Annotated in this window: 52 protein-coding genes and 3 pseudogenes (2 of these 55 only partly in view); 25 read left to right on the top strand and 30 right to left on the bottom strand. The window is 73.8% G+C overall.

All coding sequences use genetic code 11. The annotated features are described in order from the left end of the window. From ACIOGZ_RS30740 to ACIOGZ_RS30755, 4 genes are all read right to left on the bottom strand, one after another. Positions 1-659 carry the 5' portion of a (2Fe-2S)-binding protein gene (locus ACIOGZ_RS30740; protein WP_400844267.1) on the bottom strand. The gene continues 277 nt to the left of window position 1, outside the view, so only the first 659 of its 936 coding nucleotides appear in the window; its start codon is at positions 657-659; its stop codon lies beyond the left edge, outside the window. A gap of 168 nt (positions 660-827) precedes the next feature. Continuing rightward, positions 828-1,730, bottom strand: a complete 903-nt coding sequence (locus tag ACIOGZ_RS30745) for a hypothetical protein (RefSeq protein ID WP_400810775.1) — start codon at positions 1,728-1,730, stop codon at positions 828-830. 243 nt (positions 1,731-1,973) lie between these two features. Next, a complete protein-coding gene (locus ACIOGZ_RS30750; protein ID WP_400810774.1) occupies positions 1,974-2,825 on the bottom strand; it encodes a hypothetical protein in 852 nt (283 codons plus the stop codon). A gap of 164 nt (positions 2,826-2,989) precedes the next feature. Beyond that, positions 2,990-3,601: an NTP transferase domain-containing protein gene (locus ACIOGZ_RS30755; protein WP_400844264.1), complete on the bottom strand. Its 612-nt coding sequence runs from the start codon at positions 3,599-3,601 to the stop codon at positions 2,990-2,992. Between the two features lie 146 nt (positions 3,602-3,747). Here ACIOGZ_RS30755 and moaA point away from each other — a divergent pair, with 146 nt between their 5' ends. From moaA to ACIOGZ_RS30770, 3 genes are all read left to right on the top strand, one after another. After that, the gene (moaA, locus tag ACIOGZ_RS30760) at positions 3,748-4,743 is read left to right on the top strand and encodes a GTP 3',8-cyclase MoaA (RefSeq protein ID WP_363630234.1); all 996 of its coding nucleotides are present in this window, start codon (positions 3,748-3,750) and stop codon (positions 4,741-4,743) included. Positions 4,744-4,863: 120 nt separating this feature from the next. After that, complete coding sequence (locus tag ACIOGZ_RS30765; protein WP_363584072.1) at positions 4,864-5,622, top strand: HNH endonuclease family protein; 759 nt, start codon at positions 4,864-4,866, stop codon at positions 5,620-5,622. Between the two features lie 60 nt (positions 5,623-5,682). After that, a complete protein-coding gene (locus ACIOGZ_RS30770; protein WP_363630232.1) occupies positions 5,683-7,254 on the top strand; it encodes an alpha/beta hydrolase in 1,572 nt (523 codons plus the stop codon). Between the two features lie 116 nt (positions 7,255-7,370). On the opposite strand, the gene ACIOGZ_RS30775 is transcribed toward ACIOGZ_RS30770, so the two are convergent. Next, positions 7,371-9,887: an ArnT family glycosyltransferase gene (locus tag ACIOGZ_RS30775; protein ID WP_400988497.1), complete on the bottom strand. Its 2,517-nt coding sequence runs from the start codon at positions 9,885-9,887 to the stop codon at positions 7,371-7,373. A gap of 134 nt (positions 9,888-10,021) precedes the next feature. After that, positions 10,022-11,140, bottom strand: coding sequence for an alpha/beta hydrolase-fold protein (locus tag ACIOGZ_RS30780; RefSeq protein ID WP_363584066.1), 1,119 nt, complete (start codon positions 11,138-11,140; stop codon positions 10,022-10,024). 156 nt (positions 11,141-11,296) lie between these two features. Between ACIOGZ_RS30780 and ACIOGZ_RS30785 the strand changes: the two genes are divergently transcribed. The 3 genes and pseudogenes from ACIOGZ_RS30785 to ACIOGZ_RS30795 form a co-directional block, all read left to right on the top strand. Beyond that, positions 11,297-12,247, top strand: a complete 951-nt coding sequence (locus tag ACIOGZ_RS30785) for a hypothetical protein (protein WP_400988499.1) — start codon at positions 11,297-11,299, stop codon at positions 12,245-12,247. A gap of 277 nt (positions 12,248-12,524) precedes the next feature. Next, a pseudogene (locus ACIOGZ_RS30790) lies at positions 12,525-13,121 on the top strand (serine protease); the annotation flags it as partial. 213 nt (positions 13,122-13,334) lie between these two features. Next, positions 13,335-14,054 (top strand): annotated as a pseudogene (locus ACIOGZ_RS30795) (putative Ig domain-containing protein); the annotation flags it as partial. Positions 14,055-14,132: 78 nt separating this feature from the next. On the opposite strand, the gene ACIOGZ_RS30800 reads toward ACIOGZ_RS30795, so the two are convergent. Continuing rightward, positions 14,133-15,389 carry an alpha/beta hydrolase gene (locus tag ACIOGZ_RS30800; RefSeq protein WP_363584060.1) on the bottom strand — a complete coding sequence of 419 codons (1,257 nt, stop codon included), beginning with the start codon at positions 15,387-15,389 and terminating at the stop codon, positions 14,133-14,135. Between the two features lie 130 nt (positions 15,390-15,519). Between ACIOGZ_RS30800 and ACIOGZ_RS30805 the strand changes: the two genes are divergently transcribed. Then, on the top strand, positions 15,520-15,978 hold the full coding sequence (locus tag ACIOGZ_RS30805) for a MarR family winged helix-turn-helix transcriptional regulator (protein WP_400844254.1): 459 nt from the start codon (positions 15,520-15,522) through the stop codon (positions 15,976-15,978). Positions 15,979-16,045: 67 nt separating this feature from the next. After that, entirely contained in the window at positions 16,046-16,444 is a 399-nt protein-coding gene (locus tag ACIOGZ_RS30810; protein ID WP_363619026.1) for a type II toxin-antitoxin system VapC family toxin, read from the top strand. Between the two features lie 49 nt (positions 16,445-16,493). On the opposite strand, the gene ACIOGZ_RS30815 is transcribed toward ACIOGZ_RS30810, so the two are convergent. Together ACIOGZ_RS30815 and ACIOGZ_RS30820 are read right to left on the bottom strand one after the other, a co-directional pair. Then, entirely contained in the window at positions 16,494-17,186 is a 693-nt protein-coding gene (locus ACIOGZ_RS30815) for an aspartate/glutamate racemase family protein (protein ID WP_363584054.1), read from the bottom strand. Between the two features lie 48 nt (positions 17,187-17,234). Further along, positions 17,235-19,103 carry a CocE/NonD family hydrolase gene (locus ACIOGZ_RS30820; RefSeq protein WP_400810765.1) on the bottom strand — a complete coding sequence of 623 codons (1,869 nt, stop codon included), beginning with the start codon at positions 19,101-19,103 and terminating at the stop codon, positions 17,235-17,237. Positions 19,104-19,428: 325 nt separating this feature from the next. Between ACIOGZ_RS30820 and ACIOGZ_RS30825 the strand changes: the two genes are divergently transcribed. Beyond that, the gene (locus ACIOGZ_RS30825) at positions 19,429-20,550 is read left to right on the top strand and encodes a HoxN/HupN/NixA family nickel/cobalt transporter (RefSeq protein WP_363584050.1); all 1,122 of its coding nucleotides are present in this window, start codon (positions 19,429-19,431) and stop codon (positions 20,548-20,550) included. A 60-nt stretch (positions 20,551-20,610) separates the two neighbouring features. On the opposite strand, the gene ACIOGZ_RS30830 is transcribed toward ACIOGZ_RS30825, so the two are convergent. Beyond that, positions 20,611-21,549 (bottom strand): SGNH/GDSL hydrolase family protein, encoded by a 939-nt coding sequence (locus tag ACIOGZ_RS30830; protein ID WP_363584048.1) that lies wholly within the window; start codon positions 21,547-21,549, stop codon positions 20,611-20,613. A gap of 311 nt (positions 21,550-21,860) precedes the next feature. Between ACIOGZ_RS30830 and ACIOGZ_RS30835 the strand changes: the two genes are divergently transcribed. After that, positions 21,861-23,516 carry an FAD-binding dehydrogenase gene (locus ACIOGZ_RS30835; RefSeq protein WP_400988501.1) on the top strand — a complete coding sequence of 552 codons (1,656 nt, stop codon included), beginning with the start codon at positions 21,861-21,863 and terminating at the stop codon, positions 23,514-23,516. A gap of 58 nt (positions 23,517-23,574) precedes the next feature. On the opposite strand, the gene ACIOGZ_RS30840 is transcribed toward ACIOGZ_RS30835, so the two are convergent. Further along, a complete protein-coding gene (locus tag ACIOGZ_RS30840; protein WP_063347062.1) occupies positions 23,575-23,925 on the bottom strand; it encodes a metalloregulator ArsR/SmtB family transcription factor in 351 nt (116 codons plus the stop codon). Between the two features lie 111 nt (positions 23,926-24,036). Here ACIOGZ_RS30840 and ACIOGZ_RS30845 point away from each other — a divergent pair, with 111 nt between their 5' ends. The 3 genes from ACIOGZ_RS30845 to ACIOGZ_RS30855 all read left to right on the top strand — a co-directional run bounded on the left by ACIOGZ_RS30845 (position 24,037) and on the right by ACIOGZ_RS30855 (position 26,710). Further along, complete coding sequence (locus tag ACIOGZ_RS30845; protein ID WP_350886398.1) at positions 24,037-24,441, top strand: (2Fe-2S) ferredoxin domain-containing protein; 405 nt, start codon at positions 24,037-24,039, stop codon at positions 24,439-24,441. 150 nt (positions 24,442-24,591) lie between these two features. Continuing rightward, entirely contained in the window at positions 24,592-24,846 is a 255-nt protein-coding gene (locus ACIOGZ_RS30850; RefSeq protein ID WP_063347060.1) for a hypothetical protein, read from the top strand. A 196-nt stretch (positions 24,847-25,042) separates the two neighbouring features. Next, positions 25,043-26,710, top strand: a complete 1,668-nt coding sequence (locus ACIOGZ_RS30855) for a metallophosphoesterase family protein (RefSeq protein ID WP_350886400.1) — start codon at positions 25,043-25,045, stop codon at positions 26,708-26,710. 99 nt (positions 26,711-26,809) lie between these two features. On the opposite strand, the gene ACIOGZ_RS30860 is transcribed toward ACIOGZ_RS30855, so the two are convergent. Next, positions 26,810-27,142: a YnfA family protein gene (locus ACIOGZ_RS30860; protein ID WP_063347058.1), complete on the bottom strand. Its 333-nt coding sequence runs from the start codon at positions 27,140-27,142 to the stop codon at positions 26,810-26,812. An 18-nt stretch (positions 27,143-27,160) separates the two neighbouring features. Next, positions 27,161-28,375, bottom strand: coding sequence for a pyridoxal phosphate-dependent aminotransferase (locus tag ACIOGZ_RS30865; RefSeq protein WP_380429136.1), 1,215 nt, complete (start codon positions 28,373-28,375; stop codon positions 27,161-27,163). Positions 28,376-28,472: 97 nt separating this feature from the next. Here ACIOGZ_RS30865 and ACIOGZ_RS30870 point away from each other — a divergent pair. Both ACIOGZ_RS30870 and ACIOGZ_RS30875 read left to right on the top strand, forming a co-directional pair. Beyond that, positions 28,473-28,826: pseudogene (locus tag ACIOGZ_RS30870) on the top strand (winged helix-turn-helix transcriptional regulator); the annotation flags it as partial. 146 nt (positions 28,827-28,972) lie between these two features. Continuing rightward, a complete protein-coding gene (locus ACIOGZ_RS30875; RefSeq protein ID WP_363584042.1) occupies positions 28,973-29,815 on the top strand; it encodes an SGNH/GDSL hydrolase family protein in 843 nt (280 codons plus the stop codon). On the opposite strand, the gene ACIOGZ_RS30880 is transcribed toward ACIOGZ_RS30875, so the two are convergent. Beyond that, the gene (locus tag ACIOGZ_RS30880) at positions 29,752-30,441 is read right to left on the bottom strand and encodes a GNAT family N-acetyltransferase (protein WP_363584040.1); all 690 of its coding nucleotides are present in this window, start codon (positions 30,439-30,441) and stop codon (positions 29,752-29,754) included. The genes ACIOGZ_RS30875 and ACIOGZ_RS30880 overlap by 64 nt on opposite strands. Before the next feature lie 160 nt (positions 30,442-30,601). Here ACIOGZ_RS30880 and ACIOGZ_RS30885 point away from each other — a divergent pair, with 160 nt between their 5' ends. Next, positions 30,602-31,531 carry a pentapeptide repeat-containing protein gene (locus ACIOGZ_RS30885; RefSeq protein ID WP_400988504.1) on the top strand — a complete coding sequence of 310 codons (930 nt, stop codon included), beginning with the start codon at positions 30,602-30,604 and terminating at the stop codon, positions 31,529-31,531. A gap of 87 nt (positions 31,532-31,618) precedes the next feature. Here the strand turns inward: ACIOGZ_RS30885 and ACIOGZ_RS30890 are convergent, their stop codons facing one another. The 7 genes from ACIOGZ_RS30890 to ACIOGZ_RS30920 all read right to left on the bottom strand — a co-directional run bounded on the left by ACIOGZ_RS30890 (position 31,619) and on the right by ACIOGZ_RS30920 (position 35,955). After that, the gene (locus ACIOGZ_RS30890; protein WP_363584037.1) at positions 31,619-31,879 is read right to left on the bottom strand and encodes a hypothetical protein; all 261 of its coding nucleotides are present in this window, start codon (positions 31,877-31,879) and stop codon (positions 31,619-31,621) included. 148 nt (positions 31,880-32,027) lie between these two features. Next, positions 32,028-32,762, bottom strand: coding sequence for a tyrosine-protein phosphatase (locus ACIOGZ_RS30895; protein ID WP_400988506.1), 735 nt, complete (start codon positions 32,760-32,762; stop codon positions 32,028-32,030). Positions 32,763-32,823: 61 nt separating this feature from the next. Continuing rightward, positions 32,824-33,480: a TetR family transcriptional regulator gene (locus ACIOGZ_RS30900; RefSeq protein ID WP_400988508.1), complete on the bottom strand. Its 657-nt coding sequence runs from the start codon at positions 33,478-33,480 to the stop codon at positions 32,824-32,826. Between the two features lie 122 nt (positions 33,481-33,602). After that, positions 33,603-33,926, bottom strand: a complete 324-nt coding sequence (locus tag ACIOGZ_RS30905) for a hypothetical protein (RefSeq protein ID WP_363619038.1) — start codon at positions 33,924-33,926, stop codon at positions 33,603-33,605. Continuing rightward, positions 33,923-34,423, bottom strand: coding sequence for a DUF6232 family protein (locus ACIOGZ_RS30910; RefSeq protein ID WP_400988510.1), 501 nt, complete (start codon positions 34,421-34,423; stop codon positions 33,923-33,925). Before ACIOGZ_RS30910 ends, ACIOGZ_RS30905 begins: the two co-directional genes overlap by 4 nt. 148 nt (positions 34,424-34,571) lie before the next feature. Beyond that, on the bottom strand, positions 34,572-35,471 hold the full coding sequence (locus ACIOGZ_RS30915) for an aminoglycoside phosphotransferase family protein (RefSeq protein ID WP_363630216.1): 900 nt from the start codon (positions 35,469-35,471) through the stop codon (positions 34,572-34,574). Between the two features lie 64 nt (positions 35,472-35,535). Continuing rightward, complete coding sequence (locus ACIOGZ_RS30920) at positions 35,536-35,955, bottom strand: PPOX class F420-dependent oxidoreductase (RefSeq protein ID WP_363584025.1); 420 nt, start codon at positions 35,953-35,955, stop codon at positions 35,536-35,538. Between the two features lie 167 nt (positions 35,956-36,122). On the opposite strand from ACIOGZ_RS30920, the gene ACIOGZ_RS30925 reads away from it, so the two are divergent. Then, the gene (locus ACIOGZ_RS30925) at positions 36,123-38,612 is read left to right on the top strand and encodes a Tex family protein (protein WP_363630215.1); all 2,490 of its coding nucleotides are present in this window, start codon (positions 36,123-36,125) and stop codon (positions 38,610-38,612) included. A gap of 143 nt (positions 38,613-38,755) precedes the next feature. On the opposite strand, the gene ACIOGZ_RS30930 is transcribed toward ACIOGZ_RS30925, so the two are convergent. The 6 genes from ACIOGZ_RS30930 to ACIOGZ_RS30955 form a co-directional block, all read right to left on the bottom strand. Then, positions 38,756-39,178, bottom strand: coding sequence for an SHOCT domain-containing protein (locus ACIOGZ_RS30930; protein WP_079135502.1), 423 nt, complete (start codon positions 39,176-39,178; stop codon positions 38,756-38,758). A 111-nt stretch (positions 39,179-39,289) separates the two neighbouring features. Beyond that, entirely contained in the window at positions 39,290-39,874 is a 585-nt protein-coding gene (locus ACIOGZ_RS30935; RefSeq protein ID WP_363584021.1) for an NUDIX hydrolase, read from the bottom strand. Next, entirely contained in the window at positions 39,871-41,028 is a 1,158-nt protein-coding gene (locus ACIOGZ_RS30940; RefSeq protein ID WP_363584019.1) for a type III polyketide synthase, read from the bottom strand. The genes ACIOGZ_RS30935 and ACIOGZ_RS30940 overlap by 4 nt, the downstream gene beginning before the upstream one ends. Before the next feature lie 126 nt (positions 41,029-41,154). Then, positions 41,155-42,360: a cytochrome P450 gene (locus ACIOGZ_RS30945; RefSeq protein ID WP_400988512.1), complete on the bottom strand. Its 1,206-nt coding sequence runs from the start codon at positions 42,358-42,360 to the stop codon at positions 41,155-41,157. Between the two features lie 168 nt (positions 42,361-42,528). Next, the gene (locus tag ACIOGZ_RS30950) at positions 42,529-43,263 is read right to left on the bottom strand and encodes a response regulator transcription factor (protein WP_363584015.1); all 735 of its coding nucleotides are present in this window, start codon (positions 43,261-43,263) and stop codon (positions 42,529-42,531) included. Next, complete coding sequence (locus tag ACIOGZ_RS30955; protein ID WP_363619046.1) at positions 43,260-44,135, bottom strand: histidine kinase; 876 nt, start codon at positions 44,133-44,135, stop codon at positions 43,260-43,262. The genes ACIOGZ_RS30950 and ACIOGZ_RS30955 overlap by 4 nt, the downstream gene beginning before the upstream one ends. 138 nt (positions 44,136-44,273) lie before the next feature. Between ACIOGZ_RS30955 and ACIOGZ_RS30960 the strand changes: the two genes are divergently transcribed. The 3 genes from ACIOGZ_RS30960 to hemC all read left to right on the top strand — a co-directional run bounded on the left by ACIOGZ_RS30960 (position 44,274) and on the right by hemC (position 48,388). Beyond that, positions 44,274-44,999 (top strand): ABC transporter ATP-binding protein, encoded by a 726-nt coding sequence (locus ACIOGZ_RS30960; protein WP_400988514.1) that lies wholly within the window; start codon positions 44,274-44,276, stop codon positions 44,997-44,999. Then, on the top strand, positions 44,996-47,305 hold the full coding sequence (locus ACIOGZ_RS30965) for an ABC transporter permease (protein ID WP_400988516.1): 2,310 nt from the start codon (positions 44,996-44,998) through the stop codon (positions 47,303-47,305). The genes ACIOGZ_RS30960 and ACIOGZ_RS30965 overlap by 4 nt, the downstream gene beginning before the upstream one ends. 147 nt (positions 47,306-47,452) lie before the next feature. Beyond that, positions 47,453-48,388 (top strand): hydroxymethylbilane synthase, encoded by a 936-nt coding sequence (gene hemC / locus ACIOGZ_RS30970; RefSeq protein WP_363584007.1) that lies wholly within the window; start codon positions 47,453-47,455, stop codon positions 48,386-48,388. A gap of 18 nt (positions 48,389-48,406) precedes the next feature. On the opposite strand, the gene ACIOGZ_RS30975 is transcribed toward hemC, so the two are convergent. Further along, positions 48,407-49,342, bottom strand: a complete 936-nt coding sequence (locus ACIOGZ_RS30975; RefSeq protein ID WP_363630211.1) for an LLM class flavin-dependent oxidoreductase — start codon at positions 49,340-49,342, stop codon at positions 48,407-48,409. Between the two features lie 282 nt (positions 49,343-49,624). Here ACIOGZ_RS30975 and ACIOGZ_RS30980 point away from each other — a divergent pair, with 282 nt between their 5' ends. After that, on the top strand, positions 49,625-50,431 hold the full coding sequence (locus ACIOGZ_RS30980) for a nucleotidyltransferase (protein ID WP_400988518.1): 807 nt from the start codon (positions 49,625-49,627) through the stop codon (positions 50,429-50,431). Positions 50,432-50,449: 18 nt separating this feature from the next. Here ACIOGZ_RS30980 and ACIOGZ_RS30985 read toward each other — a convergent pair whose 3' ends face one another. Next, entirely contained in the window at positions 50,450-51,241 is a 792-nt protein-coding gene (locus tag ACIOGZ_RS30985) for an aminoglycoside N(3)-acetyltransferase (RefSeq protein ID WP_400988520.1), read from the bottom strand. A gap of 156 nt (positions 51,242-51,397) precedes the next feature. Between ACIOGZ_RS30985 and ACIOGZ_RS30990 the strand changes: the two genes are divergently transcribed. Beyond that, positions 51,398-51,736, top strand: a complete 339-nt coding sequence (locus ACIOGZ_RS30990) for a hypothetical protein (RefSeq protein ID WP_400988522.1) — start codon at positions 51,398-51,400, stop codon at positions 51,734-51,736. A 174-nt stretch (positions 51,737-51,910) separates the two neighbouring features. Here ACIOGZ_RS30990 and ACIOGZ_RS30995 read toward each other — a convergent pair whose 3' ends face one another. Continuing rightward, positions 51,911-52,480, bottom strand: coding sequence for a helix-turn-helix domain-containing protein (locus ACIOGZ_RS30995; protein ID WP_363583998.1), 570 nt, complete (start codon positions 52,478-52,480; stop codon positions 51,911-51,913). Positions 52,481-52,563: 83 nt separating this feature from the next. On the opposite strand from ACIOGZ_RS30995, the gene def reads away from it, so the two are divergent. The 3 genes from def to ACIOGZ_RS31010 form a co-directional block, all read left to right on the top strand. Next, positions 52,564-53,160, top strand: coding sequence for a peptide deformylase (def, locus tag ACIOGZ_RS31000; RefSeq protein WP_400810738.1), 597 nt, complete (start codon positions 52,564-52,566; stop codon positions 53,158-53,160). Positions 53,161-53,304: 144 nt separating this feature from the next. After that, on the top strand, positions 53,305-53,553 hold the full coding sequence (locus ACIOGZ_RS31005) for a hypothetical protein (RefSeq protein ID WP_363583994.1): 249 nt from the start codon (positions 53,305-53,307) through the stop codon (positions 53,551-53,553). Between the two features lie 28 nt (positions 53,554-53,581). Continuing rightward, positions 53,582-55,408: the 5' portion of an SAM-dependent methyltransferase gene (locus tag ACIOGZ_RS31010; RefSeq protein WP_400988524.1), read on the top strand. 648 nt of this gene lie beyond the right edge of the window; 1,827 of the gene's 2,475 nt are visible here — the first part of the coding sequence; the start codon lies at positions 53,582-53,584; the stop codon falls past the right edge of the window.

Here is a 55,408-nt window from a genome sequence, read left to right on the forward strand (position 1 = left end):
AGCCCGCCGGCGTACCAGAGCCCCTCCACCGCCGCGTCCGTGGCCATCGCCCACAGCACTCGTGGCCCGCGCCGCACCTCGGGCCGGAAGGCGGCCAGCACCGGTTCCAGGAACCCGCCCAGCGCGCACCGCAGTTCGGTGTCCAACGCGTTCGCGTCCGGCACCGTACGGGCCTGCGGCACGCCGCCCGCCGGGTCGTCGGGCAGACAGGCGAACGCCTCCGGGCGGACCGTCAGCTCCACCCGGTCGGCACCGCGGCGCACCGAGACGTCCTGCGGGCCGAGCAGCAGGACCCGGCGCTCCAGGAACCACGGCAGCGTGAACAGCAGCGAGAGCGGCCACACGACGCGGTGCAGGCCGAAGCCGGCCGCCACGTCCGGGCGCAGCGGCCGCCCGTAGCGGGCCAGGCCCTGCCGGGCGTCGTGGGCGATCAGCTCGCGGACCGCCTCGGGCCGGGTGGTCAGGTCGGCGGCGGGGATCCAGCCGTCGCCGCGGCGGGGCGGGGCGCAGCGCACCCGAAGGACGGGGGCGAGCGCGGTGAGCCGGTGGTACGAGGTCGCGCCGGGGGCGTCGGCGGGCGGCGTGGGAGTGAGGGCGTGCGCCTCGGTGGTGCGGGGGGCGCACGGCGTGGGGCCGGGCCGGGTGCTGCTCGCGGTCATGGGCGGGCCCCATCGGGTCGACCGGGGACCGCCCATGGACCGCCCGGCGGTGCCCGGTCGGGGTGGTGGCCCGCCCGGGCCCGGCCGGACCGGGGCATGGCGGTGCCCGGGGAACGGCAAGGCGAACCCGGCCGGGGTACTGCTCACCCCGGCCAGGTTAGGCTCACCTTAGCTGATCGTCCCCCAGGTCTCGCGGGTGATGCGCCCGTCCGGGGGAGGTCCCGGCGTGTGGGCCCCGTCCGGGGGGAGCCCCGGCGTGCGGGCCCCTTCCGGGGCAGGCCCCGGCGTGCGGGTGGTGCCCAACTGGCGCGCGAGCCAGACCGGCACGCCGCCCAGGGCGTGGACGAGCCGGGCCGCCTCGGCGCGCAGCCGGGCGGCCTCGGCCGGCTCGGACACCTCGGCGAGCGCCGCGAGCGCCGGCGCCACCCCCACCGTGAAGCCGAGTTGCTCGCGCAGCCGCAGCGAGGCGTCGAAGCCCTCGCGGGCGTGGTCGCGGTCCCCGCGGGCCAGGGCCAGTGCCGCCAGGTGGCGCCAGGTGTACGAGCGCAGCAGTTCGTCCCCGCGTTCGCCCGCGCCGTCGTGCGCCCGGCGGTAGGCGATCCAGGCGGCGCCGCGGTCGCGCAGCAGGTTCTCGGCGACCAGTCCGCGCCGGAAGTCCAGCAGCGGGCGGCCCGGCGCGTCCGGCGGCAGCAGTGCCGAGGTGCGTCCGAGCGCGGCCTGCGCCTCGTCCAGTCGGTCCCGGGGGCCGAGCACGCTGGCCACGTACGCCAGGAAGCCGCGGGCGCAGGCCGCGGCCGCGCGCTGTTCGGTGCTGGCCACCACGGCCTCCGCGAGGCGCAGCGCCTGTTCCGCCTGGGTCCACTGCGCGGCGGTGAACAGGCACTGCTCGATGAGGAGTTCGGCCCGTGCCAGGGCCGCCGTCGGGTCCTGTTCGGCGGCCGGGCGCAGCAGTTCGGCCGCCTCCTGCCAGCACCCCCGGGACCTCAGTCGCCACACGGTGTCGCCCGGCTCCTCCGCTGCCGCCCGCCCCCGCCCGTTCGGGCCGTTCGGGCCCCATCCGTGCTCTGACAACGCCACCTCCTTGTGTGCGCCATCCAGCGGGGCGCGGCCCTGCCCGGCGTCGCCGCCGTCGACTGTCGGCGGCACGGCGACGGCAGCGCAAGGGCCCGCGCTGTGGCGGCAATTCAACACGGGGGTGAGCTTGTGCACCAGATCACGAGCGGAGGTTCTTGCATTCGCGGGGGAAATGATCTAGGGCCTGGCCTGATCCACAAGGCACGCCCTGGCGGACGCGCCCCGGCGGCCTCCGGTCGGTCAGGACGTCCAGCCGGTTTCCATCAGGGCCTCGGCGGCGCCGTTGGCGGGCTGCGGCACCCCCGCCAGGTCCAGGCTGAACAGGGCGACCAGCAGCTGTTCGCCGCGCACGGTGGCCTGGTGCGAGTAGCCGGCCAGGGTGAACATGGCGGCGGCCATCTCCTCGGCGTGCAAGGTCTGCAGCCACAGGCACTCGACCGACTTCACGTCGGCCGGCTCGGTCCAGGTGTCCACCTGGGCGACCATCCGGCTGCCCAGCAGGGTCACCCCGTCGCGCTCCTGGGCCTCGGTCAGCTCCAGGTCGTCGAAACCGAGCCACTCCAGGTAGCGGGCGGCGGTGAAGACCGCGTCCTGCGAGGTGCGCACCGGGTGCGGGCGGAACGGCGCGCGGTGGCGGAAGGGCTTGGGCTGGCCGCCGGAGCCGCCGGGCGGGGCGGGCACCGGGGCGCCCATCGGGTGGGCCGGGTACGGGCGGGAGGACTGCGGGCCGGGGGTGGCGAGCGGGCCGGCCGTGCCGCCGCCGAGCCGGGTGGTGCGGTCCACCGGCAGCCGGACGGTGGCGCCGCAGTTGCAGGTGAACTCGGGCTGCGGCCACTGGTCGGAGCGGCCGCAGTGCGGACAGCGCATGCTCAGCCAGGAGTCCTCCCAGGAGCGGAACCGCACCTGCACCGGCACCCCGCCGCGCAGCAGCGGCACCTTCAGCGAGGCGCCGCACGGACAGGGCAGCGACGGCGGCTCGTAGAGGTGCTCGCGGCGGCAGGCGGGGCAGCGGATCGCCCGGGCGCCACCGCCCGCCCCGTGCCCTGGCCTCGCGGGGTCGTGTCCGGTGAAGTCGTCGGGCAGTCCGGCCATCGCGGGCTCCGTCCGTTCGAGTCGGGTGGTGGAACGGTTTCCATGCTCCCCGAAACGTTGGGTCCTTGGCACGGAATGGGGCAATCCTCAGGGTCGGATCAGGGGTGTGCGCCCGGCCGGTTCCCACCACGGGTGCTTCGGACACCCCGGTCGGCGGGGTGCGGTCAGCCGGCGGACCAGCGGGCCAGGTCGGCGGGGGTGTCCAGGTCGTCCGGGACGGCGACGTCGGCGCACTCGACCAGCGTGACCGCGCCCGGGTGCGCGGCCAGCAGGGTGCGGGCCCCGGCGTCGCCGGACGCGCCGGCGGCCGCCTCCGCGAAGTGCCGGGCGCCGATCAGCACCGGGTGCCCGCGCCGCCCTCCGTAGGCCGCCGCGGCCAGTTCCGCGCCGGCCCGGTGCGCGGCCAGCAGCCGGGCCACCGCGGCCGCGGTGACGCCCGGGGTGTCCACCAGCATCACCAGCACCGCCGACACCTCCGGCGCCAGCGCGGCCAGCCCGGCGCGCAGCGAGGAGCCCATGCCGCCCGCCCAGTCCGGGTTGGTCACCAGCCGGCAGCCCGGCAGGTGCGCCGTCGAGCGGACGCGTTCGCCGGCCGCGCCCAGCACCACCGTGACGTCCGCGCAGCCGCCCGCCCGCACCACCGCCACCGCGTGCTCGACCAGCGGGCGGCCCGCGTACCGGATCAGGGCCTTGGGCCGCCCGCCGAGGCGTCGCCCGCCCCCGGCGGCGAGCACCAGCGCGGCAACGGGCCCGGTCGGGTCTTCGGTGGTCTGCATGGGCCCAGCCTGCCCGCCGGTGCCGCCGCCGCGCAGCCGTACGAACCCACAGTTGTACGAATGCACAAGGGGAACCCGCAGGTGGTGGCCGCCCCCCGGCGGTTCGGCCGCTGGTCCTGCGGCCCGCCGGCCCCTGTACTGGGTCGATGAACACCGCACCGCGCCCGCTGCTGGACCGTTTCGGCCGGGTCCACACCGACCTGAGGGTCTCGCTGACCGACCGCTGCAACCTGCGCTGCACCTACTGCATGCCGGCCGAGGGCCTGGACTGGCTGCCGAGGGCGCAGACGCTGGGCGACGACGAGGTGGTGCGGCTGGTGCGGATCGCGGTCGGGCGGCTGGGGATCGCCTCGGTGCGGCTGACCGGCGGGGAGCCGCTGTTGCGGCGGGGCCTGCCGGAACTGGTGGGGCGGATCGCCGCGCTGGGGCCGGAGGTGTCGCTGACGACGAACGGGATCGGGCTGGCCCGCACGGCGGTGGCGCTGCGGGCGGCGGGGCTGGAGCGGGTGAACGTCAGCCTCGACACGCTGCGCCCGGAGCGGTTCGCGCGGATCACGCGGCGGGACCGGATCGCGGACGTGTTCGCGGGCCTGGCGGCGGCGCGGGCGGCGGGGCTGGGGCCGGTGAAGGTGAACGCGGTGCCGGTGCGCGGGGTGAACGAGGACGAGATCCCGGAGCTGGCGGCCTTCGCGGTGGAGCACGGGTACCGGATGCGGTTCATCGAGTCGATGCCGTTGGACGCGCAGGGCGCCTGGGACCGTTCGGCGATGGTCACCGCCGCGGAGGTCCTGGAGCGGCTCGGGGAGCGCTTCGACCTGCTGCCCGTGGGGCGGCGGGGCAACGCCCCGGCGGAGGAGTGGCGGGTCGCGGGCACGGACGCCGTCATCGGGGTGATCGCCTCCGTGACCCGCCCGTTCTGCGGGGGCTGCGACCGGGTCCGGCTCACCGCCGACGGTCAGTTGCGCAACTGCCTGTTCGCGACGGAGGAGTCCGATCTGCGCGCGCTGCTGCGCGGCGGTGCCGACGACGACCGGATCGAGGCGGCCTGGCGGGCCTCGGTGGCCGGGAAGGGGCCCGGACACGCCGTCAACTCCGCCGGCTTCGTCCGGCCCGACCGCCCGATGTCCGCCATCGGCGGCTGACGCCCGGGGTGTGAGCTTCGACATGGTCGGCGGGGTTCGCGTGGCGTCGCCTTGACCTGCTCTCGGGGTGGCTGATCTGCTGGTTCGCCGTCAACCCGCCCCAGATCCCGGGAGTTATCCGTGCCCGCCCGCCGCACCGCCCTGTCCGCCGCCACCGTGTTCCTGATATGCGCGCTCGCGCTGGCCGGCTGGCTGCTCGGCGGCCGTGACCACAAGAGCGGCGACTCCGCCGCGCCCGCCGGGGGCCTGGGCACCAGCCCGCTGCAGAACCCGGACGGCACCAAGCCCGGCCTGGCCCCGCTGACCACGCCGGAGGAGCAGAAGGCGGGCCGGGACGTGATAGCCAAGGTCGCCACCGCCGCCGCCGGCCCCAAGGACGGCTACGACCGCAACGAGTTCGGCCCCGCCTGGACGGACAACGTCGACGGCGTCCCGCTCGGCCACAACAACTGCGACACCCGCAACGACCTGCTCGCCCGCGACGGCACCGCCGTCGAGCGCAAGGACGGATCGAACTGCGTCGTCACCGCGATGACCATCTACGACCCGTACACCGGCAAGAACGTCCAGTGGACCAAGCAGCAGGCCACGAAGATCCAGATCGACCACGTGATGCCGCTGTCCTACGACTGGCAGCTGGGCGCCGCCAAGTGGGACAAGGCCAAGCGCGTCCAGATCGCCAACGACCCGCTCAACCTGATCCCCGCCGACGGCTCGCAGAACGGCTCCAAGGGCGACTCCGGCCCGGCCACCTGGCTCCCCGCCAACACCGCCGTCCGCTGCTCCTACGCCGTCCGCTTCGCCCAGGTCTCCCTGAAGTACCAGCTCCCCGTCACCGCGGCCGACAAGCAGGCCATGCTGCAGCAGTGCGGCGGCTGAGGAATCGTTACGGCAGGTGCTGGTGTGACGGCAGCGGGCGCCGGGTGGTATTCGTGGGCGGTGCACTCGTCGAACCCCCGGCGCCCGCTCCGCGCCCTGCTCACCGTCGCCCTCCTCGTGCTCGCCGCGGGCTGCACCGGGCCGTCGGACCCGGGCGCCCGCCGGCCCGGCACCGCGGCCGCGGCCGGGCCCCAGGACCTGGTGCCCGGCACGGCCGCCCCCGCGCTCGCGGCCCTGTACCTCCAGCCGCTGGACTGGAAGGACTGCCCGGACCGGCCCGAGCGCCCGGCCGGGGAGCCGGTTGCGCAGTGCACCGGACTCAAGGTCCCGCTGGACTACGCCGATCCGGGCGGCGAGACGATCGACGTCGCCGTCTCCCGGATCCGCGCCACCGAGGCCGACCGGCGGATCGGGGCACTGGTGCTCAACCCCGGCGGGCCGGGCAACTCCGGCGTGGACCGGGTCGTCTGGGGCTGGGAGGACTACCGCGGCACCCTCTCCGACCACTTCGACCTGGTCGGCTTCGACCCGCGCGGCGCCGGCCGCACCACCCCCGTGCACTGCCTCGACGACCGCACCCGGGACGAGTGGACCAGCACCGACGACCCCGGCTACGACCGCGGCCGGGTGCTCGCCGACGCCTGCCAGGCCCGGTACGCCACGCTGCTGCCCCACCTCTCCACCCGCGACACCGCCCGCGACCTGGACGTGCTGCGCGGCGCCCTGGGCGAACGGCGGCTCGACTTCCTCGGCAGCTCCTACGGCACCTACCTGGGCGCCCTCTACGCCGAGGAGTTCCCCGCCCGCACCGGCCGCCTCGCCCTGGACGGCGCCTTCGAGCGCAGCCTCGACCCGGTCCGGATGAACGTCGAGGCCGCCGCCGCCACCGAGACCGCGCTGCGGGACTTCGCCGCCGACTGCGCGGGCCGCGACGGCTGCCCGCTCGGCCGCGACCGCGCCGCCGCCCCGCAGCGGCTCGCCGACTTCCTGGACGGCCTGCGCGCGCACCCGCTGCCCGCCGCCGACGGCCGCCGCCTCACCGCCACCCTGGCCTGGAACGGCACCCTCGACACCCTCTACGACGGCCACCGCTCCTGGGAGCGGCTGCGCCAGGCCCTCGACCCGGCGATCACCCGCGGCGACGCCGCCGAACTGCTCGCCCTCGCCGACGGCGCCAACGGCCGCGCCGAGGACGGCGGCTACTCCACCGCGGCGGACGCCTTCGTCGCCATCAGCTGCGCGGACGCCCTGATGGCCCCCGGCGCCGGGGACCTGCGCACCGACCGCGCCGAACTCGCCGCCCGCGCCCCGCTGATGAGCCGGCACGACACCTCGGCGGCGCTGTTCGCCCCGGACTGCCGCTCCTGGCCGTACCGCACCGCCGAACGGCCCGCCCGGATCCGGGCCGAGGGCAGCGCCCCGATCCTGGTGGTCGGCTCCACCGCCGACCCGGTCACGCCGTACCCGTGGGCGCAGCGGATGGCCTCCGCCCTCGCCGACGCCGTCCTGCTCACCCGGGACGGCGACGGGCACACCGGCTACGACAAGAGCGGGTGCGTGCGGGACGCGGTGGCCGCGTTCCTGGTGGACGGCACGCTGCCCGCCGCCGGGACGCACTGCCCGTCCGCCTGACGGGAGCTGACGGGAGCTGACGGGGGCCGGCGGGAGCTGGCCAGGGGCAACGCGAAGGGGGCGCACCGCCGGCTGCGGTGCGCCCCCTGGGGTGGGACGGTCAGGAGGTCGGACGGTCAGGACGTCGGGGCCGTCAGGTCGTAGAAGGTGGTGGAGCCGACCGTCTTCGCGGTGAAGTGGCTCGTCACCCAGCTCTCGATCTGGGAGGTCTCCGACTCCTTCTCCCCGGTGTCGCCCCGTCCGCTCTCGGCCCCGCCGAAGCCGCGGTGGGAGCCGCCGGCGATGAACCAGTGCACCTTGCCCTCCTGGACGTACTTCTGGAAGCCGGCCAGGCTGAGCGAGGGGTCGGTGCCGTTGAAGCCGCCGAGGGCCATCACAGGCTTCCCGGTGGCGAGTTGGTAGCTGGCGGCGTTCTGCGAGCCGCTGGTGGCGGCCGCCCAGGTGTACTGGTCGGCGTTCTCCTTGAGCAGGGCGGAGGCCTCCTCGCTCACCTTGGTGCCGCCGAGCAGGCCGCCCATGCCGCCCGCGCCGCCCATGCCGCCCGCTCCGGGGCCGCCCGCGCCGCCCGGGCCGAAGGCGCCGGGATCCTCGCCGCTGCCGGGGTTGCCGGTGTCGGGGTTGCCGGTGTCGGGGTTGGCGCCCGTGCCGCGCTCGCGGTGACCGTTGCCGCCGCCCGGGCCCTTGCCCGAACCGCCGCCCGGCCAGCCGCCGTTGCCGCCGTTGAAGCCGCCCTGGCCGCCGTTGCCCCCGCCGTTGAACCCGTTGCCCCCGCCCTGGGCGCCCGGCCGGCCGCCGTTCTGCCCGCCGCCCCCGCCGGGGAAGCCGGGTGCGCCGCCGTTCTGCCAGCCGCCGTTCTGCCCGCCGCCGTTCTGGCCGGGCTGGAACGCCCGCCCGTTGCCCGGGAAGCCCTGCCCGCCGTGCCGGCCGCCGCCGCCCGGGCCGGAGGTGCCCTGGACGGCCGGCCCGGCCGTCACGATGGAGCCGCTGTGCGCCGTGCCGACGGTGTCCACCGCGTACGCGGCCGGCCCGCCGAGCGCCGCCGCCAGGCCGAGCAGGCCGGCGACCGAGGCGATCCGGGCCCCGAGCCGCCCGTCGGCCCGCCCGGCCAGCTGTCCGGCGACCAGCGTGGCCGCCGCCACCAGCCCGCCGACCAGCACCGCCCAGCGCAGCCAGGGCAGGAACTCCGCGCTCCGCCCGAGCAGGACGAACGCCCACACCGCCGTCACCGCGAGGGTGCCGGCCAGCACCAGCGCCCACGGAAGCCGGTGCCGGGCCCGCCACAGGCCGTCCACGCCCATGCCGACCAGCGCCGCGACGGCCGGGGCGAGCGCCACCGTGTAGTACTGGTGGAAGATCCCGGACATGAAGCTGAACACCAGCGCGGTGGACAGCATCGCGCCGCCCCAGACCAGGAACGCCGCGCGGGCGGTGTCGGTGCGGGCGTAGCGGCGGGTCGCCCACAGGGCGGCGACCAGCAGGATCAGCGCGGCCGGCAGCAGCCAGGCGATCTGTCCGCCGATGTCGCTCCCGAACAGCCGGGTGAGGCCGCTCTGGCCCCAGCCGCGGCCGCCGCGCATCGCCCCGGCCGGCAGGTCGAGCCCGGCCGGGAGCCGCCCGCCGCCGCCGACGCTGCCGGTCTCGTCGCCGTTGATCCGGCCGAGGCCGTTGTAGCCGAAGGTGAGGGAGAGGAAGCTGTCGTCCTGCGAGCCGCCGACGTACGGGCGGGCCGAGGCCGGCAGCAGCTCGACCACCGCGACCCACCAGCCGCCCGCGACCACCATGGCCGCGCCCGCGAGCAGCAGCTGCCGCACCCGCCGCCACAGGCCGGTGGGCGCGACGACCAGGTAGACCAGCGCGAAGGCGGGCAGCACGAGGAAGGCTTGCAGGGTCTTGGTGAGGAAGGCCAGGCCGAACATCGCCCCGGTGAACACCAGCCACCGGGTGCCCGCCGCCTCGATGGCCCGTACCAGCCCGTACGCGGCCAGGGTGAGCAGCAGGGCCAGCAGCGCGTCGGGGTTGTTGAAGCGGAACATCAGCGCCGCGACCGGGGTGAGCGCCAGGGCGGCCCCGGCGAGCAGGCCGCCGAGCGGGGAGAAGCGCCGGCGCACCGTCGCGTACACGACGCCGACGGTGGCGGCGCCCATCAGGGCCTGCGGGGCGAGCACGGACCAGGAGGACAGGCCGAAGACCCGCACCGAGAGGGCCATCGGCCACAGCGACATCGGAGGCTTGTCGACGGTGATGAAGTTCCCGGCGTCGGAGGAGCCGAAGAAGAAGGCCTTCCAGCTCTGGCTGCCGGCCTGGACGGCGGCCGAGTAGAAGGCGTTGGCCCAGCCGGAGGCGCTCAGGCCCCAGAGGTAGAGGACGACGGTCGCGGCCAGCAGTGCCAGCAGGGCCGGGCGCACCCAGCGCGGGTCGTCCGCGCGGCCGCGCCAGGCGCGGGCGGGGAGGGTGCGCAGCCGGCCGGACCAGGAGGCGGGGCCCTTGGGGCCGGTGGGCGGCAGGGGCTGCTCGGGGAAGAGCGGCGCCGGGTCCGGCCGGGCGGGGTCCGGCCGCGGCACCTCCGGCGGCGGGAAGTCCGCGGCCTCGGGCCACGGTTCGCCGGCCGGAGTGGAGTAGCTGGTCGTGGTCATGCGCCATACCGTGCGTGGTGTGGCTGAGAGGAGCGTGAGACGACGCTGTGAGACGGGTGTGATCTGCGGGGCGTTCGGGTGATCGGGTGATCGGGCGGGCCGCCGGGGGATCGGTCAGGCGGCCTTCGGCGTGGTCAGGCGGCCTTCGGCATGGTGAGGTGCTGGCCGAGCCACTCCAGGGCCGGGGGGATCTCCCGGGTCCAGGTGTGGAAGTTGTGGCCGCCGGTGTCCAGGGTGATGGTGGACAGCTTGGTGGGGGCCTTGAAGGCGCCGACCATGGCCTGGGTGTCGGCGTAGTTGTTCTCGTCGTAGCTGGTGGTGAGCAGCAGGGAGACGGGGGCGGCCGGCTGGTTCTTCAGCCGCCACAGCAGGTCGTTCTGCTGCTTCAGCTGGTCGTTGCCGCCGAAGAGGTCGCCGGTGGTCTCGTCGTGCGCCGCGCTGTAGTAGCCGGAGAGCGCGACCGCCGCGCGGTAGGAGTCGGGCTTGCGCATCGCGAACTTGAGCGCGCAGTAGCCGCCGGTCGAGTTGCCGATCACGGCGCGGCTCGCAGGGTCGGTGCCGAGCCGGTAGGTGGTGGCGAGCGCCTTGGGCAGGTCGGTGGTGAAGAAGGTCTCCGCCTGGGGGCCGCCCGGCACGTCGACGCACTCGGTGTCCCGGTTTCCGACGACCGTGGGGCGCATCATCACCAGGACGGTCGGCGGCAGCTTCTTCTGCTCGATCGCGGTGAGGGTGGAGGCCGGGTACTGCATCAGCGAGATCAGCTTCTCCGGGGTGCCCGGGTAGCCGGTGAGCACCAGGGCCATCGGGAACCGCTGCTGCGCGTAGTCCGGCTGGAAGTACTGCGGGGGCAGGTAGACGAACGCCTCGGTGCTCAGGCCGGTCGAGGCTCCTTTGACGGCGACCTGCTGGATCAGCCCGGAGCGCTCCCGGTCGGAGCCCTGGGCCGAGTAGAACTTCTGCTCGCCGGTGACGGCCACGGAGGCGTTCGGCGTGTGGTCGACGACCGTGCCCGGCTTGCCGTCGGTGCCGAGCAGGTCGCTCCAGGAGCTGTAGAAGCCGAAGTAGCCGTTGGCGATCAGGCCCATGGCGACCAGCACGGCGATCTGGGTGGCGAGGAAGGCGCCGAGCCGGCCCGTCCAGGACTTCCAGCCCTTCCCGCCGAAGCGCGGCCAGAGCCACATGGTGGCGCCGAAGACGAGGATCGCGACGAGCGAGGCGACGATCTGGAGGGGGAGTCCGGTGAGGCTGAGCACGCCCCGATCGTAGTTGACCTCGATCAGCGCCCCCGGGCGCCCCCTGCGCGCCCTCCGCGCGCCCTCGGAATCCGGTTGACCGCGCCGGGCGGGCCCGCCAGCATGGCGGCGGACACGCGCACGCTGTGTGCGCGGGGCGTCACGGGGGCGGGGTTCATGAAGTCCATCACCAAGGCCGGTCTGGCCGTCGGCACGGTACTGCTGCTCGCGGCCTGCTCCAGCGGCACCGGGGGCGGCGGGGGGAGTGCCGCGGGCGGGCCGCCCACCGGCGCGGCCCCGGCCCTGCCCGCTCCGACGCGGACCCCGACCCCCACCCCGACGCCGCCGCCGTACGGCCCGGTGCTCGGCACGAACATCGACCCGGTGAACACCGCGCTCGGCCAGGTGGCCGGGGCCAAGACCCTGGGCGACCTCGACGGTGTGCTCGGCGGCATCGCCACCAGCGCGCGGACGGCCGGGCGGAGCCTGGGCCTGGCGGACGAGCCGGCCGCGGTCACCACGGCGCGGACCGAGCTGGTGGCGGCGCTGACCTCGCTGGCCGCCGACGCGACGAAGGTCCGCGGCGACATCAAGAGCAGGGGCGTCTGCGCGGTGGGTTCCGCGCAGGCCGAGCTGGGCGCCTCGGAGGGCCTGGCGGCGGTGTCGGCGGCCCTGGCCAAGATGGCGGCGGCCGGCTACCCGACGACCTTCGCCGTCCCGCAGACCCCGAAGCAGCAGTCCCGTTCGCTGGACAACGGCACCCTGGTGCGCGAGGGGCGGCTGCGCGGCCAGGGCGTGTTCAAGGTCGACAACGGCGGCAGGGGGGACGCGGTCGTCTCGCTCGCGCTGAACGGCAAGTCGGTGCACTCGGTGTACGTGGCCAAGGGGCAGAAGGCCAGTATCGAGGGCGTCGAGGACGGTACGTACGAGGTGTACTTCGCGGGCGGGGTGGACTGGGACTCCGACGCGAAGGCGTTCACGCAGAGCTGCCGGTTCACCAAGTTCCAGGACACGCTGGCGTTCGAGACCGGGCGCACCGCGACGTCCTGGTCGATCACCCTCCAGCCGACGGTCGGCGGCAACGCCAAGACCGACGAGGTGGGAGCGGACTCCTTCCCGCAGCCGTAGCCGTAGCCGGAGCGGGCGGGCCGACGGATGGACATGACGCTCCGGCGGGCGGGCACGGCCGGTGCCGTGGGGTGCCATCGCGCCCGCCCTTAACGGGCATACCGGGGCGGATGGTTGCCGCCCCGGGCCGCAACGGCCGATTGCCGTCGGCGAGTTCGGCCAATACGGTTGACCACTTGAAGTGACCATGGCACTTTCGTGCGGCGCGGGCCTCGGCGACCAGTCGTACACCCCGCGATCCCCCACAAGGAGAGCCATGTTCAAGAGACTTGCCGCGATGGCCGGCGTCGGCGCCGTCGTCGCGGGCGGGCTGACCCTCGCCGCCGTCCCCGCGCACGCCGTCCAGGCCAGCGACCTGACCTCCACCATCGCGCTGAGCAACTGCTCGGCCTCGCTGGTGCGTTACCCCACATCGGTGGCCGGCGACCGGGCCCTGATGCTCACCAACGGCCACTGCCTGCCGACCATGCCCACGGCCGGCCAGGTCATCCAGAACGCGAGCGCGAGCCGCAGCGGCACCCTGCTGGACGGCGCCGGCAACAGCCTCGGCACCGTCCAGGCCGACAAGGTCGTCTACGCGACCATGACCGGCACCGATGTCGCGCTCTACCAACTCACCGACACCTACGGCTCGATCAGCTCCAAGTACGGCGCCACCGCGCTGACCGTCAACGACACGCACCCGACCGACGGCGCCGCGATGTACATACCCTCCTCGTACTGGAAGCAGGTGTGGAACTGCTCCGTCAACGGGTTCGTGCCCACCCTGCGCGAGGACCAGTGGACCTGGCACGACTCGCTGCGCTACAGCTCCGGCTGCAACACCACGCACGGCACCTCCGGTTCGCCGATCATCGACTCCGCCAGCGGGCGGATCATCGGCATCAACAACACCGGCAACGACAACGGTGAGATGTGCACCCTGGACAACCCGTGCGAGGTCGCCGCGGACGGCACCACCACGGCCACCAAGGGCCAGAGCTACGGTGAGGAGACCTACTGGTTCACCACCTGCCTCGGCAACGGCCGGGTCATCGACCTCAACGTGGCCGGCTGCCTGCTCACCAAGCCGGCCGGCAGCGGCGCCGTCTCCGTCAGCAGCCCCGGTGACCAGTCGACCGCGGTCGGCGGTGCGGTGAACCTCCAGATCAACGCTTCCGGTGGTGCCGCGCCGCTGTCGTACAGCGCGACGGGTCTGCCGGCCGGGCTGGCGATCAACGCGTCGACGGGTGCGATCACCGGTACGGCCACCACGGCGGGTTCGTCGAACGTGACGGTGACGGTGAAGGACTCGGCGGGCAAGTCGGGTACGGCGAGCTTCACGTGGACGGTGACCGGTGGCGGTGGCGGCACCTGCACGCCGGCGCAGCTGCTGGGCAACGCGGGCTTCGAGACGGGCTCGGCGGCGCCGTGGACGACGAGTTCCGGTGTGGTGGACAACAGCTCCTCGCAGGCGGCGCACGGTGGTTCGTGGAAGTCGTGGCTGAACGGCTACGGTTCCTCGCACACCGACACGCTGGCGCAGACGGTGACGATCCCGGCGGGCTGCAAGGCGACGCTGAGCTTCTGGCTGCACATCGACACCGCTGAGTCGGGCAGCACCGCGTACGACAAGCTGGCCGTGTCGGTGAACGGGACCACGCTGAAGACGTACTCCAACGCGGACGCCGCGGCGGGTTACCAGCAGCGGACCTTCGACCTCTCGTCCTACGCGGGCCAGAGCGTCACCCTGAAGTTCACCGGCACCGAGGACGCCTCGCTGCAGACGAGCTTCGTGATCGACGACACCTCCATCCAGACCGGCTGACGCACCACCAGCACACCGTCCGGCCCCGGGGATCCCACACCCCGGGGCCGGACCGTGCGCGCCGGAGGCCGCCCGGTGTCACGCCCGGCGGGCGTCGGCGATCACGGCCGGGGTGGTGCCGAGCCACCAGGTGGGGTTGGCGGTGCCGTCGGTGGTGCGGCCGTCGCTGTGGACGTAGTGCCGGACGTCGCGGCCGGGCTCGGCGAGCTCGCCGTTCAGGGCGCGTTCGACCCATTCGGCGCCGAAGCGGAAGACCTCGGCGGCGGTGCCGCCCAGCGGGTGGAACTCGTTCTCGTAGACGCGCATCTCCTTGGGCGCGCGGATGCGCTCGTAGTTGGCCAGGGCCTGCTCCAGCACGGTGAGTTCGTCGAACTCGCCGATGCCGTAGACGACCGGGCAGGCGATCTCCCGGACCAGGTCGCCCAGCGGCATCCGGGCGACCAACTCGGTGTCGAAGGCGTCCTCGTCGGTGTAGCCGGCCATGTACATGTAGTTGTTCTTGAAGGTCGGCTGGGCGCGCTCGAAGATGGTGGTGAAGTCGCCGGTGACGGCCTCGAAGGCGGCCAGCGCGGCGAGGCGGCGGTCGGTGGCGGCGGCGCGCGAGCCCCAGTAGCCGCTCATCGAGATGCCGAACATGCCGATGCGGGCCGCGTCGACCTCGGGCAGCGAGGCCAGGTGGTCGATGTAGCGGCTGATCGCGCGCTCGTAGTTGGTGAGGTCGACGGTCAGCCCGTTGGCCCGGCTCTCGCCCTGGCCCGGACCCTCGATGGACAGGGCCACGATGCCGCGCGAGGTGTAGTACCGCTCCGCCGCGTGGATGTAGTCCTCCTTGATCATGTCCATCCCCGGGCCGAGGATCACCGCGGGGGCGTTGCGGACCTCACCGGCCGGCAGGTGCAGCAGGGCGAAGATCTGCTTGCCCTCGAAGTCGAGGACGACGCGGCGCACCCGGTTGCCACGCAGCGCGCCCAGGCGCTCCACGCAGTGGTTGGCGTGCTCGCGGAAGGCGAGCTTGCGCGGGTCGGCGGCGTCGAAGATCGAGTACTGCGCGCGGCCCCACATCACCGAGGCGCGCACGTAGAGGTCGGCGGCGGTCTGGGCGAAGCCGCCGCGCTCGTGGTGGGCGGCGCGCTCCTCGGCCTGCCCGGCGATGGTGGCCCAGGCCTTGGGCAGCATCACGCCGCTCTGCACCAGCGCGAAGACCTTGTCGAAGTCGGTGTGGTCGTGGCCGAGCTGCTCCAGGGTGCCCTTGGCCTGGGGGTGCAGGGCGTCGAAGCCGCCCTGGGCGAGGGCGATGTCCAGGGCCCAGTTCTGTCCGGTCGAACGAACGGTCATGACGGGTGTCCTCCGTGTCGATAGGGGGCTCGGTGGCTGTGCCGCCGAGTCGCTAAGTACTTATCTATTAAGTACTTAGGATATTCTGTTGTCAACCCGACCGTCGATACGAGCCGCGGAGGCCGCCCCCATGTCGCAGCCCCAACCCACCCCCGCCCGCGAGCAGGCCCTCGACCAGCTCGCCCGCGCCGCCTACAGCCTCAGCGCCGCCGACTCCCGACTGCGCGGACGCGCCACCCGCACCCCCGGCGCGCTCTCCCTCACCCACGCCCGGGCCCTGCGCGTCCTGGCCGAGACGGGCCCGCTGTCGATCGGCCAGCTCGCCGCCGCCACCGAGACCACCAGCGCCGCCACCACCCAGCTGGTCAACAACCTCGCCACCGCCGGCTACGTCACCCGGGAACGCCCCCCGGGCGACAAGCGGTCCGTCCTGGTCGCCCTCACCGACGCGGGCCGGCGCCGCCACGACGAACGCCAGACCACCCTGGCGCAGGCGCTCGACACCGCACTGGCGCACCACGACGCCCCCGCCCTGGACGCCGCGACCGACGTGCTCCGGCAGTTGGTCGCCATCTACGACCGGCTCTGACCGGGAGGGCCTACCCTGCGGAAGGCGCGGCAAGGTCGCGCGAGGCCCTTCCTGGAGGCGAGCGCCCGTGACCAAGTACGTGATCGCGCCGGCCGTGGCGCTGCGCCTGGCCGGCGAGCGGGCCGTCATCCCGCAGGAGCACCGGCTGCTGGCCCCGACGCTGCTCCGCTCGCAGGTGCTGTCGCTCCTCTACCAGGCCGTCCGCCAGGGCGGGCTGACCAGGGCGGAGGCCGACCGCCGGCTGGACTACCTGCGCGCGTTGAGGATCCGGCTCCTCGGGGACCGCGTCCTGCAGTCCACCGCCTGGGGGATCGCCGAGCGCCTCGGCTGGCCCGACACCCTCGACGCCGAGTACATCGCGCTGACCCGGCTTCAGGCCGACGCGTTCATCACGCTCGACCTGGAGGTCGCCCGCGCCGCCGAGGAGCTGGTGGCCGTCGCCCCCGTCGAGGCCCTGACCGCCTAGGGCGCGGCCTCCGCCGACCCGGCGCGAGGGCCCCCGACCCGCCGGGCCGTCACGGGGCCAGGGCGGCGGTGACGGCGGCTTCGGCGTGCAGGCGGGTGGTGGGGAAGGTGGGGACGGGACTGTCCTCGGGGCGGACGAGCAGTTCGATCTCGGTGCAGCCGAGGATGACCCCCTGGGCGCCGGCGGCCACCAGTTCGTCGATCACCCGGCGGTACGCCGCGCGGGACTCCTCGCGGACCAGGCCGAGGCACAGCTCCTGGTAGATCACCCGGTGGACCAGGGCGCGGCTGTCGGGGCCGGGGACGAGGACGTCGAGGCCGTGGGCGGCCAGCCGGCCGCGGTAGAAGTCCTGTTCCATGGTGAAGGCCGTGCCGAGCAGCCCGATCCGGTGCAGTCCGGCGGCCCGGACGGCGTCCGCGGTGGCGTCGGCGAGGTGCAGCAGCGGGACGGGGGTCGCGGCCGCGACCTGGTCGGCGACCTTGTGCATGGTGTTGGTGCAGATCAGCAGCAGTTCGGCGCCGGCCGCCTCCAGGGACCGCGCCGCGCCGGCCAGGATCTCGCCGGCCTCGGTCCAGCGTCCGTCGGCCTGGAGCCGTTCGATGGCGGCGAAGTCGACCGAGTACAGCACGAGCGGCGCGGAGTGCAGGCCGCCGAGGCGGTCGCGGGTGAGTTCGTTGAGGAGGCGGTAGTACTCGGCGGTGGATTCCCAGCTCATGCCGCCGATCAGGCCGAGGGTCTTCATGCCGCCATTTATAAAGCAATAAGGGAATTGAAAGCAAAGGTATAAGGATTACTTGGAATCGCCCTGCGGAATCCAGCGCGGCACGCGGTGCTGCCATTCCCGGGCGAACACCACCGAACCGGCCTCCAGCGCGCGCAGCTGCACGATGCTGAGGAAGTGCCCGGCGTCGCAGCGCAGTTGGGTGCGGGTCTGGACGGTGACGTCCCAGCCGATGTCGGGGCGTTCGAGGCGCACGGTGTGGTCGGTGCGGGCCTGCGCGCTGAGCGGGGCGTCGGTGAGCACCCGGTAGGCGGTGACGGTGTGCTCGTCGCGGACCAGGCCGTCGGGGTGGGTGCGGCTGCCGTCGGTGGCGGGGGAGAGTTCGGCGCGCCATTCCCGGCGGCCGATGTCGTGCACGGTGACGTGCTCGGGCCGGGCGGTCAGCGGCTCGGTGCGGTGGATGTCGAGCGGCTCGGGCAGGGCGGGGGCCTCGAAGGCGACGGGGGCGGCGCCGACGTCGGCGGCGAGGTGCCGGGTGGGCAGGGTGAGGGCGGAGCGGGACGGGTCGAGCGCGTAGCCGGCGTCGTCCGGGGTGGGCCACACCCACGGCCAGTAGACCGAGGAGAGGGCGAGCCGCAGCCGGTGCCCGGCCGGGAGGGTGCCGGCGCAGGCGGCGAGCTCGACGTCCGCGTCGGGGCCGGTGGCGACCAGGACGCCCCGGGTGAGCAGCGTGGAGGTGCCGTCCGGGCCGACGGCGCAGAGCCGGGCGGTGATCTGGGCGGGCGGGCCGCCCTCGCGCAGGCGCAGCCGTACGGTCGGGGTGCCGAGCACTTCGACCGGTTCGGGCAGCGGGTGGGAGTCGAAGCAGACCGAGCGGCCGTCCTCCTCGCGCTGGTCGGGCGGCTGGTCGGCGGGGCGGCCGCGCGGGACGTAGGCGCCGGCGTTGAGGCCGGTGTGCTGCGGGGAGCGGACGCGGACGTGGCGGTCGTCGGAGGCGGTGCCGGCGGTGCGCAGCGGGCCGTCGAGGCCGTAGTGGATCTCCCGGACGTCGGGGGAGGGCCAGGTCTCCTCGCCGGTCCAGCGGGTGCCGATCCAGCTGCGCAGGGCGGGCTCCGCCAGGGCGCCGGTGTCGAGGTCGCGCAGCCAGTGGTCCCACCAGCGCAGGGTCTCGGGGAGGGTGTCCTCGGGCAGGCCGTGCGGCCAGGGGCCGAGCAGGGCGCGGGCGGTGGGGGAGGTGGCGAGCAGGCGCAGCACGAAGGAGCAGGACGGGTCGCCCCAGCCGGCGACGGCGAAGGTGGGGGCGGGGACGGGGACGGTGGTCTCGCCGGCGGCGAGCCAGGCGTCGACGGGCGGGTCCAGGGATTCGAGGCGGGCCAGCCAGTCGGTGCGCCAGGCGTCGCCGACGTGCCGGGGGTCGGGCGGGAGGGCGGCGTCGGCGACCAGGGCGGTGAGCCGGGTGTGCAGGTCGGCGGCGAGCAGGGCGCCGCCGAGGCGGTGGCCGCCTTCGGGGCAGACGGTGACCACGGCGCCGACGGTGTCGGGGGCACGGGCCGCGAGCAGCAGGGCGGTGGTGCCGGCGGCGCCGACGCCGAGCAGGCCGACCCGGCCGCTGCACCAGGGGCGGCGGGCGAGCCAGTCGAGGACGGCGGCGCCGTCGTCGAGCTCCTGGCCGCCGCCGGGTTCGCCGGGCAGGCCGTCGGAGTTGCCGTGGCCGCGGGTGTCGACGCGGACGGCGCCGTAGCCGTGGCCGGCGTACCAGGGGTGGCGGCGGGCGTCCTCGGCGGCGGTGCGGTCGGTGAGCCGGCCGGCGGAGTACTCCAGCACGGCGGGGACGGGTTCGTCGCTGACCGGGCGCCACAGCCGGGCGGCCAGCCGGGTGCCGTCGGGCAGCGGGATGCGGACGTCCTCGCGGGTGGTGCGGAAGGGGTAGGACGGCATGGCCGCTCCCATCGGATCCCGGGCCGGTGAGCGCCGGAGGGCCCGCGGCGCGTACGGGGAGCGCGCCGCGGGTGTCGGCATCTCGACCCTAGGGGAGGAATCGTCCGATTTCCTGACGAAGGCTGCGCGGCGGTCGCGGTCCGCCGGTCGGCGCGGCCGGGTGGAGCCCGGCGCGAGCGGGCGTGTGCCCGCCGCCGTACGCCCCCCGTCCGCGCCCGCGTGCCCCTGTTCGCCGCGGTCCGGCATTTGCACATGACTTGCAACTGCTTCCCCGAGGGGGGAAAGATGGCCCAGCTTCGCCCGGACCACCCGAAAGGACCACAGGATGTCCAGCCCCGCCGCAGGTGCCTCGCCCGTCAGATGGCGTGACCGGCTCACCCGGGAGGAGTGGATGCGCCTGGCCGGGATGGGCGGTTTCATCCTCGTGCTGCACGTCGTCGGCTGGTTCACCCTGCTCGCGCTGGTCGCGCCCGAGCACTACGACGTCGGCGGCCAGGTGTTCGGCGCGGGCATGGGCCTGACCGCCTACACCCTCGGGATGCGGCACGCCTTCGACGCCGACCACATCGCGGCGATCGACAACACCACCCGCAAGCTGATGGGCCAGGGCAAGCGGCCCCTGTCGGTCGGCTTCTGGTTCTCGCTCGGGCACTCCTCGATCGTCTTCGGCCTCTGCGCGCTGCTCGCCTTCGGCATCCGCTCGCTCGCCGACCAGGTGGAGGCGGACGACTCGACCCTGCACACGATGACCGGCCTGATCGGCACCACCGTCTCCGGGACGTTCCTGCTGCTCCTCGGCCTGATCAACCTGGGCGCCTTCAACGGCATCCTCAAGGTGTTCCGCCGGATGCGCGTGGGCGAGTACGACGAGGCCGAGCTGGAGCGCCAGTTGGAGCGGCGCGGGCTGATGAACCGCATCCTCGGCCGGGTGACCAGGGCCGTCACCAAGCCCTGGCACATGTACCCGGTCGGCCTGCTGTTCGGCCTCGGCTTCGACACCGCGACCGAGGTGTCGCTGCTGGTGCTGGCCGGCGGCGCGGCCGCGTTCTCGCTGCCCTGGTACGCGCTGCTCACGCTGCCGATCCTGTTCGCGGCCGGGATGAGCCTGCTGGACACCATCGACGGCTCGTTCATGAACTTCGCCTACGAGTGGGCCTTCTCCAAGCCGGTCCGCAAGATCTACTACAACCTGACCGTCACCGGCCTGTCGGTGCTGGTCGCGCTGGTGATCGGCCTGGTCGAGCTGATCGGCCTGCTCGGCGAGAAGCTGGACATCACCAGTGGCCCGATCGCCTGGATCGGCGGGCTGGACCTCAACTTCGTCGGCTACGCGATCGTCGGCCTGTTCGTGCTGACCTGGGTCGGGGCGATCGCCTACTGGAAGTTCGGCAAGGTCGAGGAGAAGTGGTCGGCCGGCCTGGCCGCCGCGGCCGCCAAGTCGGAGTAGCGATGGGGCGGAGGGGGCGGTGACCGGAGTCCGGTCGCCGCCCCCTCGGCGTTCCGGGGCCTACCGCAGCGCGGCGAGCACCGCGTCCGCCATCACCTTCTCGCCGGTGGCGTTCGGGTGGAACGGCACGGCGGGCGAGCCGGGCAGCGCGCCCTCGATCCAGCGGTCGTCCGAGCACACGTCGTGCCCGGCGGTGGGCGTGGCGGTGTCGACGTACGTCGCGCCGCCGGCCGCCGCGGTGCTCCTGAGCGCGGCGTTCAGCTTGTCGAGCACGCCGTGCATGTACTCGACGTCGCCCGGGGTCACGGGCTGGCGCAGGATGCACGAGCGGCCGTCGGCGGGCAGCACGGACGGGTAGCCGACCAGCAGCACCCGGGCCCGCGGCGCCTTGGCGTGGATGCGCCGCAGCGTGTCGGCGACCTGCGGCGCGATGCTGCCGGTGATCCGCTCGGCCAGGTCGTCGTCGCCGTACTGCCAGGACCAGCTGCGCCAGTCCCAGTAGCCGTGGTGGTAGACGTCCTTGCAGGGCGTGCCGAGCGGGTTGACGACCGCGCCGGCGATGCAGGTGGCGACGAGTTCGCCGAGGCCGAGGTCGCTGGCCGCGAGGTCGTTGCCGCCGATGCCGAGGGTGACCAGGTCGGTGTCGGGGGTCACCGCGTCCAGCTGCGGGTCGTTGACCCGGATGAAGGCGTCGTACTGCGGCTGCGTCATGGCCTTGACCTTGGCGGCGGCGCAGGTGACGTCGGTGTACGCGCCGGCCTTGAGGGCGGCGGCGACCAGGTGGCCGTAGTTGCGGTCGGAGCGCAGACACAGGCCGGCCGACTGGCCGGGCACGCCCGCGCCGGCGGCGTAGGAGTCGCCGAGCGCCACGAGGTGCTTGGGCGCCGGGGTGGCGGCCTGGGCGCTGGTGGAGGTGAGCGCGAGGGCGGCGCCCAGTGCGACGGTGGCGAGTGCGGTGGAGCTGCGCAGGCGTCGGGGTTTCCGGGCAGGGGGGAGCACGGTTCCTCCTGGGGGGAGAGAAACGACGGGTGGGGGTCGTGCCGGGCCGCGGCTACTCGCAGGTAAGTTACTTGTTGGTTTCGTGGACGTCCATGCCGTGCGCGGAAATTTCCGAAATTCCGTCAGATCGCATTTCGCATTTCGCTCCGCCGTGTATCGAGGACATTTCCGAAACGGTGTGGAGCGGAATTGCCGCAGTCGGTTGTTACCGGCCGGTTGACCGGACGTCACCGCAGGCCGCAGTATCGGGCGCACAGCGACGGCGCCCACCCCGCGCGCGCCGTCCCGCTCGCCGCGACGGAGGACTGCGCATGGCCCTAGACGCCGACGTCATCGTCATCGGAGCAGGACTCGCCGGACTCGCCGCCACCGCCGAACTCGCCGACGCCGGACGGAAGGTGATCCTGCTCGACCAGGAGCCCGCGGCCTCGCTCGGCGGCCAGGCGCACTGGTCCTTCGGCGGCCTCTTCCTGGTCGACTCGCCCGAGCAGCGCCGGATGCGGATCCGCGACTCGCACGCCCTGGCCCGTCAGGACTGGTTCGGCACCGCCGGCTTCGACCGGCCCGAGGACGCCTGGCCGCGCCGCTGGGCCGAGGCCTACGTCGACTTCGCGGCCAGCGAGAAGCGCTCCTGGCTGCACGGCCTGGGCGTCCGGTTCTTCCCCGTCGTCGGCTGGGCCGAGCGCGGCGGCCTCCTCGCCGACGGCCCGGGCAACTCGGTGCCCCGCTTCCACATCACCTGGGGCACCGGGCCCGGACTGCTGGAGCCCTTCGTCCGCCGGGTCCGCGCCGCCGCCGCCCGCGGGCTGGTCGACCTGCGCTTCCGGCACCGGGTCACCGGCCTGGCCGCCACCGCGGGCGTCACCGACACCGTCACCGGCGAGGTGCTGGTGCCCAGTCCGGCGGCCCGCGGCGAGGCCAGCTCGCGCGAGGCCGCCGGACGGTTCGAACTGCGCGCCCAGGCCGTGATCGTGACCTCCGGCGGCATCGGCGGCAACCACGACCTCGTCCGCAAGGCCTGGCCCGCCCGGCTCGGCACCCCGCCCGCCAAGCTGCTCTCCGGCGTCCCCGCCCACGTCGACGGGCTGATGCTCGGCATCGCCGGCGACGCCGGCGCCAGCCTCATCAACGGCGACCGGATGTGGCACTACACCGAGGGCATCGAGAACTGGGACCCGATCTGGGCCCGGCACGGCATCCGCATCCTGCCCGGCCCGTCCTCGCTCTGGCTGGACGCGCGCGGCAACCGGCTGCCCGTCCCGCTCTTCCCCGGCTTCGACACCCTCGGCACGCTCGACCACATCATGTCCACCGGCTACGGGCACACCTGGTTCGTGCTCAACCAGCGCATCATCGAGAAGGAGTTCACCCTCTCCGGCTCCGAGCAGAACCCGGACCTGACCGGGAAGTCCGTGCGCGGCGTCCTCGGCCGCGCCCTGCCCGGCGCCCCCGGTCCGGTCCGGAGCCACCTGCGGCACGGGCCCGACTTCGTCGTCGCGAGCAACCTCGCCGACCTCGCCCGCGGCATGAACGCCAGGACCCGCGAGGCGCTGATCGACCCCGCCGAACTGCGCCGCACCGTCGAGGCCCGCGACCGGCAGTTCGCCAACCCCTTCGCCAAGGACCTCCAGGTCACCGCCGTCCACGGCGCCCGCCGCTACCTCGGCGACAAGCTGATCCGGGTGGCCCCGCCGCACCGCATCCTCGACCCCGGCGCCGCCCCGCTGATCGCCGTCCGGCTCAACATCCTCACCCGCAAGTCCCTCGGCGGGCTGGAGACCGACCTCTCCGCGCGCGTCCTGCGCCCCGACGGCGAACCCCTCCCGGGCGTCTACGCCGCCGGCGAGGCCGCCGGCTTCGGCGGCGGCGGCGTCCACGGCTACCGCTCCCTGGAGGGCACCTTCCTCGGCGGCTGCCTCTTCTCCGGCCGCACCGCCGGCCGCGCGGCGGCGGAGGCGACGGCGTAGGGGGCGGTGGTGGAGGCGGCGGCGTAGGGGGCGGCGGCGGAGGTCGGTGCGTTCGGCCTCAGCGCTCGTCGGTGAGGCCCAGCCGCAGGTGCTCGACGTGGTACACGGCCTGGTCGAGGAGGGCGGCGACGTGGTCGTCGTGCAGGGAGTAGACCACCGAGCGGCCCCGGCGCTCGCCGACGACCAGGCCGAGGTTGCGCAGCAGCCGCAGCTGGTGGGAGCAGGCGGACTGCTCCATGCCCACGGCGTCGGCGAGTTCGGTCGCCGCGCGCGGGCCCTCGCGCAGTTCGGCGAGGATCAGCAGCCGGGACGGGGTGGCCAGCGCCTGGAGGGTGGTCGCGACCTTGGCCGCGTTGGAGGCGTCCAGGCGCATCCGCGGTACGGCTTTCTCGGTGGTCGCGTGTCCCATGGGGGCATCCTACGGACCGCCGTCGAACCCCGGCACCCGGCAGTGGTTCTTGGCATGCCAGGTAGGCTGCGCGTGCAGCGTGCCCCGTGACCAGGAGGAGTTCCAGAGCCGATGAGCCGCCGAGACCGGGACCGCAAGCAGGCGGCCGCCTCCCCGGTGACCGTCACCGTCTGCCGGGGCTGCTGCTGCGGCACCGAGGCCAAGCACCCGGGGGTGGACCACGCCGGGCAGTACGAGCGGCTGCGGGCCGCGGTGGGTACGGCGGGCCGGGTCCGTGCGGTCAAGTGCCTGGACGTGTGCACCCAGTCCAACGTGGTGGTGGTCGGCCCCTCCGGGGAGGGGCGGGCGGCGGGCGGGCGTCCGGTCTGGCTGGGCTTCGTGCTGGCGGACGACATGATCGACGAGATAGCCGCCTGGGTGCACGCGGGCGGCCCCGGGCTGGCCGACCCGCCCGGACTGCTCGACCTCCAGCTGATCTCGGTGTCCCGCCGGGTCCGCGAGGGCCTGGCGGAGTAGCGGACGGTGGAGCCGATCCGTCCTCATCACGGTTGGGACGCAGCGGGGTTGGCCGATCCGGCGGCCGAGCAGGATCCGCTGGACGCCGCCCTCGGCGGTCCCACTACCATGACCGGTGGCTGCCAGCGGTTCCGCCCAGGGAGGACGACGATGACGACGGTCTGCCGCATCTGCGCGGGCACCGGCCGGACCGCCGGTCTCAGCTGCCGGACCTGTCAGGGCACCGGGACCACCGAGGTGGGCGGCGGGGGCGGCAACTGCTTCCTCTGCGACGGCACCGGGGTGTACGTCCGCTACCGGGTGGACGCGACCGGCGCCAAGCACGCCTACCGGGACGAGATCTGCCGCACCTGCGACGGCACCGGCAACCGGTCCCCCTCCACCTGGGACGAGCCCTCCGGCTGAGCGCCCCCGTCCGCGGCGGCGCCGACGGTGGCTCAGGCCGCGCCGCCGGCCGGGGCCATGATCCGGGGTCGGTCCGGGGCGGACGCGCTCCTTTACCTGATCATGGTCGAACATTGGCGTTCGAATGGGCGGCGCGCTGCGGCCCGTTCACCCCGCGTCCGTGTGCGGTCAACGCGCCGCTGGAAGAGTCCCGCGCATGGATATCCCTCACATGGGCGTACCGGCCAAGCTCGCCGACCGCATGAGCACGGCCGAGCAGCACGAGTACCTGCGGGCCCGCTTCTCCCGCCGCCGGATGCTGCGCGCCGGCGCCGTGACCGTCGGCGCCGTCGCCGTCGGCGGCGCGCTGGGCAGTGGAACGGCCTTCGCCGCGCCGGCGAGCCCGCAGCTGCTGACCGGTGCCACGACGGCCGGCGTCGACGGTTCGCTGGTCGCGCCGATCGGGCGCCACCTCCAGTTCGGCCCCGAGCCCGACACCCAGTTCCGCATCTCCTGGCAGGTCCCGGCGCCGGTCAAGAAGCCGTTCCTGCGCTACGGCAAGACCCCGTGGGAGCTCAGCCACAAGCTCCAGGCCGAGGTCCGCACCCTGCACACCCCGGCGCTGAGCCCGAACAGCCAGCCGGTGGACCAGTACTACCTGCACGTGGCGCTGGAGGACCTGCACCCCGACACCACCTACTACTACGGTGTCGGCCACGAGGGCTTCGACCCGGCCTCGCAGCAGCAGATCTCCACCCTGCACACCTTCCGCACCGCGCCCTCCCGCGACCACCGCTGGGGCAAGGTCTACGAGCCGTTCACCTTCACCGCCTTCGGCGACCAGGGCGTCAGCTCGCACGCGGCCGGCAACGACCACGTCATCCTGGCCCAGAAGCCGTCCTTCCACCTGCACGCCGGCGACATCTGCTACGCCGACCCGGCGGGCTCCGGCACGGACCCCGACAAGTCCGTGTACAACGCCAGGACCTGGGACGACTTCCTGGTCCAGACCGAGACGGTCGCGGCGACCGTGCCGTGGATGGTCGCCTACGGCAACCACGACATCGAGGCCTGGTACTCGCCCAACGGGTACGGCGGCGAGAACACCCGCTTCTTCCTCCCGGACAACGGCCCGGACCCGCGCAAGGTCCCCGGCGTCTACACCTTCCGCTACAAGAACGTCGGCGTCATCTCGCTCGACGCCAACGACGTCTCCTACGAGATCCCGGCCAACCTGGGGATCTCGGCGAACAAGCAGACCAAGTGGCTGGAGCGCACCCTCAAGGACCTGCGCAACGACGAGACGATCGACTTCGTCGTGGTCTTCTTCCACCACTGCGCCTTCTCCACCACCGTCGCGCACGCCTCCGAGGGCGGCGTCCGCGAGGCCTGGGTGCCGCTGTTCGAGAAGTTCCGGGTGGACCTGGTCATCAACGGCCACAACCACATCTACGAGCGCACCGACGCGATCCTCGGCAACAAGGTCTCGAAGCAGGTGCCGAGCGGCGCCACCATCGAGCCGGCGAAGGACGGCGTCGTCTACGTGACCGCGGGCGCGGCCGGCCGCAGCCTGTACAAGTTCGACGTGCCGGACACCTACGAGGGGCACGAGAACCACCAGGACGAGGTGAAGACCTACTACTGGGGGAAGGGCAAGGTGAAGGTCCCCGAGACCATCCAGTGGTCGCGGGTGCGCTACACCGGCTACTCCTTCATCAAGGTCGACGTCACCCCGGCCCACCTGGGCCAGAAGTCGTCCATGAAGGTGACCGCGCTGGCCGAGGACGGCACGCAGATCGACAACTACACGATCCTGCGCAAGGTCGGCGAGGGCTGGGACTCGGACCACGACGACGACGGTCAGGGCGGCGGCTGGGGCTGGTAGTCCCCGAACCGGCTCGCCGGGCCCCGGCGTCGAGGAGTCCGCACCTCGACGCCGGGGCCCCGTGCGTGGAGAACCCCGTGCGTGGAGGGCCCAGTGCGCTCAGCGCCGGGGCCCGTACATGATCACCGCGACCCCGGCCAGGCAGACCAGCGCGCCCACCACGTCGTAGCGGGTCGGCCGGAAGCCGTCCACGACCACGCCCCAGAGCAGCGACCCGGCGACGAACACCCCGCCGTACGCGGCCAGCACCCGGCCGAAGTGGCTGTCCGGCTGGAGCGCCGCGACGAAGCCGTACCCGCCGAGCACCACCACCCCCAGCCCGGCCAGCCACCACGGCCGCTGCTCGCGCACGCTCTGCCAGATCAGCCAGCAGCCGCCGATCTCGGCGAGGGCGGCGACGACGAACAGGGCGACGGAACGCAGGACGGTCATGACCGGCAAGCCTAGGTGTCAGGACTGGCGGTACGTCGCGAGGAAGCGCCCGATGCGGTTGATGGCCGTCTCCAGGTCGTCGGCGCGGGGCAGGGTGACGAAGCGGAAGTGGTCCGGGCGGGGCCAGTTGAAGCCGGTGCCCTGGACGACGTGGATCTTCTCGCGGAGCAGCAGGTCCAGCACGAACTGCTCGTCGTCGACGATCCGGTGCACCGCCGGGTCGAGCCGGGCGAAGGCGTACAGGGCGCCCTTGGGCTTGACGCAGCTGACGCCGGGGATCTCGTTGAGGGCCTTGAAGGCGACGTCGCGCTGTTCGGTGAGCCGACCGCCGGGCAGCACCAGGTCGTTGATGGACTGGTGGCCGCCGAGCGCGGCCTGGACGGCGAACTGGGCGGGCACGTTGGGGCACAGCCGCATGCCGGAGAGCATGGTCAGGCCCTCCAGGTAGTCGGCGGCGTGCTGCTTGGGCCCGGAGACGACCAGCCAGCCGCTGCGGAAGCCGGCCACCCGGTAGGCCTTGGAGAGGCCGTTGAAGGTGAGGGTGAGGACGTCGTCGGCGAGGGCGGCGAGGCAGTGGTGCTCGGTGTCGTCGTAGAGGATCTTGTCGTAGATCTCGTCGGCCAGGACCATCAGCTGGTGGCGGCGGGCCAGGTCGAGGATGCCCTCCAGCAGTTCCTTCGGGTAGACCGCGCCGGTGGGGTTGTTGGGGTTGATGACGACGATGGCCTTGGTGCGGGCGGTGATCTTGGCGGCGATGTCGTCGAGGTCCGGGTACCAGTCGGCCTGCTCGTCGCACAGGTAGTGCACGGCCTTGCCGCCGGCCAGCCGGACCACGGCCGTCCACAGCGGGTAGTCCGGCATCGGGACGAGCACCTCGTCGCCGTCGTCGACGAGCGCGGTGACGGCCATCTGGATCAGCTCGGAGGCGCCGTTGCCGAGGTAGACGTCGTTGACGCCGACTCCGGTCACGCCGCGCTGCTGGTAGTACTGCACCACCGCGCGGCGGGCGGGCAGGATGCCGCGCGAGTCGCTGTAGCCGTGCGCCTTGGGCAGGTTGCGGATGATGTCCTGGATGATCTCCTCGGGCGCCTCGAAGCCGAACGGGGCCGGGTTGCCGGTGTTCAGCCGCAGCACGCTGTGCCCGGCCTCCTCCAGGGCGTTGGCCTGGTCGACCACCGGGCCGCGGATCTCGTAGCACACGTTGTTCAGCTTGCTGGACTGCCGAAACTCCACTTGCGGCCTCCCGACCGTCACCACCGCATCGTTGCTGATGCTTTGTTCTACCAAGTTGGCACTTGGAAAGTCCAACCTTTTGGCTATGCTGATCCGCATGTCACGCCGAAGCTACGACCAGTACTGCGCCGTCGCCCGCGCCCTGGACGCGGTGGGGGAGCGCTGGAGCCTCCTGATCGTCCGTGAACTCCTCGGCGGCCCGCGCCGCTACACCGATCTGCACGCCGACCTGCCCGGCGTCTCCACCGACATCCTCGCCGCCCGGCTCAAGCAGTTGGAGGGCGACGGCCTGGCCCTGCGCCGCCGGCTCGAACGGCCCGCCAACGCCACGGTCTACGAGCTCACCGAACGCGGCCGCGAACTGCGCCCGGTGATCGAGGCGCTGGGGGAGTGGGGCCTGCCCGCCCTCGGCGAGCAGCGGCCCACCGACGCCGTCCGCGAGCACTGGTTCACCCCCCGCACGGCGGACGACGGGGCGCCCGTCGCGGGTTAGGCGCAGATGCCGGTGTCGGTGCCGGGGTCCGATGCCGGTGCCCGGACCGGCCGCGCGTAGCATCGTCGGGCCACGGAGCCATCGGAGGAGAGCGGAGACCGCCCGTGCCCACCACCTACCGCAGTTACGTCGCCGTCGGGGACTCCTTCACCGAGGGCATGTGCGACGACCTGCTGCCCGACGGCCACTACCGGGGCTGGGCCGACCGGGTCGCCGACGCGCTCGCCGCTGAGGCCGGCGCTGACGGCGGCGACGGCGGGTTCCGCTACGCGAACCTCGCCGTCCGCGGCAAGCTCATCGGCCAGATCCACGACGAGCAGCTCCCCGCCGCCACCGCGATGGGCGCCGACCTGGTGACCCTCGTCGGCGGCCTCAACGACGCGCTGCGCCCCGGCTGCGACATCGCCCGGGTCGAGCGGCTGCTCGGCCGCTGCGCCGAGGAACTGCGCGCCACCGGCGCCACCGTGGTGCTGTTCACCAGCACCGACCCGACCCGCAGGATGGCGGGCAGCGCCCGGCTGCTCCCGGCCATCCTGCGGATGAAGGCCTTCGTGCACGAGCTCGGCCAGGACGAGGGCGTCGCCGTCGTCGACCTGTTCGCCGCTCCCTGCTTCGACGACCGCCGGCTCTGGGGCGAGGACCGCCTGCACCTGTCGCCCGAGGGCCACCGCCGGGTCGCCGAAGGGGTGTTGGAGGCGCTCGGCCGCCCCGCCGCCTTCGACTGGCGCGCCCCGCTGCCGCCCGCCGCCCCGCCCGGCCGGGCCGAGCGGCTGCGCGCCGACGCCCGTTGGCTGGGCGGTCACCTGGGGCCGTGGATCGGCCGCCGGCTCACCGGGCGCTCCTCCGGCGACGGCCGGCCGCCGAAGCGGGCCGAGCTGCTGCCCTACTCGGCTCCGGACCCGGCTCCGGCTGCGGGCGCGGCGGCGGGCACGGCCGCGGGCTCGTAGACCAGGCTCGCCATCGAGGAGCGGGTGGTCCAGCCGAGCGAGGTGTAGAGCGCCCGGCCGTCCGGGGTGCCGACCAGGACGGCGGTGTCGGCGCCCGCCTCGTGCCCGGCGCTCTGGAGGGTCCGCATCACCAGGGCGCCCAGGCCCCGGCGCCGGTGCTCGGGCGCGGTCAGGATCTGGTCCGGGACGGCCACGGGGCCGGCCAGTCCCGCCTGGCCGCGTGCGGCGAGGTGTCCGGCCTCGGTGCGGACCAGGGTCCGGACGGTCCCGCCCCGGGTCCAGGTGGTCACCGTGTAGCCGGCCGGCACCTCGGGCCGCTCGGCGCTCAGCGGGAGGGTCATCAGGTACCCCGGCTGGTCGAGCCGCCACTGCGGGCCCAGCCAGGGCCGGGCGACGGCGTCCTCGATGAACAGCTTCAGCCAGGTGCCCGGTGCGGTGGTGGCCTCGGCGATCTTGCGGACGTCGGGCTCGGCCGGCTCGGGCAGCACGTGCCGGGCGACGTGGCCGACCACGCCGACGTCGATCGTCCAGCCCCAGGGCTCGTCCACCGCTTCGGCCGCGCCGCGCGAGACGCTCCAGCCGGCGATCCACATCCGGACGAGTTCGTTGATGCTCGGGTCCTGCACTCCTACCCCCGTATGCCATATGCGATGGGCGCGCACCTCGTAATAGGTGCACTGCCAGTTGACACCTTACCGATAGTGGGGCGGGTGTGGCCAGTGCCCAGTAGGCTTGGCAGTTCGACGCACCGGACGGCCGGTGCCCACGCTGGAAGGACCACGCGACGTGCGCGAGACCGAGCCGCCGCAGCACCCCACGGCGGCTCAGCCGACCGAGCTGCGCTCCGACTGCACCAGCTGCTTCGGCCTCTGCTGCGTCGCCCTGCCCTTCGGCGCCGGCACGGACTTCGCCGTCGACAAGGCCGCCGGCAGCGCGTGCCGCAACCTGCAGACCGACTTCACCTGCGGCATCCACGAACGCCTCCGCGACCGGGGCTTCCAGGGCTGCACCGTCTACGACTGCTTCGGCGCCGGGCAGCGCGTCTCCCAGGTCACCTTCGGCGGCCGCAGCTGGCGCGAGGCACCGGCCGACGCCAAGCCCATGTACGACGTCTTCCCGGTGGTGCGCCAGCTCCACGAACTGCTCTGGTACCTCACCGAGGCGCTCGGCTACGCCCCCGCCCGCCCGGTCCACGCCGACCTGCGGCAGGCCCTGGAGGAGACCGACCGGCTCGCCGGCGGCACCCCCGAGGAGATCCTCGCCGTCGACGTCCCCGCCCACCGGCAGCGGGTCAGCGACCTGCTGCTGCGCGCCAGCGAACTCGTCCGCGCCGCCGTCCCCCGCCGCCGTGAACACCGCGGCGCCGACCTCTTCGGCGCCCGTCTGCGCGGCGCCGACCTGCGCGGGGCCAACCTGCGCGGCGCCCTGCTCGTCGCCGCCGACCTCAGCGGCGCCGATCTGCGCCTCGCCGACCTCGTCGGCGCCGACCTGCGCGACGCCGACCTCTCCGGCGCCGACCTCACCGAGGCCCTCTTCCTCACCCAGGCCCAGCTGAACGCGGCCCGCGGCGACGCCACCACCCGCCTGCCGGGTATCCTCACCCGGCCCACCCACTGGCCCGCCACGGCCTCCGCCCCGGTGGCCTCCGCCACCGGCGCGCGCGGCCCCCGCAAGCCGCGCAGCGGCGGCCGTCCGGGCGGCCCGCGCCGCCGCTAGCGGCCGCCCGCCGCGACGACCGGGCCCGCCCGGCAGGTGTCTGCCGGACGGGCCCGGTGCCGTCCGCGGACGGCTCGGTGCCTGGTGCTAACAGCTGTGCGCGGCGTCGGGGCGCTTCGCCGCGATGTACGGCTTGCCCATGTGCGCCACGACGTCGGCCGGGCAGGTCTTGATCCAGTTGGTGCCCGCGGCGTGGTTCTTGACCTTGGCGTCGCTGCAGTACTCGACGCGGTCGGCGGTCTTGAAGCACTGGTAGCCGGGGTACCCCGCCGCCGAGGCGGTGTTGACGCCGGCGAACAGGCCGGCCGCGGCCAGCAGGGCGACGGGCAGAACGGAACGCATCCTCATGGTTTTCTCCCGTTGGTTCGTCTGGGCAGTGGCCCGATCCTGGCAGCGCGGCGGAGGCGGGGGCAACGCGACATGACATGTTTAGGTCAACCTGTGTTCGAGTGAACTCCCTTCACCTTCTTGGCCGTTGACGGTCCGTCGGGCGAGGTCAGGTCGTGAGCAGGCGGGATCGGAGGGCGGCTGTCCGGGCGGGGGAGAAGCCGAGGGCGCCGGTGGCGTAGCCCTCGACCGAGCCGTGGCGGGCGGTCAGGTCGGCGAGGGCGAGGCGGATGACCGTCTCGGGGGCGCGTCCGTAGCCGGGCCAGCGGAGGGTGCGGCCCGGGTGGGCGGCGTGCCATTCGGCGACGAGGTGCGGAGTGGCCAGCTCGGTGAGGGCGAAGTCGGCGGCGACGTCGTCCTCGGAGACGCCGAGCAGGGTGAGGACCAGGGCGGCGATGAGCCCGGTGCGGTCCTTGCCGGAGGCGCAGTGGAAGACCACGGGCTCATCGGCGGCGGCGATCACCTCCAGGGCCTCGCGGATCTCCTCCACCCCGTCCTCGGTGACCTCGGCGAAGCGGTCGGCGAGGTAGCGCCAGGGGTCGACGTCCGGGTCGATCTCGGCCTGGTCGTAGGTGCGGTGCTCGATCGAGAGGTTGTGGTAGACGAGCCCTTCGTAGTCGGGCACCCGGCCCTTGGCGGCGATCTCCCAGGGGTAGCGGAGGTCGATCACGGTGCGCACGCCGAGGGCCTGGAGCCGGTCGAGGTCGGCGGGCGAGGTGAGCTTGCCGAGCGAGTCGGAGCGGTAGAGCAGGCCTCGGCGGACGGACCGGCCGTCGGCGGCGGGGTGGCCGCCCAGGTCGCGGAAGTTGTGCAGCCGTTCGAAGCTGAGCTGACGCGTTGTCATGCGCGGCACTCTAACCAGTGGGGCCCGGGTGCCCGGTGGGGCCTCCGTGCTGGGTGGGGCCTCAGCGCCCGGTGGGGCCCGGGTGCCCGGCGCCTTCGTAGCCGGCGGTGAGGAGTTCGAAGGCGCGGTCGGCGTTGGTGGTGGCCTCGAAGTGGAGTTCGTCGGCGGTCCGGCCGTCGTCCCGGATCCGGTGCCAGTTGTGTTCGGCGAGGACCCGCTGGGTGGCGGTGACCTGGGCGGCGAGGAGGGGGGCGGTGAGGCGCCGGGGCGGGGCCAGGTCGGGGGCCTCGTGCAACGCCCGGGCGAGGGACTGTTCGGCGCGGGCGAGGTATTCGGCGCCCCGGGCCTTCAGGCTCGGCGTGGAGTACACCAGATCGCTGAACGCCAGGACCCGGGGGTCGTCGTTGAGCCCGGTGATGGGGTCGCGCCGGGCGAGCCCGTCCAGGAAGTCCCGGTGCAGGGCGGCCAGCACCGTTTCGCCGGCCGCCCGGCCGCGGACCGCGCCGGCGGCCTGGTCCTGGTGGTCGGCGAAGCGGTGGACGACCAGGTCCTCCTTGGTGGAGAAGTAGCTGAACAGCGTCGGCTTCGACACCTCGGCGGCGGCCGCGACGTCCGCCACCGAGACCGGGTCGAAGCCGTGCTCCAGGAAGAGCGCGATCGCGGCCTCGGAGATCGACCGTCGCGTCCGTTCCTTCTTCCGTTCCCGCAGTCCGCTCATGGCGTCAGGCTAGCAGCAGGCCTTGACTCGGGCAGATTTCTGACCCGGTATGACATTTACCCCGGGTGGGATGTCGCCTGCTGCCCGCCATCAGCTGCTCAGGAGTTCAGGAGTTCAGGAGTTCAGGAGCTCAGCGAGTCCAGGATGCGGCGGATCGACTCCACCACCGGGGCGCCGGCGGCGGCGAGGGCGGCGACGCCGGAGATGTTGCGCAGGGCGCGGCGCAGGGTGGCGGGCGGGGTGGCCTGCCCGCCACCGAGGTCCGCCAGCGACTCGTCCAGCACCTCGCGGTCCTCGGCCGGCACCTGCTCGCGCAACTGGCGTACGGCGGCGATGAGTTCACGCATCGCGGCCTGCGGGTCGGCCGGGCCCTGGTGCTTGATGATGCCGATGTTGTGGTCGCCGTGCTGGGTGACCGAGTCCCCGAAGTGGATGCCGCCGCTCACAGACTGACCTTCTTTCCGGTGTTGTGGTCGCCGTACTGGTTGATCTGGTCGCCGATGTGGACGTTCTCCACCTGGAGCGCGAACTCGGCCAGCGGGTTGTCGATCGCTTCCATGATCAGCTGGATCAGGTTGCCGACCTGCTGGGCGTCGTGGCTGACCACCGCCGTGTTCGAGGAGCTGGAGGTCTCGATGATCAGCTGGTAGACCGTGCGCATCTGCAGCCGCTTGACCAGCCGGTAGAGGCTGGCCGCGAAGAGCGCGAGCGCCACCAGGCCGATCACGTTCTTGGTCGTCTCCTGGTTCGCGCCGCGCCCGAGCAGCGAACCGAGGAGGGCGGTGGCCACCAGCAGGCCGATCACCTGCCGGGAGAACCGGATGATCACCCGCGTGCGCTTGGGCGGCAGCAGCTGGAACCGCCGGGCCCGGGCGATGTTGTGGAGCGGATAGGCGTCGCCGCCCACCCACAGCACCCGCCGGCTGACTCTGACGTCGATCACACTGCTTCTGCGTGCCAAGTTGTCCCCCTACCCGTAGTGGCGGGGAGAACCATAGCAACGGCCGCCGACGGCGCCGACGGGAGTGCCGCCCCGCTGGTCAGGCGGCGGTGCGCGGTCAGCATCAGGGCCCGGTCGGCAGCGGGCCCGGTCAGGTGCTGCGGTCGGCGAGCACCTCGCGGACGACGTGACGGGCGTTGGCGGTGAGGCCCGGATTGGTGTGACGGTAGTAGGGGATCGTCACCAGCGCGATGGAGAAGGCCCAGGCACGGCCGCGGGCCCACGTGGCGTCATCGGCGTGGAGTGCGGCGCGGAAGGCGGGGCGGGCCGAGGCGGGCAGCAGGTTCCAGGCGACGATCAGGTCAGCGGTGGGGTCGCCGACGCCCATCAGGCCGAAGTCGAGGACGGCGCCGAGCCGGCCGGACCGGTCGAGCAGGAGGTTCCCGGGGGTGAGGTCGCCGTGCATCCAGGAGGGCGGGCCGGCGTACTCGGAGAGGCGAAGCGCCTTGTCCCACAGGGCGGTTGCGGCGTGGGTGTCGACCGCTCCGGCGAGTTGGGCGATGGCCGCGCGGGTGGCGCCGTCGCGGGAGGCGAGCGGGACGCTGCGGTGGCCCGCCGGGCCGCCGGCCGGGTTGACGGCGCGCAGGGCGTTGACGAAGGCGGCGAGGTCACGGGCGAGCGCGCCGGGAGCGGCGAGGGCGCCGACGACCGGGTTGGCGCCCTCGAACCAGCGGAGCACCGACCACTCCCAGGGGTAGCCGGCGGCGGGCCGGCCGACCGCGAGCGGAGCGGGTATCGGCCGCGGCAGTCGGGGGGCCAGCGCGGGCAGCCACTGCTTCTCGCGGCGGACGTCCCCGGCCGCCCATTCCACCCGGGGTAGCCGGACGGCGAGTTCGGGCCCGAGGCGGAACATCGCGTTGTCCGTCCCGGTGGAGGGGACCGGCGTGACCGGCAGCCCGACCCAGTCCGGGAACTGGGCGGAGATCAACCGCCGTACCAGGGCCGCGTCGATGACCAGTCCGTCGGGGTGCATCCGGGTGGCAGCGCACATGCCCGGCAGCGTACAGCGCGGATCGGTGCCCTTCAGCGGATTCCCGGAATGCGTACGGCCGGCCTCAGCTCAGCGTGACCCGCACGCCGATCGTCCCGCCCCTGCCGAAGCGCAGCACGTTCGCGGTCAGCGCGATCGCGCACAGCAGCCCGTACTTGCGGCGCAGCAGCTTCCGGTAGGCGGGCGCGCGGCCGGGGTCGAGGACGGCGGTGGCCGGGACCTGCTCGCCGAGCAGGGTGCCGCGGATGTCGCTCGGCCCGACCAGCACGTCGGAGCGGTTGCGCAGCCGCTTGACCTTGCCGGTGCGGGTGACGGTGGTGAAGACCAGCGCGTCGCCGTCGCGCGCCACCCAGACCGGGGTGGGCACGGGGGTGCCGTTCTTGCGGTGGGTGGTGAACAGCAGGTACTTGGCGGCGGCGAGTTCGCTCAGCCGGGCGGCGGCGTCCGGCGCGCGGGAGGCGTCCAGTGCGGGGGAGGTGTCCATGCGCGTCAGCGTAGGAAGGCGCAACGGGGCACTGCTTGAGTCTGGTTGGGGCCGCGGGCGGAGGGCGCCACGCCCGGGCGCCCCGGGCGCGGCCGGGAGCTGTCCCCGGTACCTGCCAGAATGCAGGGCGTACGGCGAAAGCACTGAAGGAGAAGGTGACCGGCTTCGTGACCACGCCAGTCGAACAGGTGGCCCGGCAGGCCCAGCAGGCGATCGAGCGCAAGATCGCCGAGGAACTGGGCGTTCGCGACGGGCAGGTGAAGTCCGCCGTCGAGCTGCTCGACGGCGGCGCGACCGTGCCCTTCGTGGCCCGCTACCGCAAGGAGGTCACCGGCTCCCTGGACGACGCCCAGCTGCGCACCCTGGAGGAGCGGCTGCGCTACCTGCGCGAGCTGGAGGAGCGCCGGGCGGCCGTCCTGGAGTCGATCGAGGCCCAGGGCAAGCTGGACGACGCGCTGCGCGCGCAGGTGCTGGCCGCCGATTCCAAGGCCCGGCTGGAGGACATCTACCTGCCGTTCAAGCCGAAGCGGCGCACCAAGGCGCAGATCGCCCGCGAGGCGGGCCTGGAGCCGCTCGCCGAGACGCTGCTCGCCGATCCCTCGCAGGATCCGGCGGCGCTGGCCGCCCGGTTCCTGAACGAGTCCGTCGCCGAGCCGGCCGCCGCGCTGGAGGGCGCCCGGGCGATCCTGGTGGAGCGCTTCGGCGAGGACGCCGACCTGGTCGGTTCGCTGCGCGAGCGGATGTGGACCAGGGGCCGGCTGGTGGCCACCGTGCGTGGCGGCAAGGAGCAGGACGGCGCCAAGTTCGCCGACTACTTCGACTTCGCCGAGCCGTACACCAAGCTCCCCTCGCACCGCATCCTGGCGATGCTGCGCGGTGAGAAGGAGGAGGTGCTGGACCTCGACCTCTCGCCGTACGACGGTGAGGAGGGCGATCTGCCCGGCGAGAACGACTACGAGCGGCGGATCGCCGCCCGCTTCGGCATCGCCGACCACGGCCGCCCGGCCGACAAGTGGCTGGGCGACACCGTCCGTTGGGCCTGGCGCACCCGCGTCCTGGTCCGGCTCGGCATCGACCTGCGGTCGCGGCTGCGGGCCGAGGCGGAGGAGGAGGCGGTGCGCGTCTTTGCCGCCAACCTGCGCGATCTGCTGCTGGCCGCGCCGGCCGGCACCCGCGCCACCATGGGCCTGGACCCGGGCTTCCGGACGGGGGTGAAGGTCGCGGTGGTGGACGCCACCGGCAAGGTCCTCGCGTACGACACGATCTACCCGCACCAGCCCGCCAACAAGTGGGACGCCGCGCTCGCCTCGCTGGCCGCGCTGGCGAAGAAGCACGACGTCGACCTGGTGGCGATCGGCAACGGCACCGCCTCCCGGGAGACGGACAAGCTCGCCGAGGACCTGCTCAAGCGCCACCCCGAGCTGAAGCTCACCAAGGCGATGGTCAGCGAGGCGGGCGCCTCGGTCTACTCGGCCTCCGCCTTCGCCTCGCAGGAGCTGCCGGAGCTGGACGTGTCGATCCGCGGCGCGGTCTCGATCGCCCGCCGCCTCCAGGACCCGCTGGCCGAACTGGTCAAGATCGACCCGAAGTCGATCGGGGTCGGCCAGTACCAGCACGACCTGAGCGAGGTGAAGCTCTCCCGCTCGCTGGACGCGGTGGTCGAGGACTGCGTCAACGCCGTGGGCGTGGACGTCAACACCGCCTCGGCGCCGCTGCTGACCCGGGTCTCCGGCATCACCGGCACGCTCGCCGACAACATCGTGGCCCACCGCGACGCCAACGGCCCGTTCCGCACCCGCCGGCAGCTCAAGGACGTCTCCCGGCTGGGCCCGAAGGCCTTCGAGCAGTGCGCGGGCTTCCTGCGCATCCCCGACGGCGACGACCCGCTGGACGCCTCCAGCGTGCACCCCGAGGCGTACCCGGTGGTGCGCCGGATCCTGGCGTCCACCGGCGGGGAGCTGAGCGGGCTGATCGGCAACGGCGAACGGCTGCGGGCCCTGCGACCGGGCGACTTCGCCGACGAGGTCTTCGGCATCCCGACCGTCACCGACATCCTCGGCGAGCTGGACAAGCCCGGCCGCGACCCGCGCCCGGCGTTCCGCACCGCGACCTTCAAGGAGGGCGTCGACAAGATCGGCGACCTGGAGGTCGGGATGGTGCTGGAGGGCGTGGTCACCAATGTGGCCGCGTTCGGCGCCTTCGTCGACGTGGGCGTCCACCAGGACGGGCTGGTGCACGTCTCGGCGCTGTCGAGGACCTTCGTCAAGGATCCGCGCGAGGTGGTCAAGCCGGGCGACATCGTGAAGGTCCGGGTCGTCTCGGTGGACGTGCCGCGCAAGCGCATCGGGCTGACCCTGCGGCTGGACGACGAGGTCGGTCGCGACCGGGGCGGCGACCGCGGTGACCGGGGCGAGCGCGGCGAGCGTGGTGGCGACCGTGGCCGGGGCGGCGAGCGCGGCGACCGGCAGGCCCGCCCGCCGCGCCAGGAGCGCCGGGGCGGCGGCCAGGACCGGCGCGGCCAGGGCGGCGGCTCCGGCGGTTCGGGCGGTTCGGGCGGCGGCGCGCCGCTGGCGAACAGCGCGATGGCGGACGCGCTGCGCCGGGCGGGCCTGACCGGCGGCGACGCCTCGGGTGACCGCCGCTCCGGGCGGCGCTGAGCGGTTGAGGCGCTGAGCGGCTGAGCGGCTGAGCGGTTGAGGTACTGAGGTGCTGAGCGGCTTATCGCCGCGGCCGGGGCCGGGGGACGTCTGCGCGTCCGCCGGCCCCGGCCGCCGTGCGGGTCGGGCTGGGCTGGGCCGGGTCAGGCCAGGAGCTTGTCCTTGGCCTTCTGGTACTCCTCCTCGGAGATGGCGCCCTTCTCCTTCAGGTCCGCCAGTCTCGCCAGGTCGTCGACGTGGCTGCCGCCGCCCCCGGGTGTGCCGGTTCCGGCCGCCTCCCGGATGTAGGCCTTGACGGCGGCCTCGCTCTGCCGGACCTGGGCGGCGTCCCGCTCGCTCATCGACTTCCCGCGGGCGATCACGTAGGCCAGTACACCGATCAGCGGCAGCACGATCACCAGGAGCAGCCAGCCGGCCTTGGCCCAGCCGCCCAGGTCGTGGCTGCGGAAGATGTCCGTGATGATCTTGAACAGCAGGAAGAACCAGAGGATCCAGAGGAACAGCTCCAGCATCGTCCAGAAGATGTTGAGCACCGGGTAGTCCACGGCCAGCATGTTGGTGTCCATGGCCGAGTCATATCATCGCAAAACGGACAATGCTCTCTGCTGTTCGGCCGTTCCGGTGGTCTTCCGGCCCGGCGGGAATATCTCGGAGCGGGGGCTCGGAGGGGCGGGGGATCAGCCCCGCCCGGCCCGCCGCCGCAGCTCCACGGCCAGCCCGATCAGCTCGCCCCACCAGGCGTCGTGCCCGGCCAGCAGCAGCCGCTGCGCCTCGTCCGCCGACACTGCCCGCACCTCGACCACCTGCTCGCCGTCCGCCGGGTTGGTCGGCGTCGAGTCCACCGCGACCTCCGCCCAGCCCCACAGCCACGCCTTCTCCGGGTGTGGCTGCCACGGCCGGTACGGCGTCGGGTCCTCGGTGCGGCAGCGGTGCGCGCCGAGCCAGTCCGGCTCGCCGAGCAGCCGGGCGCCGGCCTCCTCGCGCAGCTCGCGCGCCAGGCAGGTGGCGATGCTCTCGTCCTGCTCCCGGGTGCCGCCGGGCAGGAACCAGTGGTCCCGGTCGTCCCGGCAGAGGACCACCTTGTCGTCCGCGAAGCCCACCAGGTGGATGTTGGTCACCAGCTCGTCCGGCGGCAGCACGGTGGAGAACAGCGCGTCGTACCGGCCCCAGGTCCAGTACTGCGGGGCGTGCAACGCGGGGAAGAGGGTGGCGAGTTCGGCGGATCTGTCGTCGGTGTCCGCCTGGTGCGTGGTGTCAGTCATTCGGTGATCGTAGTGCCGGCCGGGAAACGCCGGGGGGCGCTCGGATGGACGAGTGTGATGTCCGAGGTGGAGATGGCCCGCGGCCGGCGGCGGGCGGCCTCGACCGGCTCGCCGACCCAACTCCCCAGCGAGATCTCGGCGGTGATGCCCGGCCCGAAACCGGCGATCAGGCCGGTGGTGCCGTCGGCCACGCCGCCGTCGGCGAACAGCCGGGCGAGCGCGTCGAAGACGACGGCGCTGGCGATGTTGCCGCGCTCGGTCAGCGTCGCGCGGCTGTACCGGAAGGTGGCCGGCTCCAGGTTGAGGAAGTGGCAGAGGTCGTCGAGGATGCGCGGGCCGCCGGCGTGCACGATGTAGAAGCCCAACCCGGAGACGTCCCAGCCGTGTTCGACGGCCAGGCCGCGCAGCGCCGGGGCGAGCATCTCCATGGTGCCGGGCACCCGCTTGTCCAGCTGGAAGTGGAAGCCGGTGTCCTTGACCCCGTAGGAGATCCAGTTCTCGGTGTCCGGGACGAGGTGCGAGCCGTTGCGCTCGACGTGCACGCCGGTGCCGCCGTGTCCGCGCATCACCACAGCGGCGACGGCGTCCCCGAACAGGCCGTTGGAGAGCAGCGAGCCGACGCCGAGGTCGGTCGGCTGGTAGCAGAGCGAGCAGAACTCGCAGGAGACGATCAGCACGTTGGCGCCCGGGTAGGCGCGGCAGAAGTCGTGCGCGCGGTTGACGGCGGCGCCGCCGGCCGCGCAGCCGAGCTGGGCGATCGGCATCTGGCGGGTGTCGGAGCGGAAGCCCAGGGCGTTGATCAGCCAGGCGGTCAGCGACGGCATCATGAAGCCGGTGCAGGACACGTAGATGATCAGGTCGATGTCCCGGGCGCCCAACTCGGCGTGCCCCAAAGCCCGTTCGACCACCTCGGGGACGCGGAGCTTGGCCTCCCGCTCGTAGACCGCGTTGCGGGCGGTGAAGCCCGGGTGGGTGAGGGTCTGCTCGATCGGCTGGACCAGGTGCCTGGTCCGCACCCCGGTGTTCTCGATCAGCCGCAGGGCGAGGCCGAGTTGCGGGTGGCCGGCGTGCAGGCTGCGGGCCAGGTCGAGGGTCTGGTCGAGGGTGATGACGTTCTCGGGTACGGCGACGGCAGGGCGGCAGAGTGTTGCCATGGTGCGGGTCTCCCCTGGGTGGCCTGGCCGGGCGGGCTGGCGAGCGGCCCGGGCAGGCGGCCTACGGATGCGTCGGACGGGCGCCGTGCGGTGCTCCGTGGCGGAGGCGGCGGCGCGGGGAGGAGGTCACCAGGCGAGCGGCAGGGTGCGGGGGTAGCGCCAGATCGACCCGGTGTGCCAGTCGAGTTCGGACGGCGGGACGGCGAGCCGCAGGCCGGGGAATCGCCGCAGCAGGGTGCCGATGGCGACCTGGAGCTCCATCCGGGCCAGGTGCGCGCCGAGGCAGTGGTGCTGGCCGTGGCCGAAGGCCATGTGGGTGGGGGCGCCGCGGTCGAGGTCGAGTTCGTCGGGGCGCTCGTACATCGCCGGGTCGCGGTTGGCGGTGAGGTAGGAGACGTGGACGGCCTCGCCGGCCCGGATCAGCGCGCCGCCCAGCTCGACGTCCTCGGTGGCGACCCGGGCGATGCCGACGCCCTGGCGGAACGGGATGAAGCGCAGCAGCTCCTCCAGCCCGCGCGGCAGCAGTTCGGGCTGGGCGCGCAGCTTGGCGAGCTGTTCGGGGTGGGTGAGCAGGGTGTAGGTGATGTTGCTGAGCTGGTAGGTGCTGGTGTCGTGGCCGGTGACCAGCAGGACCATCGCCATGACGGCCAGCTCCTGGTCGTCCAGCAGTTCGTCGCCGTCGCGGGCGGTGGCGAGGGAGCTGATCAGGTCCTCGCCGGGGTGGGCGCGGCGGGCGGCGGTCAGCTCGGTGAAGTAGCCGCGCAGCGCGGCCTTGGCGGCTTCCTGGCCGGCCCGGCTGCCGGGGCCCATCGTCATCATGGCGACGGCGTGGCCGCGCAGTTCGGCGCGGTCCTGCTCGGGGATGTCCAGCAGCTCGCAGATGGTGGTGAGCGGGAGCCGGCTGGAGAGGAAGTGCACCAGGTCGGCGGGGGAGCCGTGTTCGGCCATCTCGTCGAGGTAGCCGTCGACGATCCGCTGGGTGGCCGGGCGCATCCGCTCGACCTGGCGGTTGGTGAAGCCCTGGGCGACGAGGCGGCGCAGCCGGTTGTGGGCCGGCGGGTCCATCAGGTTGATCGCCTCGGCCTGGGCGATCGGGGCGGGCGTCATCCGGGGCAGGTCGCGCCCGATGCCGGCGGCGCGGCTGAACCGCCGGTCGGTGGTGACGATCCGGACGTCCTCGTAGCGGGTGGCCAGCCAGGCCTCGCCCTCGCCGTGCGGCAGTCGGATCCTGGCGATCGGGGCCTCGGTGAGCAGCCGCTTGAGGAGCGGGTCGAACTCCAGGCCGTCGGTGTGGTTGAAGGGGCAGTCCCACACGGGGGCGGAGGTAGTCACGGGCCTGTCCAAATGTCTTGGAAATGCCGCCCGAACGGTCATTTCTCGTTCGGGCGCGGACAGAGAGATGTTCCCCCATGAACTGGCAAAAATGTGAATCAGACCGGGAGTTAGCTCTAACGAGTTAGATAGCTGATTGTCATGCGAATCAAAGGAGTTGACTGAGCATCAATTGGAACCTCCCCCCGGCGAGACCAACCCGGTCTCGTACGCGAGGACGACCGCCTGGGCCCGGTCGCGCAGGTCGAGCTTGGCGAAGATCCGGGCGACGTGCGTCTTCACCGTCGACTCGCTGAGCGTCAGTTCGGCCGCCAACTCGGTGTTGGACAGCCCGCGTCCGAGCAGCGCCAGCACCTCCGCCTCGCGCGGGGTGAGCGGGGCGAGGTTTCGGTGCAGCGGCGGGCCGTCGGTGCCGGGGGCGGGACGCGGGGCGCCGGCCGCGAAGCGTTCGACCAGCCGCCGGGTGATCGAGGGGGCGAGCAGGGCGTCCCCGGTGTCCACCAGGCGCACGGCGGCGGCGAGATGGGCGGAGGTGACGTCCTTCAGCAGGAAGCCGCTGGCCCCGGCGGCGAGGGCGGCGTAGACGTAGTGGTCGAGGTCGAAGGTGGTCAGCATGATCACCCGGCAGCCGGGCGCCCGGGCGAGGATCCGGCGGGCGGCCTCCAGGCCGTCCATGCCGGGCATCCGGATGTCCAGCAGCGCGACGTCCGGCCGGTGCGCGACGGCGGCCGCCACCGCCTCGGCGCCGTCGGCGGCCTCGGCGACCACGTCGATGCCGCGCGCGGTGAGGATCATCCGGAAGCCGGTGCGGACGAGCTCCTGGTCGTCGGCGATCACCACCCGGGGGCGGCGCTCCCGCTCCGGCTGCTGCTCCGGCCCCCGCTCCGCCTCGGCCCCGGTCACGGCCGGTCCAGCGGGATGCGGGCGCGGACCCGGTAGCCGCCGCCGAGCCGGCGCCGGGCGTCGAGGTCGCCGCCGTACACGGCGACGCGCTCGCGCAGGCCGAGCAGCCCGCGCCCGGCGCCGTCGGCCGGCCGGGCGGGCTGCGCGGGCGCGGCATCGGCGGGCCGCGCGGGCGCGGCGTGGGCGCCCGCCAGCACGCTCGGCCCGCTGTTGAGCACTTCCACCCGCAGGTAGTGGTCCGCGTAGCGCACCGTCACCTCGGCCGTCACCCCGTCCCCGTGTTTGAGCGCGTTGGTCAGTGCCTCCTGGATGATCCGGTACGCCGTCACGTCGACGCCGCCGGGCAGCGGTCTCGGCTCGCCCGAGATCCGCACCTCCACCGGCAGCCCGGCGAAGGCGAACCGGTCGATCAGCGGCCCGAGGCGGCTCAGGCTGGGCTGCGGCGCGAAACCGTCCGCCTCCTCCCCGGTGCCGTCGGCGGCCGGGGCGAGCAGTCCGAGCAGGTGCCGCAGCTCGGTCATCGCGTCGCGCCCGGCGGCCTCGACGGCTCCCATCGCCGCCGCCGCCTCCCCGGGCATGGTGGCGATCACCTCGCGCGCGGCCCCGGCCTGGACCACCATCAGACTCACGTTGTGGCTGACGATGTCGTGCAACTCGGCCGCGATGCGCGCCCGTTCGGCTTCCACGGCGGTACGGGCGGCGCTCTCCCGCTCCCGTTCCAGCAGCCAGCCGCGCTCGCCGATGGCCGCCCGGTGCAGCCGCCGCGCCCGGGCGAGCGCGACGCCCAGCCAGCCGGCCGCCGCGACCGCCGTACCCGCCACCGCCGCACTCGCCACCGCTACGGCGGCCCAGTTCGTCCCCGTTCCCCACACGCCGCCAGTTTCCCAGTCCAGGCCATGATCGACATCATCCGGGGGTGCCGCCCACGTACATCCCGGGTACTACGGCCGCCCCGGCTACACCCCGGGTGGGACGCCGGGCCCGGGGGCCCGCGCCTACCGTCGTCCACCATGAGCAACGACCACGACGGGACCACCCCGCCGGACGACGCGCAGGCCGTCGTCGAGCTGACCGGGGTCCACAAGGAGTTCGGCGACGCCAAGGCGCTCGACGGCGTCGACCTGCGGATCCGGGCGGGCGAGGCGGTCGCCGTGATGGGCCCCTCCGGGTGCGGCAAGTCCACCCTGCTGAACATGGTCGCCGGGCTGGACCGGCCGACCTCCGGCACCGTCCGGGTGCACGGCCAGGACCTCGGGCGGCTGAACGAGACCGGGCTGGCCCTGTTCCGCCGCCGCCACATCGGCATGATCTTCCAGTTCTTCAACCTGATCGACGACCTGCCCGCCCTCGACAACGTCGCCCTGGCCGCCCAGCTGACCGGCACCGCGGCCCGCCAGGCGCGCCGCCGCGCCCTGGAACTGCTGGACGAACTCGGCGTCGCGCACCGCAAGGACACCTACCCGGCCGCACTCAGCGGCGGCGAGCGCCAGCGGGTCGCGGTGGCCCGGGCCCTGATGAACCGCCCGGCGCTGCTGCTCGCGGACGAGCCGACCGGCGCACTGGACAGCCGCTCCGGCGAGCAGGTGATGGACCTGCTGATCGACCTCAACCAGATCGGCCAGACCCTGCTGATCGTCACCCACGACCCCGACCTGGCCACCCGCTGCGCCAGCCGCCTGGTCGAGGTCGCGGACGGCAAGGTGGCGCGCGAGCGGGCCCTGGAGGCGTCCGCATGACCGGCGCCGTGTGGCGGGCGTCCCGGGCGGCCGTGAAGCGCCGCCGGGTGCAGACCTTCGTGATCGGCCTGGTCGTCTTCTGCTCCACCACGACCGTGCTGCTCGCCCTCGCGGTGATCAGCGCCGCCCGGGCGCCCTTCGACGACGCCTTCGCTGCCGAGCGCGGCGCCCACGTCGTCGCGGCCTTCGACCCGGCCAGGGCCTCGGCGGAGCAACTGGCCGCCACCGCCCACCGGCCGGGCGTGGAGGCCGCCGCCGGGCCGTTCGACCAGGCCGTGGTGGAGATCCCCACCGACTGGGTCGGTCGCCCGCCGGGCCCGCTGACCCTGGTCGGCCGGGCCGATCCGGCCGGGCCGGTGGACCGGGTGCGGCTGCTCGGCGGCCGCTGGGCCACGGCGCCCGGCGAGGTGGTCATCCAGCAACCGGGCGGCGGCACCGCGACGACGTTCCTCGGCACCTCGCTCACCACCGCCACCGGGCTGAAGCTCACCATCGTCGGCTTCGCCGGCAGCATGAGCCAGTCCGCCGGCGGCTGGGTCGTCCCCGAGCAGGCGGCCGCCCTGCACCCCACTGGCCGCCAGATGCTCTACCGCTTCGCCGACGCGGACACCGAGCAGCAGCTGACCGCCTCCCTCGGCGCGGCCACCGAGGGCCTGCCCGAGGACGCGCTCGCCAGCGCGCAGTCGTACCTGGTGCTCAAGCAGGCCTTCTCCGCCGGCGCCGACGCCTACCTCCCGCTGATGACGGTCTTCGGCGTGCTCGGCCTGGTCGTCGCCGCGCTGATCGTCGGCAACGTGGTGAGCGGCGCGGTGGTCTCCGGCTACCGGCACATCGGCGTGCTGAAGTCGATCGGCTTCACCCCGCGCCAGGTGGTCACGGTCTACCTGACCATGGTCTCGGTGCCCGCGGTCGTCGGCACGGTCCTCGGGACGGCGGCCGGCTGGGCGGGGGCATACCCGATCCTCAAGACCGCCTTCAGCGGCATCTCGACCGGCACTGCCGTGATCGAGCCGGCCGGCTGGCTGCCCGCCGCCACCCTGGTCGGCGTCCCGCTGCTGGTCGTCGTCGCCGCGTTCGTCCCGGCCTCGCGCGCCCACCGGCTCTCCGCCGCCCAGGCGATCTCGGCCGGCAGCGCGCCGCGCACCGGGCGCGGGCTGAAGGTCCAGCGCCGGCTGAGCGGCACCCGGCTGCCGCGCGCCGTCAGCCTCGGCCTCGGCCAGCCCTTCGCCCGCCCGGGCCGGACGGCGCTGACCATGGCGGCGATCGTGCTCGGCGTGGTCACCGTGACGGTCACCACCGGCCTGAGCAGCACCCTGGCCAGGAGCATGGCCCCGGCCGACGACAAGACCCACGTCAACGTGCAGACCGGCCACTTCCAGAGCAACCCGACCGAGCCGCGGCTGACCCCGGCCCAGACCGAGGCGATGCTGCGCGCCACCCCCGGAGCCGCGCAGGTCGTCACCCGGGGGCTGGTCCGGGTGGGCGTGGTCGGCCACACCCAGCCCGTCTTCATGGACTTCTACGGCGGCGACGACATCGCGGCCACCAGGTGGCTGCGGGTGGTCAAGGGCCGCCCGGCGACCGGGCCGGACGAGGTCCAGGCCGGGCCGGCCTTCCTCGACCAGCGCGGGCTCAAGCTCGGCGACCGGATCACCCTGACCCTGGAGGGCCGACAGCTGGCCGTCACCATCGTCGGCGAGGAGATCCAGGGCAACGCGAACGCGATCACCTCCAACGACGCCACCCGGGCCGAGCTCACCCCCGACCCGCACACGGTCGAGTACGACGTGCGGCTCGCCGACGGCGCCGACACCGCGGCCTACCGGAAGGCGGTCACGGACGCCGACCCGAGCCTGGCGCCCTCGGTGGTCACCGCGAGTTCGGTGGGGCCCGTCGTCGCGATCCAGACCTTCAGCACGGTCTTCACCGTCCTGTTGTCGGTGGTCGCCTCGCTCGGCGTCTTCAACACCCTGCTGCTCACCATCCGCGAGCGCCGCCGGGACATCGGCATGCTGAAGTCCATCGGCATGACGCCCCGCCAGGTCGTCGCGATGACGGTCACCTCGGTGGCCTGGCAGGGCGCGCTCAGCGGCGTCATCGGCATCCCGGTCGGGATCGTGGTGCACCGGCTGATCGCCGAGAACGTCCGGATCCTGGCCTTCCCGGAGCACATGATCGACGTCTGGGGCGCCCCGTTGCTCGCCGGGCTCGCACTGGCGGGCGTCGCGATCGCCGTCCTCGGCGCCCTCGTCCCGGCCCGCTCGGCGGCCCGGCTGCCGATCGCCGAGGTGCTGCACAACGAGTGAGCGGGGGCGGCGCGCGGTCGGCCCGCGGGCAGCGCACGGCCGGCCGGGCGGTTCGTCGCCCGGCCGTCCGGGTGCCGTCCGGCGGGCCTTCGGCCGCATGGCTGACGCCGGGTCAAGGACCGGCGGTCGAGCGCCTATCATCGCGCCATGGCCACCGCTGAGCTGATCCGCATCGTCTCCCGCTCCTCGCCCATGGCGCTCGCCCAGGTCGAGCGGGTCCGCGCCGAACTCGCCGCCCTGTACCCGGGCCTGCGCACCGAGGTGGTGCCGGTCACCACCTCCGGCGACCGCTGGATGGGCGACCTCGCCCGGCTCGGCGGCAAGGGCGCGTTCACCAAGGAGGTCGACGCCGCGCTGCTCGCCGGGGAGGCCGACGTCGCCGTGCACTGCCTCAAGGACGTGCCCGCCGACCGCCCGCTGCCCGCCGGCACCGTCTTCGCCGCCTACCTGCGCCGCGACGACATCCGCGACGCCCTCGTCCACCCCGGCGGCCTGACCCTCGCCGAACTGCCGCCCGGCACCCGGATCGGCACCTCCTCCGTTCGCCGGGTCGCCCAACTCGCCGCCTCCCACCCGCACCTGGTGTGCGTGCCGATCCGCGGCAACGCCAACAGCCGGCTGGCCAAGCTGGCCGCCGGGGAGGCCGACGCGCTGCTGCTCGCCGTCTCCGGGCTGGAGCGGATCGGCGAGCAGGCGCGGATCACCGAGATCCTGGACCTCGACGCGATGTGCCCGCCGATCGGCGCCGGCATCCTCGTCCTGCAGTGCCGCGAGGACGACGTCGTCACCGTCGACGCGGTCGCCGCGCTCGGCCACCGCGACACCTGGCGCGAGGCGGCGGCCGAGCGGATGTTCCTGCACGTCCTCCAGGGCCACTGCAACAGCCCGATCGCCGGCTACGCCAAGGCCGAACCGGACGGCCGGCTGTCGATGCGCGGCCGGGTCTTCAGCCCGGACGGCAAGCAGGTGTTGGACGCCCACGAGTGGGCCGGCGCGCTCAGCCCCGAGGACCTCGGCACCTCCACGGCGCTGGCACTCAAGCGGCAGGGCGCACAGGAGCTGATCGCGGGCATCCCGCACTGATCTCCGGCTCTGCGACCGCTACCGGAACAGCAGTTCGGCGAAGCGGTCCACCTGGTCCACCTCGGGGGACCAGCAGTACAGCATCACCTCGTCCGCGCCGATGGCCGTGAAGCCGGCCACGGCGGTCCGGATCGCCTCCGGCGTGGTGAGCAGGCCCTCCTCCATCCGGTCGGCACGGCCGCTGGACTCGTAGTACGCACGGATGTTGCGCCGGGCCTGCTCGACCGTCTCCGCCGAGCCGAGGACGGCGTTCGCCTGGGCGACCAGCCGGGGCCGGCCGTCGCGGCCGTGCCGCTGCCAGGACTTCTCGACGTCCTGGAACAGCCCGGCCATCGCCTCCGGCGGCACCCCCGCGCCGAGGAAGCCGTCCCCGAACCGGCCGACCCGGTCCAGCGCGGCCGGGGCGAAGCCGCCGAACAGCACCTCGGGGCCGCCCGGCGTCACCGGCGCGGGCCCGACCGGGCCGACCCCGTCGCCGAACGACTCACCGGCCCAGAGGCGGCGCAGCACCGCCATCCGCTCGTCCAGGAGCCGGCCCCGGCGGCGCGGGTCGATGCCGGCGGCCAGGAAGTCGTCCTCCCGGCCGCCGACGCCGAGGCCGAGCGTGAACCGCCCGCCGGAGAGCAGGTCCAGGGTGGCGGTCTGCTTGGCGAGCAGCGCGGGGACGTGGTGCGGCGCGAGCAGCACCTCGGTCTGCAGGCGGACGCGGGACGTGGCGCCGGCCAGGGCGGCCAGCGTCACCAGCGGCTCGGGGTTGTCGAACACCACCCGGTCCGCCAGGCCCAGCGTGCTGAACGGGCCGGCGTCGGCCCGCCGGGCCCACTCGAACAGCAGGACGGGGTCCTGGAGGGGCAGACCGAGGCCGATCTTGACGGCCTGCGGGGCGGCCTGCGGGGCGGCTTGCGGGGCGGGCTGCGAGGTGGGCTGCGAGGTGGTCTGAGGGTCGGGCTGCATGGGGATCATCCTCCGGAGGGCAGGCCGCATACGGGCGCCGCCCCTCCGCGGGCCCGCGCGCGGTGCGCGGCCCTGCTCCCCGTCCTGCGGCTCGTCGTTCCGGGGAGCGTGCTCGTCGGAGTGCGGCGACGGTGGCGCGAGGTGTTCCCTGGGTCCAACGCCGTTCCCCTCGCGTCCGTGCCTGGAATGATGCCCGGTAATCGCCGGAGAGTTGACGATTGGCCATGCCCGGCGTCCGAAATCGGCTCGCCCGGGGGGCGCGGGAACCGGCAGAGTACCCCCATGACGAGCGCGGGACTGGACGACGACGGCTTCATCGCACGGGAGGGCTCATTGGGCCGGGTGCCCCGGGCGTTCGCACCCGTGGTCGTCGCCGCCCGCACGCTGATCGCCGAGGTCTTCGACCGACCCCGGCTGCACAGTGCCTACCTCTACGGCAGCATCCCGCGCGGCACCGCGATCCCCGAGGTCTCCGATCTCGATCTCCTGCTCGCCCTGAGGCAGGAGCCCTCCGCCGCCGACCGGGCTGATGCCGGTGCGCTCGAAGCCCGGCTCGATGCCTCCTTCCCGCAGGTCAACGGTGTCGGAATCCTCCTGTTCAGCGCCGACACGCTGCTGAGCGAGCTCGAACGTCACGATCTGGGCTGGTTCGTGGCCTGCCTGTGCACCCCTTTGCTCGGTGACGACCTCGCCGCCGGACTGCCCCGCTACCGCCCCACCTCCACGCTCGCCCGCGAGACCAACGGTGATCTCGCCCTTGCCCTCCCGCGCTGGCGCGAGCGGGCGGGCTCGGCCGGTACGCCCGCCGAGCGCCGGGCGCTCAGCCGCGCTGTCGCCCGCCGGATCGTGCGGACGGGCTTCACCCTGGTGATGCCGCGGTGGGGTGGTTGGACCAGCGATCTCACCGAGTCCGCCGGGGCGTTCGCCCGTTACTACCCGGAGCGCGCCGAGCAGATGCGTCTGGCGGCGACCGTGGCCCGTACGCCGACGGCGGACCCGACCGTCCTCAAGGTGCTCACCGAGGACCTCGGGCCGTGGCTGGCGGCCGAGTACATCGCCGTCCACGGGGAGAAGACGCCCCGGACCTGAAATCGGACACGTCCTGTCCTACGCCCGGTGCTCGGGCAGCCAGTGCTGCGCGTAGGCGACGGCGTCGCGGAGGCGGAAGAGGCGGGTGGTGGCGGCGCCGACCGTGGCGTGGCGGACGGCCTTCGGGCGGTCGGCCTCGAAGGCGGTGCCGAGTTCGGCGAAGTCGTCGGCGCAGATGGCCCGGTCGCGGACGGTGAGCCGTTGGCGGCCCTCGGGGGTGAGGGCGGCGAAGGAGATGTCCTCGCTCGGGCCCGGGACGCGGTATTCGGCGAGGTGGAAGCAGGTGCAGGAGCCGAAGTCGACGCCCAGCAGCAGGACCTGGGCGTCGCGGTCCTCCAGCCGGGCGAGCGGGCTGGACTCGCCGAGCAGGCAGTCGAGGGCGTGTCCGTCGGTGGTCTCGGCCGCGCCCGGGCCGAGGGCGGCGAAGGAGGTCTGCGGGTGGGCGCTGCGCCGGGCGCCGGGCCAGGTCCGGACGGTCTCGGGGATGGCGCCCATTCCCAGGGTGGGGCTCACCTGCGGGTCGTACGCGGGCCAGGACGCCCGGATGTCGGGCCACCAGGCCTCCGGCACCGGCGGGTTGGACCAGCCGGCGGGGTCGGAGTTGTCCCCGGTGTGGGTGGGGACGACGAGGGTGCCGGTCGGTTCGAGGGCGTCGAGCAGGGCCTGGACGACGGTGACCGGCCCGCCGGAGACCCAGCCGAGGGAGCGCAGCGAGGAGTGCACGAGCAGCGTGCCGCCGGGTTCGACCCCGGCGGCACGCAGCTCGGCGGCGAGGGACTGGCGGGTGCAGAGGGGGCCGTTGACGCGCATCGGGCCAGCTTGCAGGCCGGTGGGGCCGGTGCGCCAGCGGGTTTTTCCCTCGCCCGGACGCCGCCCGGGTGCCGCCCGGACGCCGCCCGGACGCCGCCCGGTGTCGCCCGGGCGCCGCCTCTGACGCACTGCCAAATTGGTCTCGACCATTTGGTCTTGACCATTGCTTTGGGTTCGGGAGTGGAGGAGGATCACCGCGAAGCGCCGGGCGGCGGACTCCGGCGCTCCTCTTGGAGGGAAGAAGGCACCGGCATGGCAATGCGCAAAGCGGTTTCCACCATGGCCCTTGCTGGACTGCTGGCCGCGGGCGGGCTGATGGCCGCCCCGGCTGCTCAGGCATCCACGAGCGTGACGACCGGATACGTCTATGTCGGCATGTACCCGAGCGGCGCCGCGTGCGACGCCGCGGGCCGGGCCTACGTGGCCCGGGGCGAGGCGGTCAGCTACTTCTGTGATGTCGCCCCGAACACGGCCCGCCTCTCCATCTGGGCCTGAGCCGGGTAGGCGCGCGGGAGCGGCAGGCCGCCGGCCGGGCGGCCTGGCCTTGAAATCCCCGTGATAGTCGACGGTCGCGGAGCAGGAAGTCGGTCCGGCCGACTTCCTGCTCCGTCTGTAGGTGGCCCTGCTCGTCGGTGCTCGTCAGCGCTTGTGAGCGCTCGTCAGTGCTCGTCAGTGCTCGTCCGGGAGGAGCGGGAAGAGGCGGGCCACGGCGGCGACCGGGCGGGCACCGTCAGGGCGGCCGGCCGGGTCGGCCTCGCGGTCGCGGTAGCGGGCCAGCACCTGGCGGACGGCCTCGCCGACGGCGGCCAGTTCGGCGGGGGTCAGGTAGAGGACGGTGCTGAACGCCTCGTCCTGCCGCCAGTCGGCCGGGGCCGTGTCGCGGCGGGCGAGCCAACGCTGGTAGCTCTCGTCCTCCAGGCCGCGCGCGAGGTCCCCGAACTCGTCGGCCGCGGCGGGCTGGTGGGGCTGGTGGGACTGCTGCGGGAGCCGCCAGGGGCGGGCGCGGCCGTCGGTGGCGGGAGCCTCCTCGATGAGGCCGTGGCGGGCCAGCTGCCGGAGGTGGAAGGAGCACAGGCCGGAGCTGTACCCGGTGGCGGCGGCGGCCTCGGTGGAGGTGAGGGCGGCCTTCTCGGCGAGGAGGCCGAGGAGCGCGGTGCGTACGGGGTGCTGGGGGAGGGCGCCGGTGGCGGGCGCGGTGAGGTCTTCGGTGTCTTCGGCGCCTCTGGCATCTTCGGTCACTTTGCAAAGTCTGCTACTTTGCAAAGTCGATGACAAGCCGTCATCCTCGCCGTCGTGTCGACGGTGTCGACGAGGGAGCGCTGATGTCCGAACCGCGTGAACGCCCGACCGTCCTGCGGATCACCGAGGTGGGGGAGGACATCCTCCGCCGCACCTGCCGCCCGGCGACCGGGGAGGACTACGGCAGCGAACGGCTGGCCCGCCTCATCGAGGACATGTTCGCCACCATGCAGGTCGCCGACGGCTGCGGGCTCGCGGCCAACCAGGTGGACGTGGACCTCAGCCTCTTCGTCTACGACTGCCGCGACGACCAGGGCGTCCGGCACGTCGGCCACGTGCTCAACCCGGTCGTCGAGCCCCGCGAGCCCGGCCGCCGGCTGATCGAGGACACCGAAGGCTGCCTCTCCGTCCCCGGCGCCGGCACCGAACTCGCCCGCCCGGCCGAGGTGGTGGTGCACGGCTTCGACCAGTACGGCGCCGCCGTCACCATCGAGGGGACCGGCTACTTCGCCCGCTGCCTCCAGCACGAGACCGACCACCTGAACGGGCAGCTGTACATCGACCGGCTGTCCGGCCGGGACCGTAAGCGCGTCCTGCGCCAGACCGCCGACCGCCGGGAGGACGTCTTCGCTCAGCGGGCCCAGCGCGCGGCCCGGGTGGCCCGGTCGTCGGCCCGCTGACCGCTGACCGCGCCCGACCAGGGCCTCGGCCGGCTGGCGCACCGGAGGCGCCCGTGAGGGCTGTCGGCGCGAACTGGTGTTCAGTAGCATGAAGTCGCCAACGCCCGTGGCTCCGAGGGGACGAGTGACTGTCGAGTGCCTACCGTGACCGCAAGCAGCCTGGCCTTCGACGTCGTCGACATCGACGTGGACGCCGATCTCACGCTGGGCCCCGACACCGCCGAGGACCGGCCCTTCCGCCAGGTCGGCCGGACGGACTTCGACCTGGACAGCCCGATCCTGACGGAGCCCGCGCCGCAGATCACCCAGATGGACTTCGAGGTGGACGCCCCGGGCCTGATGGATCCCCCGCCGCAGGTCGTCCAGATGGACTTCGCCGTCGATATCGCCTGACGCCGCCGACACCGACTGACGCCGCCCGATGGACCCGAACCGCCCGTACGGCCGCCCCTTCGACCGCTTTCCGACCCGCCGCGAGCACGAGGACCGCTGGGCGGAGCTGGCCCGGGCCATCGCCGCCGCCCCCGGGCCGGACCGCCCCGGGCTGGACGGTGGGCACGCCGAACCAGCCACGCCCAAGGGCGAGTTGACCGTCCTCGGCTCCGGCATCGAGGCGGCCGGGTTCACCCGCGCCGACGAGCGGCTGCTGCGCGAGGCGGACCACGTCTTCCACTGCGTCGCCGACCCGGTGACGGTGGTGCGGATCAAGGCCTGGCGGCCCGACTCCTACGACCTCGGCGTCCTCTACGACGACGCCAAGGACCGCTATCTGACGTACGTGCAGATGTCCGAGGCGATCCTGCACTTCGTCCGGGCCGGGCGGCGGGTGGCGGCGGTCTTCTACGGCCACCCGGGCGTGTTCGTCCTCTCCAGCCACCGCGCCGTCCGGATCGCCCGCCGCGAGGGCCACGCGGCCGTGATGCGGCCGGGGATCAGCGCGCTGGACGTCCTGTGCGCCGACCTCGGCGTGGACCCGAGCAGCCCCGGAATGCAGACCTTCGAGGCCTCGGACCTGCTGATCCGCGGCCGGCGGATCGACCCGGGCCTGCACCTGGTGCTCTGGCAGGTCGGGCTGGTCGGCGAACTCGGCTACCAGCGGACCGGGTTCTTCAACCACCGGCTGCCCGTCCTGGTCGACCGGCTGGAGGAGGTCTACGGCCCGGACCACGCCGTGGTCAACTACATCGGCGCCCGCTACCGGGGCACCGCCCCCGTCACCGACCGGCACACCGTCGCCGGGCTCCGGGACCGGGCCGTGCAGCGGACCGTCACCAGCGCCTCCACCTGGTACCTCCCGCCGGCCGTCGCCGCCCCGGCCGATCCGCGGATGCTCGAACGGCTGGGCCTGATCCGGCCCGGCCAGACCGTGCGGCCGCCCACCGGCCCGGTCCGGACGGTCGACGACTACGGGCCGCGCGAACTCGCCGCCCTCGACGGCTTCACGGACTTCCACGTCCCCGGCGGCTACCACTGGCAGGAGGACACGCCCGCCGCCCGCTTCGTCCTCGCCCTGGGGGAGGACGGCGCCCTGCGCGAACGCTTCGTCCGGGAGCCCGAGGCAGCGGTGGCGTCCTGGGCGCCGCCGGATCTCGCCGACGCCGAACGCGCCCTGCTGGCCCGCCGCGAGGACGCGGCCATGCAGGCCGCCGCCAAGGGCCGCTACCGGCGGCCGACCCCGGAGGCGGCGCGGCGGCTGCGCGCCCTGCTCACCCGCAAGTCGGAGGCGCGCGCGCTGCTCCGGTCGGTGCGCGACGGCGGGCCCGGGGGTGGTCTTGGAGGCGATGGGAGCAACATTCGGCGGGACCTGGACACCGTCCTCGCCGAGGCCCTGTACCCGTGGACGGGCCTCTACGGCACGCCGGACGGCGACCTCGACGTCTACGTCCTGGGCCGCGCCACCGACCCGCCCCGCCACCGGATCCACGTCAACGGCCAGCGGATCACCGCCCCGCGTCACGACCACGGCGTGCTGCGCTGGCGGGTCGAGGACGGCAACGACTGCGGCGGCGAACTGCGCACCGAGGTCGGCCGGGACGGGCGGCGCCGGCTGGTCGGCGCGGTGTGGCCCGCCGGGCGGGTGGCGTCGGCGGAGTTCTCGGTGCAGCTCGCCGAGTACGTCCTGCCGGACGTGCCTCCGCTCGCCGACCTGGTCGGCGACTATCGGGCGGCGGACGAGGCCGGGCGCGAACTGGTCGTCTCCGTCGGTCCGGGCGGGAACGGCCCGGCGCTGCGGGTCCGCGTCACGGTC

It is taken from the genome of Kitasatospora sp. NPDC088160 (assembly GCF_044741445.1).
In the GTDB taxonomy this organism is placed as follows: domain Bacteria; phylum Actinomycetota; class Actinomycetes; order Streptomycetales; family Streptomycetaceae; genus Kitasatospora.

What these genes read in the sequence shown, in the direction of transcription:
- ACIOGZ_RS30750 (WP_400810774.1), bottom strand. Translation starts at nt 2,825, where the DNA reads ATGGCCGGACTGCCCGACGACTTCACCGGACACGACCCCGCGAGGCCA.
- ACIOGZ_RS30755 (WP_400844264.1), bottom strand. Translation starts at nt 3,601, where the DNA reads ATGCAGACCACCGAAGACCCGACCGGGCCCGTTGCCGCGCTGGTGCTC.
- moaA (WP_363630234.1), top strand. Translation starts at nt 3,748, where the DNA reads ATGAACACCGCACCGCGCCCGCTGCTGGACCGTTTCGGCCGGGTCCAC.
- ACIOGZ_RS30775 (WP_400988497.1), bottom strand. Translation starts at nt 9,887, where the DNA reads ATGACCACGACCAGCTACTCCACTCCGGCCGGCGAACCGTGGCCCGAG.
- ACIOGZ_RS30785 (WP_400988499.1), top strand. Translation starts at nt 11,297, where the DNA reads ATGAAGTCCATCACCAAGGCCGGTCTGGCCGTCGGCACGGTACTGCTG.
- ACIOGZ_RS30800 (WP_363584060.1), bottom strand. Translation starts at nt 15,389, where the DNA reads ATGACCGTTCGTTCGACCGGACAGAACTGGGCCCTGGACATCGCCCTC.
- ACIOGZ_RS30805 (WP_400844254.1), top strand. Translation starts at nt 15,520, where the DNA reads ATGTCGCAGCCCCAACCCACCCCCGCCCGCGAGCAGGCCCTCGACCAG.
- ACIOGZ_RS30815 (WP_363584054.1), bottom strand. Translation starts at nt 17,186, where the DNA reads ATGAAGACCCTCGGCCTGATCGGCGGCATGAGCTGGGAATCCACCGCC.
- ACIOGZ_RS30820 (WP_400810765.1), bottom strand. Translation starts at nt 19,103, where the DNA reads ATGCCGTCCTACCCCTTCCGCACCACCCGCGAGGACGTCCGCATCCCG.
- ACIOGZ_RS30825 (WP_363584050.1), top strand. Translation starts at nt 19,429, where the DNA reads ATGTCCAGCCCCGCCGCAGGTGCCTCGCCCGTCAGATGGCGTGACCGG.
- ACIOGZ_RS30835 (WP_400988501.1), top strand. Translation starts at nt 21,861, where the DNA reads ATGGCCCTAGACGCCGACGTCATCGTCATCGGAGCAGGACTCGCCGGA.
- ACIOGZ_RS30840 (WP_063347062.1), bottom strand. Translation starts at nt 23,925, where the DNA reads ATGGGACACGCGACCACCGAGAAAGCCGTACCGCGGATGCGCCTGGAC.
- ACIOGZ_RS30845 (WP_350886398.1), top strand. Translation starts at nt 24,037, where the DNA reads ATGAGCCGCCGAGACCGGGACCGCAAGCAGGCGGCCGCCTCCCCGGTG.
- ACIOGZ_RS30850 (WP_063347060.1), top strand. Translation starts at nt 24,592, where the DNA reads ATGACGACGGTCTGCCGCATCTGCGCGGGCACCGGCCGGACCGCCGGT.
- ACIOGZ_RS30855 (WP_350886400.1), top strand. Translation starts at nt 25,043, where the DNA reads ATGGATATCCCTCACATGGGCGTACCGGCCAAGCTCGCCGACCGCATG.
- ACIOGZ_RS30860 (WP_063347058.1), bottom strand. Translation starts at nt 27,142, where the DNA reads ATGACCGTCCTGCGTTCCGTCGCCCTGTTCGTCGTCGCCGCCCTCGCC.
- ACIOGZ_RS30890 (WP_363584037.1), bottom strand. Translation starts at nt 31,879, where the DNA reads ATGAGGATGCGTTCCGTTCTGCCCGTCGCCCTGCTGGCCGCGGCCGGC.
- ACIOGZ_RS30895 (WP_400988506.1), bottom strand. Translation starts at nt 32,762, where the DNA reads ATGACAACGCGTCAGCTCAGCTTCGAACGGCTGCACAACTTCCGCGAC.
- ACIOGZ_RS30900 (WP_400988508.1), bottom strand. Translation starts at nt 33,480, where the DNA reads ATGAGCGGACTGCGGGAACGGAAGAAGGAACGGACGCGACGGTCGATC.
- ACIOGZ_RS30915 (WP_363630216.1), bottom strand. Translation starts at nt 35,471, where the DNA reads ATGTGCGCTGCCACCCGGATGCACCCCGACGGACTGGTCATCGACGCG.
- ACIOGZ_RS30920 (WP_363584025.1), bottom strand. Translation starts at nt 35,955, where the DNA reads ATGGACACCTCCCCCGCACTGGACGCCTCCCGCGCGCCGGACGCCGCC.
- ACIOGZ_RS30930 (WP_079135502.1), bottom strand. Translation starts at nt 39,178, where the DNA reads ATGGACACCAACATGCTGGCCGTGGACTACCCGGTGCTCAACATCTTC.
- ACIOGZ_RS30935 (WP_363584021.1), bottom strand. Translation starts at nt 39,874, where the DNA reads ATGACTGACACCACGCACCAGGCGGACACCGACGACAGATCCGCCGAA.
- ACIOGZ_RS30940 (WP_363584019.1), bottom strand. Translation starts at nt 41,028, where the DNA reads ATGGCAACACTCTGCCGCCCTGCCGTCGCCGTACCCGAGAACGTCATC.
- ACIOGZ_RS30960 (WP_400988514.1), top strand. Translation starts at nt 44,274, where the DNA reads ATGAGCAACGACCACGACGGGACCACCCCGCCGGACGACGCGCAGGCC.
- ACIOGZ_RS30965 (WP_400988516.1), top strand. Translation starts at nt 44,996, where the DNA reads ATGACCGGCGCCGTGTGGCGGGCGTCCCGGGCGGCCGTGAAGCGCCGC.
- hemC (WP_363584007.1), top strand. Translation starts at nt 47,453, where the DNA reads ATGGCCACCGCTGAGCTGATCCGCATCGTCTCCCGCTCCTCGCCCATG.
- ACIOGZ_RS30975 (WP_363630211.1), bottom strand. Translation starts at nt 49,342, where the DNA reads ATGCAGCCCGACCCTCAGACCACCTCGCAGCCCACCTCGCAGCCCGCC.
- ACIOGZ_RS30980 (WP_400988518.1), top strand. Translation starts at nt 49,625, where the DNA reads ATGACGAGCGCGGGACTGGACGACGACGGCTTCATCGCACGGGAGGGC.
- ACIOGZ_RS30985 (WP_400988520.1), bottom strand. Translation starts at nt 51,241, where the DNA reads ATGCGCGTCAACGGCCCCCTCTGCACCCGCCAGTCCCTCGCCGCCGAG.
- def (WP_400810738.1), top strand. Translation starts at nt 52,564, where the DNA reads ATGTCCGAACCGCGTGAACGCCCGACCGTCCTGCGGATCACCGAGGTG.